Annotated in this window: 41 protein-coding genes, 1 pseudogene and 1 riboswitch; of the genes and pseudogenes, 29 read left to right on the forward strand and 13 right to left on the reverse strand. The window is 33.2% G+C overall.

The window, feature by feature from the left end; all coding sequences use genetic code 11:
- The first annotated feature begins 393 nt into the window (after window positions 1-393).
- From ACYSNX_RS06435 to ACYSNX_RS06445, 3 genes are all read left to right on the forward strand, one after another.
- Window positions 394-1,029: an HdeD family acid-resistance protein gene (locus tag ACYSNX_RS06435; RefSeq protein WP_461753856.1), complete on the forward strand. Its 636-nt coding sequence runs from the start codon at window positions 394-396 to the stop codon at window positions 1,027-1,029.
- An 83-nt stretch (window positions 1,030-1,112) separates the two neighbouring features.
- On the forward strand, window positions 1,113-1,697 hold the full coding sequence (locus ACYSNX_RS06440) for a hypothetical protein (protein ID WP_461753857.1): 585 nt from the start codon (window positions 1,113-1,115) through the stop codon (window positions 1,695-1,697).
- A 261-nt stretch (window positions 1,698-1,958) separates the two neighbouring features.
- Complete coding sequence (locus tag ACYSNX_RS06445) at window positions 1,959-4,145, forward strand: glutamine synthetase III family protein (protein WP_461753858.1); 2,187 nt, start codon at window positions 1,959-1,961, stop codon at window positions 4,143-4,145.
- A 369-nt stretch (window positions 4,146-4,514) separates the two neighbouring features.
- Here the strand turns inward: ACYSNX_RS06445 and ACYSNX_RS06450 are convergent, their stop codons facing one another.
- The 4 genes from ACYSNX_RS06450 to ACYSNX_RS06465 form a co-directional block, all read right to left on the reverse strand.
- Window positions 4,515-7,604: an efflux RND transporter permease subunit gene (locus ACYSNX_RS06450; RefSeq protein ID WP_461753859.1), complete on the reverse strand. Its 3,090-nt coding sequence runs from the start codon at window positions 7,602-7,604 to the stop codon at window positions 4,515-4,517.
- A gap of 11 nt (window positions 7,605-7,615) precedes the next feature.
- Window positions 7,616-8,713: an efflux RND transporter periplasmic adaptor subunit gene (locus ACYSNX_RS06455; protein WP_461753860.1), complete on the reverse strand. Its 1,098-nt coding sequence runs from the start codon at window positions 8,711-8,713 to the stop codon at window positions 7,616-7,618.
- Between the two features lie 18 nt (window positions 8,714-8,731).
- Entirely contained in the window at window positions 8,732-10,003 is a 1,272-nt protein-coding gene (locus tag ACYSNX_RS06460; RefSeq protein WP_461753861.1) for a TolC family protein, read from the reverse strand.
- 440 nt (window positions 10,004-10,443) lie between these two features.
- Window positions 10,444-11,277, reverse strand: a complete 834-nt coding sequence (locus ACYSNX_RS06465; RefSeq protein ID WP_461753862.1) for an META domain-containing protein — start codon at window positions 11,275-11,277, stop codon at window positions 10,444-10,446.
- A gap of 468 nt (window positions 11,278-11,745) precedes the next feature.
- Here ACYSNX_RS06465 and ACYSNX_RS06470 point away from each other — a divergent pair, with 468 nt between their 5' ends.
- Together ACYSNX_RS06470 and ACYSNX_RS06475 are read left to right on the forward strand one after the other, a co-directional pair.
- The gene (locus ACYSNX_RS06470; RefSeq protein ID WP_461753863.1) at window positions 11,746-12,384 is read left to right on the forward strand and encodes a helix-turn-helix domain-containing protein; all 639 of its coding nucleotides are present in this window, start codon (window positions 11,746-11,748) and stop codon (window positions 12,382-12,384) included.
- Window positions 12,385-12,454: 70 nt separating this feature from the next.
- Window positions 12,455-13,132, forward strand: coding sequence for a uracil-DNA glycosylase (locus ACYSNX_RS06475; RefSeq protein WP_461753864.1), 678 nt, complete (start codon window positions 12,455-12,457; stop codon window positions 13,130-13,132).
- Between the two features lie 112 nt (window positions 13,133-13,244).
- Here ACYSNX_RS06475 and ACYSNX_RS06480 read toward each other — a convergent pair whose 3' ends face one another.
- Window positions 13,245-14,417 carry a proline dehydrogenase family protein gene (locus ACYSNX_RS06480; RefSeq protein WP_461753865.1) on the reverse strand — a complete coding sequence of 391 codons (1,173 nt, stop codon included), beginning with the start codon at window positions 14,415-14,417 and terminating at the stop codon, window positions 13,245-13,247.
- Between the two features lie 379 nt (window positions 14,418-14,796).
- On the opposite strand from ACYSNX_RS06480, the gene aroB reads away from it, so the two are divergent.
- The 9 genes and pseudogenes from aroB (at window position 14,797) to ACYSNX_RS06525 (ending at window position 26,943) form a co-directional block, all read left to right on the forward strand.
- On the forward strand, window positions 14,797-15,876 hold the full coding sequence (gene aroB / locus ACYSNX_RS06485) for a 3-dehydroquinate synthase (protein ID WP_461753866.1): 1,080 nt from the start codon (window positions 14,797-14,799) through the stop codon (window positions 15,874-15,876).
- Between the two features lie 290 nt (window positions 15,877-16,166).
- Window positions 16,167-17,567: a type III PLP-dependent enzyme domain-containing protein gene (locus ACYSNX_RS06490; RefSeq protein WP_461753867.1), complete on the forward strand. Its 1,401-nt coding sequence runs from the start codon at window positions 16,167-16,169 to the stop codon at window positions 17,565-17,567.
- A gap of 68 nt (window positions 17,568-17,635) precedes the next feature.
- Window positions 17,636-18,610: a deoxyhypusine synthase family protein gene (locus ACYSNX_RS06495; RefSeq protein WP_461753868.1), complete on the forward strand. Its 975-nt coding sequence runs from the start codon at window positions 17,636-17,638 to the stop codon at window positions 18,608-18,610.
- 93 nt (window positions 18,611-18,703) lie between these two features.
- A pseudogene (locus ACYSNX_RS06500) lies at window positions 18,704-18,997 on the forward strand (hypothetical protein); the annotation flags it as partial.
- A 132-nt stretch (window positions 18,998-19,129) separates the two neighbouring features.
- Window positions 19,130-20,224 carry a redox-regulated ATPase YchF gene (gene ychF / locus ACYSNX_RS06505; RefSeq protein WP_461753869.1) on the forward strand — a complete coding sequence of 365 codons (1,095 nt, stop codon included), beginning with the start codon at window positions 19,130-19,132 and terminating at the stop codon, window positions 20,222-20,224.
- Window positions 20,225-20,479: 255 nt separating this feature from the next.
- Window positions 20,480-21,388, forward strand: coding sequence for a YihY/virulence factor BrkB family protein (locus tag ACYSNX_RS06510; protein ID WP_461753870.1), 909 nt, complete (start codon window positions 20,480-20,482; stop codon window positions 21,386-21,388).
- 101 nt (window positions 21,389-21,489) lie between these two features.
- Window positions 21,490-23,343 carry a DNA topoisomerase IV subunit B gene (locus ACYSNX_RS06515; RefSeq protein WP_461753871.1) on the forward strand — a complete coding sequence of 618 codons (1,854 nt, stop codon included), beginning with the start codon at window positions 21,490-21,492 and terminating at the stop codon, window positions 23,341-23,343.
- Window positions 23,344-23,346: 3 nt separating this feature from the next.
- A complete protein-coding gene (locus tag ACYSNX_RS06520; RefSeq protein WP_461753872.1) occupies window positions 23,347-26,001 on the forward strand; it encodes a DNA gyrase/topoisomerase IV subunit A in 2,655 nt (884 codons plus the stop codon).
- Between the two features lie 18 nt (window positions 26,002-26,019).
- On the forward strand, window positions 26,020-26,943 hold the full coding sequence (locus ACYSNX_RS06525; RefSeq protein WP_461753873.1) for a phospholipase A: 924 nt from the start codon (window positions 26,020-26,022) through the stop codon (window positions 26,941-26,943).
- 74 nt (window positions 26,944-27,017) lie between these two features.
- Here ACYSNX_RS06525 and ACYSNX_RS06530 read toward each other — a convergent pair whose 3' ends face one another.
- Window positions 27,018-27,221: a hypothetical protein gene (locus tag ACYSNX_RS06530; RefSeq protein ID WP_461753874.1), complete on the reverse strand. Its 204-nt coding sequence runs from the start codon at window positions 27,219-27,221 to the stop codon at window positions 27,018-27,020.
- Between the two features lie 11 nt (window positions 27,222-27,232).
- A complete protein-coding gene (gene hemN / locus ACYSNX_RS06535; protein WP_461753875.1) occupies window positions 27,233-28,588 on the reverse strand; it encodes an oxygen-independent coproporphyrinogen III oxidase in 1,356 nt (451 codons plus the stop codon).
- A 98-nt stretch (window positions 28,589-28,686) separates the two neighbouring features.
- On the opposite strand from hemN, the gene ACYSNX_RS06540 reads away from it, so the two are divergent.
- From ACYSNX_RS06540 to ACYSNX_RS06555, 4 genes are all read left to right on the forward strand, one after another.
- Window positions 28,687-29,058 carry a rhodanese-like domain-containing protein gene (locus ACYSNX_RS06540; protein WP_461753876.1) on the forward strand — a complete coding sequence of 124 codons (372 nt, stop codon included), beginning with the start codon at window positions 28,687-28,689 and terminating at the stop codon, window positions 29,056-29,058.
- 110 nt (window positions 29,059-29,168) lie between these two features.
- Window positions 29,169-29,456, forward strand: a complete 288-nt coding sequence (locus ACYSNX_RS06545; protein WP_461753877.1) for a DUF4834 family protein — start codon at window positions 29,169-29,171, stop codon at window positions 29,454-29,456.
- 198 nt (window positions 29,457-29,654) lie between these two features.
- The gene (locus tag ACYSNX_RS06550; RefSeq protein ID WP_461753878.1) at window positions 29,655-32,078 is read left to right on the forward strand and encodes a YfhO family protein; all 2,424 of its coding nucleotides are present in this window, start codon (window positions 29,655-29,657) and stop codon (window positions 32,076-32,078) included.
- Window positions 32,079-33,368 carry a glycosyltransferase family 4 protein gene (locus ACYSNX_RS06555; protein ID WP_461753879.1) on the forward strand — a complete coding sequence of 430 codons (1,290 nt, stop codon included), beginning with the start codon at window positions 32,079-32,081 and terminating at the stop codon, window positions 33,366-33,368.
- Between the two features lie 189 nt (window positions 33,369-33,557).
- On the opposite strand, the gene uvrA is transcribed toward ACYSNX_RS06555, so the two are convergent.
- The gene (uvrA, locus tag ACYSNX_RS06560) at window positions 33,558-36,371 is read right to left on the reverse strand and encodes an excinuclease ABC subunit UvrA (RefSeq protein ID WP_461753880.1); all 2,814 of its coding nucleotides are present in this window, start codon (window positions 36,369-36,371) and stop codon (window positions 33,558-33,560) included.
- A 443-nt stretch (window positions 36,372-36,814) separates the two neighbouring features.
- On the opposite strand from uvrA, the gene ACYSNX_RS06565 reads away from it, so the two are divergent.
- Window positions 36,815-37,402, forward strand: coding sequence for an RNA polymerase sigma factor (locus ACYSNX_RS06565; RefSeq protein ID WP_461753881.1), 588 nt, complete (start codon window positions 36,815-36,817; stop codon window positions 37,400-37,402).
- A 252-nt stretch (window positions 37,403-37,654) separates the two neighbouring features.
- Here the strand turns inward: ACYSNX_RS06565 and ACYSNX_RS06570 are convergent, their stop codons facing one another.
- The gene (locus ACYSNX_RS06570; protein ID WP_461753882.1) at window positions 37,655-38,329 is read right to left on the reverse strand and encodes an endonuclease III domain-containing protein; all 675 of its coding nucleotides are present in this window, start codon (window positions 38,327-38,329) and stop codon (window positions 37,655-37,657) included.
- A 209-nt stretch (window positions 38,330-38,538) separates the two neighbouring features.
- Between ACYSNX_RS06570 and ACYSNX_RS06575 the strand changes: the two genes are divergently transcribed.
- Window positions 38,539-39,933: a serine hydrolase gene (locus ACYSNX_RS06575; RefSeq protein WP_461753883.1), complete on the forward strand. Its 1,395-nt coding sequence runs from the start codon at window positions 38,539-38,541 to the stop codon at window positions 39,931-39,933.
- Window positions 39,934-40,026: 93 nt separating this feature from the next.
- Here ACYSNX_RS06575 and ACYSNX_RS06580 read toward each other — a convergent pair whose 3' ends face one another.
- Window positions 40,027-40,116, reverse strand: coding sequence for a 30S ribosomal protein THX (locus tag ACYSNX_RS06580; RefSeq protein WP_461753884.1), 90 nt, complete (start codon window positions 40,114-40,116; stop codon window positions 40,027-40,029).
- A gap of 247 nt (window positions 40,117-40,363) precedes the next feature.
- Here ACYSNX_RS06580 and bcp point away from each other — a divergent pair, with 247 nt between their 5' ends.
- From bcp to ACYSNX_RS06605, 5 genes are all read left to right on the forward strand, one after another.
- A complete protein-coding gene (gene bcp, locus ACYSNX_RS06585) occupies window positions 40,364-40,822 on the forward strand; it encodes a thioredoxin-dependent thiol peroxidase (RefSeq protein WP_461753885.1) in 459 nt (152 codons plus the stop codon).
- Between the two features lie 112 nt (window positions 40,823-40,934).
- Window positions 40,935-41,909: a DUF2157 domain-containing protein gene (locus tag ACYSNX_RS06590; protein WP_461753886.1), complete on the forward strand. Its 975-nt coding sequence runs from the start codon at window positions 40,935-40,937 to the stop codon at window positions 41,907-41,909.
- Complete coding sequence (locus tag ACYSNX_RS06595; protein ID WP_461753887.1) at window positions 41,899-42,984, forward strand: DUF4401 domain-containing protein; 1,086 nt, start codon at window positions 41,899-41,901, stop codon at window positions 42,982-42,984. Before ACYSNX_RS06590 ends, ACYSNX_RS06595 begins: the two co-directional genes overlap by 11 nt.
- Window positions 42,974-43,471, forward strand: coding sequence for a GDYXXLXY domain-containing protein (locus ACYSNX_RS06600; protein ID WP_461753888.1), 498 nt, complete (start codon window positions 42,974-42,976; stop codon window positions 43,469-43,471). Before ACYSNX_RS06595 ends, ACYSNX_RS06600 begins: the two co-directional genes overlap by 11 nt.
- A 68-nt stretch (window positions 43,472-43,539) precedes the next feature.
- Window positions 43,540-45,336, forward strand: a complete 1,797-nt coding sequence (locus ACYSNX_RS06605; RefSeq protein ID WP_461753889.1) for an ABC transporter ATP-binding protein — start codon at window positions 43,540-43,542, stop codon at window positions 45,334-45,336.
- Window positions 45,337-45,410: 74 nt separating this feature from the next.
- On the opposite strand, the gene ACYSNX_RS06610 is transcribed toward ACYSNX_RS06605, so the two are convergent.
- Complete coding sequence (locus ACYSNX_RS06610; protein WP_461753890.1) at window positions 45,411-45,908, reverse strand: hypothetical protein; 498 nt, start codon at window positions 45,906-45,908, stop codon at window positions 45,411-45,413.
- A gap of 142 nt (window positions 45,909-46,050) precedes the next feature.
- Window positions 46,051-46,163: riboswitch (SAM-I-IV-variant riboswitch) on the forward strand.
- Window positions 46,164-46,230: 67 nt separating this feature from the next.
- On the opposite strand from ACYSNX_RS06610, the gene ACYSNX_RS06615 reads away from it, so the two are divergent.
- From ACYSNX_RS06615 to ACYSNX_RS06625, 3 genes are all read left to right on the forward strand, one after another.
- Complete coding sequence (locus ACYSNX_RS06615; RefSeq protein ID WP_461753891.1) at window positions 46,231-47,523, forward strand: Na+/H+ antiporter NhaC family protein; 1,293 nt, start codon at window positions 46,231-46,233, stop codon at window positions 47,521-47,523.
- Window positions 47,524-47,593: 70 nt separating this feature from the next.
- Complete coding sequence (gene fabG, locus ACYSNX_RS06620; protein ID WP_461753892.1) at window positions 47,594-48,340, forward strand: 3-oxoacyl-[acyl-carrier-protein] reductase; 747 nt, start codon at window positions 47,594-47,596, stop codon at window positions 48,338-48,340.
- 630 nt (window positions 48,341-48,970) lie between these two features.
- A complete protein-coding gene (locus ACYSNX_RS06625) occupies window positions 48,971-49,261 on the forward strand; it encodes a hypothetical protein (protein ID WP_461753893.1) in 291 nt (96 codons plus the stop codon).
- 256 nt (window positions 49,262-49,517) lie between these two features.
- On the opposite strand, the gene ACYSNX_RS06630 is transcribed toward ACYSNX_RS06625, so the two are convergent.
- Both ACYSNX_RS06630 and ACYSNX_RS06635 read right to left on the reverse strand, forming a co-directional pair.
- Entirely contained in the window at window positions 49,518-50,387 is an 870-nt protein-coding gene (locus ACYSNX_RS06630) for a DUF6048 family protein (protein ID WP_461753894.1), read from the reverse strand.
- Window positions 50,341-50,859: a DUF6452 family protein gene (locus ACYSNX_RS06635; protein WP_461753895.1), complete on the reverse strand. Its 519-nt coding sequence runs from the start codon at window positions 50,857-50,859 to the stop codon at window positions 50,341-50,343. Before ACYSNX_RS06635 ends, ACYSNX_RS06630 begins: the two co-directional genes overlap by 47 nt.
- A 255-nt stretch (window positions 50,860-51,114) precedes the next feature.
- Between ACYSNX_RS06635 and ACYSNX_RS06640 the strand changes: the two genes are divergently transcribed.
- Window positions 51,115-52,239 (forward strand): retropepsin-like aspartic protease, encoded by a 1,125-nt coding sequence (locus ACYSNX_RS06640; RefSeq protein WP_461753896.1) that lies wholly within the window; start codon window positions 51,115-51,117, stop codon window positions 52,237-52,239.
- Window positions 52,240-52,747: the final 508 nt, after the last annotated feature.

Here is a 52,747-nt window from a genome sequence, read left to right on the forward strand (position 1 = left end):
AGTTTTGTCCTCCATACTACATTAAATAAGCAAGTACTAAGACGAGCAGGTTATCCATCTCTAAATGACATCTACTTAAAAGTATCGTAAAGTTAAGAACCGCCTTGGTACGGAACCGTATGCCGGGTGGTGTGAAAGGTCGGCTGAAGACATAATCTTCAGCCTCCTATTCTATTTATTAACTATCCATTAGGTTTGACTTGTCTAAAATTGCTCTTATCAAGAAATTATTAGGGGGTGTCTTTTAATAAAATATCATCATATAAATAGTAAGTTTATACTTCTTGCTACTAAATAATTTCTTATTTATTAAATATTTTAAGTTTTAATTGAAACAGATAGATTAATTAAGTTAAAATTTGTAAATTAGATAAGTAAAAAAAAATATAAAGTATGACAAGTTCAGTTATTGAAAACATTAGAAGAAATGTTAACCATTGGTACCTACCTGTTTTAGTAGGGGTGTTTTTTATCGTAGCAGGAGTATACATTTTTATGACTCCAGTAGCTTCCTATTTATCTTTAGCTATTTTATTTAGCGTTCTTTTCCTTTGTTCAGGATTTTTAGAGATCTTTTTTGCGCTTGCCAATAGTAAGCAATTACGTGGATGGGGTTGGATGCTAGGAGCAGGTATTGTGGATTTTGTAATAGGATGTTACTTAATTAGTTCGCCACCATTGGCAGCGGAGGTTTTACCTTTATTTGTAGGAATTGTTTTAATGTTTAGATCATTCCGTGGTTTAGGAATTGCTTTTGACATGAAGGCAATGCATACAAAAGGATATGGAAGCTTAATTGTTTTAGCTATTTTAGGATTAATCTTTGCATTCTTTATGATTTCGAATCTACAGTTTGGTGCTTTTACAGTAGTGTACTGGACTAGTTTAACTTTTATTTTCTTAGGAATTTTAAGTATGTATTTTGGTTTTGCATTACGTACTTTAAAGAGAAAAGGAGGGCAAATCAGCCAAGAATTAGTAGATAAATACCAAGCAATTCAAGAACAGATTAAAAAAGAGGTAGAATAATGGTGTTCTAAAGATTAATTTTATCTTAAATCTATACTAGGAAGTAAAAAAAATAGTATTTTTCAGTTTTAAATTAAAAGACTATGAGAAAATTATTGGGAATTACCTTATTTGTAGCTGCTGCAGCTATATTTGGTTCATGTGAAAAAAAGTATGAATATATTGGTGAAGAGGCTAGAGTAGGTATTATCTATTTGGATAGCTTTACAAAGGAATCTAATTTAGTGGTAAGCACAAAAGGTTATGAACACCCTTGGAGAATTAGCGATGGGGTATCTGTTTTTGTTTACTTCCTGGAAGACACTTATGGTGATGGAAGACCTGTTTGGACGCCACTACCTGCTAAATATTTTATTGATGTTCAACAAGGAAATACCACTTCAATAGCAGAAATAGAATATAACAATGCTTATACCGAAGAGGAAGTATTGCTAACGGCAAGAAGTTTTCAAGGATTAGACTTATTTAAAAAGGTAGGAAATGGAAATGATGCTATAAGCTATACTGATAAATTAACTTTTAAAGTAGTTTATCTTTCAGGGCCAAGACCAGTACCGTTTTCTGTAGCGAGTGAAGTAAAAGAAGATGGAACTGTTCCTTATGAGGTTTTAGAACAACAGTACAACCTGCAAAATGCAAAAATGGCTAGAATGAATCCTAGTAAATAATAGTAAAACCAGTAGAAATACTGGTTTTTTTTATGCCATAATTTATCAAAAGTTAAAAAAGCACTCTCTATAACTTTAGTCTTACTACTAAAAAATGTAGGGGGTGATTTTTTTTTAGGCCTGTTTTTTACTTAAAATCACCCAAAATTGTATTATTTAATTTTTTCTACAAAAAATATAGGGGGGTGTGTTGGTTTTTTTTAGTTTTTCACTACATTTGCGTCATCAAAAAGAGGGGTACCTTTCAAAAAAACTAAAATTATGTCAACATTTCGTTTTCGAGCAATTGAAAAAGCAGCTTCTAGAGAAGTTGTAAAAGTAGAGGAACTGGGTAGAAAATCATTAATTTTTGGAGACCATGTTTTTAATGATAAGGCAATGCGTCAATTTTTAACACCAGAGGCTTATCAATCGGTAAAAAATGCTCAATTAGGTATTAAAATCGATAGAAGGCTTGCAGATTACATCGCCTTAGGTATGAAAGAATGGGCAATGAGTAAAGGTGTAACACATTATACGCATTGGTTTCAGCCTTTAACGGGGATAACTGCTGAAAAGCATGATGCCTTTTTCGAAACCCAATTTGATGGGGATCCAGTGGAGAAATTCAATGGGAGTCAATTAGTACAACAAGAGCCAGATGCTTCGAGTTTCCCAAGTGGAGGAATCAGAAACACATTTGAGGCAAGAGGATATACAGCTTGGGATCCAACCTCTCCAGCTTTTATTTTCGGAAGTACTCTTTGTATACCAACTGTGTTTATTTCTTATACAGGAGAAGCATTAGATAATAAAACCCCACTTCTTAAAGCTATTACTGCTGTGGATGAAGCAGCAACAGAGGTAGCTAAGTATTTTGATAAAAACGTAAAGAAAATTACTACTACTTTAGGGTGGGAGCAAGAATATTTCTTAGTAGATACCGCATTAGCTTCTTCAAGACCTGATATTCTAATAACAGGAAGAACGCTTTTAGGACATACCGCAGCTAAAGGACAACAGTTAGATGATCACTATTTTGGATCTATTCCTACTAGAGTTTTGAATTATATGCATGATTTGGAGAATCATTGTATTTTATTGGGAATCCCTGTAAAAACAAGACATAATGAGGCTGCTCCTAATCAGTTTGAGTTAGCTCCAATATTTGAGGAGACTAACTTAGCAGTGGACCATAACTCTTTGCTTATGGATGTAATGAAAAAAGTTGCTGAAAAGCACTCTTTTAAAGTATTATTCCACGAAAAACCATTCAAAGGTGTTAACGGTTCAGGTAAACATAATAACTGGTCACTAGCCACAGATACAGGAGTTAACTTATTAAGTCCTAGTAAAACACCAAAGAGTAATTTACAATTCTTAACCTTTTTTATTAACACCATAAAAGCGGTAAATGATAATGAAGAGTTATTACGCTCGTATATTGCCTCCGCCAGTAATGATCACCGTTTAGGTGCTAATGAAGCTCCACCGGCTATTATGTCTGTATTTATCGGAAGACAATTAACAAAAGTGTTAATGGAATTAAAGGATGTTACAGATGGAAAATTATCACCGGAGGAAAAAACAGATTTAAAATTAAATGTAGTTGGGAAAATTCCTGATTTACTTTTAGATAATACGGATCGTAACCGCACTTCTCCTTTTGCTTTCACTGGTAATAAGTTTGAGTTTAGAGCTGTAGGTTCTACTCAAAACTGTGCTGGTCCTATGACAGCCTTAAATACTATTGTGGCTAAACAACTTAGAGACTTTAAAGTGGAAGTAGATACTTTAGTTGAAAAAGAGGGACTTAAAAGGGACGAGGCTATTTTCAATGTATTAAGAGAATATATTAAAGATAGTGAAAGAATCCTTTTTGAGGGAGACGGATACAGTCAAGAATGGGAAGAGGAAGCTGCAAAACGTGGGTTAAGTAATAATAAAGCTACCCCAGAGGCTTTAAAAGTTAGAATTGCTCCAGCGTCTTTAGATGTGTTTGAAAAAATGGGTGTAATGAGTAAGATCGAAATGGAATCTCGTTACGAAATTGAATTAGAAGAATACATTAAGAAGATTCAAATTGAAGCTAGAGTACTTGGGGATATGGCTAGAAATCATGTTATTCCAACAGCCATTAAGTACCAGAACACTGTCATTGAGAATGTGAAAGGTTTAAAAGAAATCTTCCAAGGAGATGATTTTAATGATATTGCAGAAGAGCAAGTGCAAATTATCAAAAAGATTTCCGAGCATATTTCTCAGATAAATAATAAGGTTACAGAAATGATTAACCAAAGAAAGAAATCGAACTTAATTTCAAATAAATACGACCAAGCTTACAGCTATTGTTATGAAGTTAAGCCTTATTTCGATGTAATTCGCTACCACAGTGACAAATTAGAGTTGCTAGTAGATAACGAGATTTGGACATTAACCAAATACCGTGAATTATTATTTATCAATTAGTTCCAGGATATACACTATCACTATAACAACACACACTTACTTTAAAAAGGTTTCGTCTTTAAAAGGCGAAACCTTTTTTGCTTTTAGACTATTGGTCATACAAGATGTATTTTAATCAACTAAAGTAGCTGTGCTATTACTTTGACTCTCAAAGGGGAAGTACCAATGTATGTATAGTAAACATTTTTATCGCTTTAGTACTTTATTACAATAGTCTCAACAAAGTACTTTAACTTCTTTAAAAAGCTTATACCACAATAGTAGTATAGAAGGTTACTTTGGGATTATTTTTTAAAAGAAAGTGCTAGGACTACTCTTTTATCAAGAGGTCCTAGCACCTAAACCAAGCAAATTACTAAAAAAATATTCCTATGCTCTCTTCTTTCTATAGGCTAAATAAAATAAGATAGGTAAAACAGTAAAGGACAGTACCATACAAATGATTAATCCACCTACAATCATAATGGCCAAAGGTTTTTGAATTTCAGAGCCCATACCTGTGGATAGTGCAGCAGGCAAAAGTCCCATAGACCCCATTAAGGCAATCATAATTACTGGTCGTATTCTACTTTTTACCCCTTCTTTAATTGCCTGGGTTAATTCCATTGAATGTTTTCTATTGTCTTGGATTTGACCAATTAAGACAATTCCATCAATGGTTGCTACTCCAAAGAGTATGATAAAACCAATCCCAGCGGAGATACCAAATATAGTACCTGTAACCCAAAGGGAGATAAATCCACCAATAAAAGCGAAGGCTAGAGTGATAGCAGAAATCAAGGTGTCTTTTACATTTCCAAAGTTAAAGTACAGCAGTAATAGGATAAGAACTAAAGAAACAGGAACCACTAAGGTGAGCTGCTTAGCTGCGCGTTCTTTACTCTCGAATTCTCCCGCCCACTGTACTTTATGATTTTTTGGAATAAATACATTTTGAGCAACTTTCTCCTTGGCTTCTGTTATAGTACTTTCTAAATCTCTTCCTTCAATACTAAATCCTACCGCTATATATCTACTGGCATTCTCTCTATAGATGAAAGCGGGTCCACTATGATAGTCAATTGTAGCAATTTCCTTTAAGGGAACTTGTTTGCCATCCAAGGTAGGGATTAGGATCTCACTAATTTTTTCTTGGGAATCTCTGTATTGTTTATCATAGCGAATTACAATGTCAAACATTCTCTCATTCTCATAAAAGGTAGTAGCTGTTTCCCCACCAATAGTCATTGCAATCACTGCCTGAGCATCTGCTGTGGTGACAGCATATTTTGCCATCTTTAATTCATTTAAGGCAATTCTTAGTTCTGGTTGACCAATATTTTTAAATACATTTAAATCGGTGATTCCAGGAACATCTTTAATGCTATTGGCAACTTGGTTGGCATAGTCTTCCAATTCAAATAGATTATCTCCAAATATTTTGACAACCAAAGAACTTTTTACCCCAGCAACATATTCTTCCACATTATCCTGTATAGGTTGACTAAAGCCAAATTTAACTCCTGGATATTTTTCCAGTTTCTCTCGCATTTGATCTAACAGCTCTTCTTTAGGAATCTTGTGTTCCCATTGATTTTCTGGTTTTAACTGGGTATGAAACTCAATATTGAAAAAACCTGTTGGATCTGTTCCATCATTTGGACGTCCTGTTTGTGTCAAGACAAATTCTACTTGTTGGAATTCCCTAAGATCTGCTTTCATTTTTTGACTTAGCTCTACCGATTCTGGTAAAGAAACACTACTAGGTAAGGTAGCTCGAATGTAAATGGCTCCTTCGTTTAATTTTGGTAGAAATTCTGCACCATAATAATGGAATTTTACCCCACAGAGCACTAGTAGAAGGCCAAAGGCAATTAGAGTTGCTTTTTTTCTCTTGAAACAAAAGTCAAATACCTTATAAATATTAACTCTAAAGAATCTAGATATAAAGTTTTCCCTTTCAGAAATATTCTTTGTCAAAAGTACTTTACACATGGCAGGTACATAGGTCAAACTTAAAATAAGAGAGCCTAGTAAAGCATACCCTAAAGTAAAGGCAAGTGGAGAGAACATTTTTCCTTCTACTTTTTGGAAAGAAAAAATAGGTATAAGTGCTACAATTAAAATCAGTAAGGCGAAAAAGATATATCCAGCTACGCTTGAGGCGCTTTTTCGAATTGTACCTAACTTACTCATTTTATTGAAGCGTTCCATACCCACAAGCTTGGCCTTTTTCTCCAAACCGACAAAGACCACTTCCACAATAACTAGGGTACCTTCCAGTAAAAGTCCAAAATCCAAAGCTCCCATCGAAATTAAGTTAGCAGGTAACCCTTGGATTCTAAGCATGATAATAGCAAATAAGAATGCTAAGGGGATTACCGAGGCTACTATAAAAGTGGTCCTCCAATTATATAGGAACACAAATACAATAATAGAAACAAGTATAATACCCTCGATAAGGTTTTTGGTTACCGTATGAACTGTATTGTTTACTAAATCTGTACGGTCAATAATAGGTTTAATCTGTACGCCTTTTGGTAAGATGCGATGATTTAGGTCTTCAATTCTTTCTTTTAAATGTGTAATTACCTCACTTGGATTTTCTCCTCTTAGCATGACTACAATTCCTTGGACTACATCCTCTTGGTCTTGATAGCTTACTTGACCCAATCTAGGTTTTGAGCTAACAACTACTTTAGCTACGTGTTTTACTAATACAGCAGTGGGCCCGTTTACTTGGATTAAGATATTTTCAATATCCTCTATATTATCTAGTAGTCCAACACCGCGAACTACATAGGCTTGGTCTGCTCTTTGAATGATGTCTCCACCTACATTTATGTTGCTGTTTTCTACTGCCTCAAATACATCTAGAGGGCTAAGATCATAGTTTTGTAGTTCAGTGGGATTAATTTGTATTTCATACATTTTTTGCTCCCCTCCAAAGCTAACTACATCTGCTACTCCAGGTACAGAGAGTAATTCACGCTCAATTACCCAATCCTGTATAGAGGTAACTTCTTTAATAGGTAATTCCGATTCTATAATATATCTAAAGATCTCCCCAGTAGCACCAGAGGGAGCTTCTATTTCATAGTCTGCATCTTTAGGTAAATCTACACCCATCATACGGTTATTGGCATATTGTTGGGCGTAAAAATCATCTACATTATCCTCAAATATTACCGATACAACCGAAAGTCCAAAAAGGGAAGTAGAACGTAGTTCAGCTTTTTTTGGAATGGTATTCATTTGTTTGGTAATAGGAAGAGTTATAAACTTTTCCATTTCCTCGGCACTTCTGCCAGGCCATTGGGTGATAATTCTTACCCTAGTATTGGTAACATCAGGGAAAGCTTCAATAGGAGTTTTAATATAGGAGTATATACCTGCAAAAAGTAGAAGTGCGACTCCAAAAAAGATAAAGATGGTGTTTTTAAGAGAAAATGCTACTATGTTTTTTACGAATTTCTGCATCGTTTATAGCTTTAAAATGGATTGTTTAATTGCTCATATACCAATAAGGCATTATTGGTTATAATTTGCTCTCCTTGTTCTATACCTGTATTAGTGTAAGTGAATTGGGAATTCCTAGCAATTGGATCAATTCTTCTTACTTCTTGATTACACCTGTCATTGAACACAACTATGTAATTTTGGTTATTGTCAAATACAATAGCGCTATTTGGAATGGCAACGGCCTTTTGTGAGGGAGAATCTAATTCTACAATAATATCTGCAATCATTCCAGGTCGCAATTTATAGTCTTGATTATCCATGATGATTTGTGCTTTTAAAACGCGCTGTTCACTATCCAATGTTTGGCTAATATTGTCGATTTTTGCTTCAAAGAACTCATTTGGGTATGCGGAGGTATTCACTAGTACTTTTTGTCCTTTTTTTACATGTTGTATATTGGCTGTATAAACATTGGCCATTACCCAGACCTCACTAAGGTCAGCCACTGTAAATAATGGATCCTCGCTACCCGATACACTACTACCTTTAGTTATAGTATTCTCTACTATATATCCTGAGATAGGAGCTTTAATCTCAAAGGCCCCATGGTTTTTACCACTTGGATTATGTCTTTGGAGATTTTTTTGTAAAGCTGCAATTTTAGAATCTATAATTTCTACTTCTGCTTGAGCCTCTAAAAACTCTGTATTAGAAGCAAGTCCATCTTCAAACAGGCTCTTTGTGGTTTGCAATTGCCTTTGGATGACCTGTTTTTCTGCAGTGGAGCTCTCTAACTCTTGTAATAAATCGTTTAAGTCAGTACTACTGATAAGAGCTAAGGTTTGATCCTTATTGACAAAGTCACCAAGAGAAAAATAGGTTTGTTGTATAACTCCTTCAATCAAACTGTGATAGGCTACTGTTTTTTGCTGGTTATACATGATTTGACCAGTTAAAGTAATGCTTTGTATAATGGGAAGTACCTCTACTTTTTGTATTTGTAAATCTTGTTGAATTTCAGAATCAATACAATAGGTTTTATCTAAAGTATGTGCATTGGTTTGGGTCTTTTGACAGCTTGCCAAAAGGGTAATAAAACATAAACAAGAAAGGGTATATTTCAGCATGATGTAAGAAAATTTCATTTATAATTCAGTTCCTATTGAATATTGTAAAGTTTCAAATTGATCTACAATTTGTTTTTTTGTATCTAGAATTAGTGATTTATTATCCAAATAAGCCTCTATAAAGTCTAAGTATTGGATTAGACTGACATTTTTGTTTTTAAAGTTTTCTTGATACACTCTCATTAATCGGTCCAATTCAGGTTCGTAGTCCTTATCCATTTCAAGGAGTAATTCTAGACTTTTAGTGTAGTTCTTATAAGCCTGAACAATGTCATTGGCAATAGAATTTTGTACTTGTTGTTTTTGTAGCGTACTCTTTTGTATTTCTAACTTAGCCTCGGCAATATTTCCTTTATTTCTATCAAATACAGGTAGGTCAAAAGAAACCCCAAAACCCACAAAGTTTCTCATTATATTTCCCCCTCTGTCATAATCTATCCCTAAGGTAATATCGGGAGTGTTCTGTGCTTTGAAAATTTCTAATTGTTTTAAAGACTGTAGTTCTTGGTTTTTCTGTATTTGAACATCAGCTCTGTTTTCTTGTGCTTTAATTATCCAGTCTTCTAAAAATATTTCAGTGACTTGGAAAGTGGGTAGCTCTAATGCATCAGTGATATATAAATGAATGTCCTGACCGATGTTTAAAAAGTTTTTTAACTCTTTTAAAGATTCCTGTTCATCACTACAAAGCTCTGTGTATTGCTTTTGAAATTGAAGCTGAGCTGCTTGTAAGCGGATATAATCCACCTGGCTTATATTGCCTAAATCAAATTGCTTTTTGAAGCCTTGTAATAAGGCCTTAGTGTATTGAATCTGCCCCTGGTAAAGTTTAATTTGTTCTTGAGTACTTTGAAGCTCGGTTAAAAGTGTTCTAAGGTCCAGTTTGCTTTGGGCCAATATGGCACTAAACTCTTGTTCTTTTTGCTCCACAGTTAAACGTTGGAGTTCAATATTTTTGCGGCGTTTTCCCGCAGTTTGAATTTGCTGTTCTAAGTGCATAGAAATTTGCTGGGCTTGTCCCCAATTTCCCCAAATTATAGGTTGGGTTTCAATATCTGTAGTTTTCCACAAATTCACCTCGGAAATTTCAAAGGTTGGATTTGGCCAAAGTTTACTTTGAATAACTTGGGCCTGAGCTTGGGAAATTTCAAGCCTTTGAGCAAGTAAGTCAATATTTTGCTCCATAAACATGGCTTCTATCTGTTGTTTAGATAGGTGTTTTGGGGTACCCTTAGCAAAAGTGGTTAAGCAAAATAGCCCACATCCTAAAAACAATAATTGTCTAAGCATAAAACATATTTCTTTTATTTTACAAACCTACCTTCTTAAGGTTATAACCAACTTCGAAGTGGATTAACTTTACATTAAAGCTACATTAGAGTTAGATTAGAGACCTAGAATAAAGTAGATTTATTGGTTATTTATACTTTTTAGTGATAATTAAAATATTATACTGTTAATTTACAATTATTAATTATTATAATGTTTATAGGATATAAGATATTTTCTTTTTGGTTGACTTGTGTTAAAGAAGAATACGGTAGGGTAGAGGCAAAAAAAGAGGCTATCTCATCAAGCTTACTTCCCTGTCATTGAGAAGTAATTATTAGATATAGTTTTTATTTCAGTTTACATAATTAAATTATACTAAGTAAAATACGATATTTATTAAACAAAAAAGGGGCTGTCTTCAAGTGTGAGACAGCCCCTTTGTATGATGTAAATCTTACTTAGTTTTTCTTAAAGCGTAGAACAACCATATCATCTGCATTAGATAATACTAATTCACCATCTACTTCTTTATATTGAGTAACTGCATTTAAATTGCTAGTAAATAAATTTTCTTCAACACCATCACAGAATCTTCTAGTCATAGCTACTTTGTCAAAGCTAAGTTGTCCGTTATCTGCTTTGAACTCTCCATTGAAAACATTACATCCAGTGTTTCCATTGATGTTAGTAGTGTCAAAGTTTAATGTTGGAAGCCCCATAGGGAATCTATCCTCAATTGTTTTCATACTTCTATCTAGAGGTTGGATAAAAGATAAAACCCATTGTGTTCCTTCTAAATTAATAATTTTCTCCGTTGGAGCTTGTTTTTCATGTGCGTGTTTAAAACTCATAAGTAAAACATCCCCAGAGTAAAACTGTAATTTATGATCTTGTATTTTAAAACTTGTAATTTCACTTAAAGCTTTTTTGAATACAAAATCGCTTACGCCTTGACAAGCCATCATTGTAGATCCTAAATGCTCTCCAATAGATAGTCCGCTTACTCCACTTACTTGGTAAGCTCCGAAGATATTATTACAACCATCGTTACCATTTAACGTGTTTTTTTCTGTGTCAAAATTTAAAGAAGGTGTTTTTCCAGGAAACAAATCTTTTAATGATTTACCTTCTGTAAAAGAATCACTCATAGATTCTAAAACCCATTTTCCTTGTAGTTCATTGTGAATAGCTAAGTCTTGAGTTTGATTTTCCATAGTGTTAGTAGGTACTGTTTTACAGCTAATTACCGATAAAGATAAAAAAGCTGCAAGAAGGATTAAATTTCTTTTCATTTCGTGAATTTTTTATGTTAAGCCAAATATACAGAAAACAAGTGGCATCAATATGTTAATGTTTCCTCAAAAAAGTAGATTTAGGTACTTATTTTTCATAAATACATAAGTAATGTATTGATTAGTAATAGATAAGCTTCTGCCTAAATAAGTAATAGAAATAACGATCTATAATCCTAAATCCTTGTAAATATGTAAAGATAACTGATTAAATTTTACAAAGTGCTCATTTTTGTCATTTTAACACATGTGATGAAGTTAATAAAAAATGTTAAATTATGTTATTTATTAGAGTTATTTGTATTTTTTAGTATAAAGAGCATATATTTGTAGTAATCTAATGGGTTTTTATAAAATCTTTGTAAACACTAGAATGCAAGATATTGCTACTTAGTTGAAATAGCAAGTGAATTTTAGCCTAGAAATACCATTAGACTGCAACCTATTATGACTTAAAAACCAATTAGAATGTTAGACACTTCAACAATATTGCAAAAGATCAAAAAGACGGTGGGGGTTAAAACAGATTTAGAACTTTCTAAATTGCTAAATGTTAAGCCTAATACTATTTCATCTTGGAAAAAAAGAAATAGCCTTCAATATGAAACCATCATTGAGTTATGTGAGAAGTATGATGTTGATTTGAATCAATTATTTAAGGACTCACCTATTAGTAGTTATACTACTGATCAAAGTAAAGGAAAAGTCAAAATGATTGGGGTAGACCAGCATTTGGAGTACTTTATAGATCCTGAGGCTGTCTTGCAAGATGCAGCTAGTTACGTGTTTCCAACTACAGAGCAAGTAGATATGGCTTTTCAAGTTGCCTCTGAAAGTATGTACCCAACTATTAGAACTTCTTGTTATGTTTTGGTAAAGCAGATGAATTTAAATCAAATTCAACCCCATAAGATTTATTTATATGTGGTTGATGGAAAAGGTATTTTTCTTAGTAGGTTCAAAAGGCTAACAGAGCACAATGTTTTATTATTTACCAATGACAATGAGAATATGGGTATTAATAAAGTGGAGCTCCAAAATATACGCGAAATATACGAAGTCAAAGCTTTATTTTGTCCTAACTTAAAACATATTGGAGATTTATAAGTTTTAAAGTCCCGAGTTAATCCTTTTTTGTTTTGTATTTTTGTTCTTTATTTTAATATACCTTTTCAATATGCAATGGATTAAACAAAAGTGCTGGGCAAATGTGTTAGATAGTCAAAGAAAGCAATCTTATTTCAAGGATTTACAGAGTTTTGTCAAAGAGCAATATGCCGAGAAATGCGTCTATCCTAAAGAAGAAAATATTTATAATGCCTTAGAACTTACCCCTTTTGATAAAGTTAAAGTAGTTATTCTTGGACAGGATCCTTACCATGGAGAATTTCAAGCTAATGGACTCAGTTTTTCGGTAAATAAAGGAGTGAAGATTCCACCTAGTTTAGTGAATATATATAAGGAATTGGAAAGTGACTTAGGTATTAGAAATGTTTTAAATGGGGATCTAAGTTCTTGGGCCTCTCAAGGTGTTTTGTTGTTAAATGCAACACTGACTGTAGAGCAGAAAAAACCAGGATCACACCAAAATAAGGGATGGGAGATTTTAACTGATTATATAATAGAACAATTATCCTTACAAAAACAAGGTATAGTGTTTGTTCTTTGGGGAAGTTATGCCCAGAAAAAGGGTAGGAATATTGATACAAAGAAACACTTAGTAATTCAAAGTGCACATCCTTCTCCTTTATCGGTATATAGAGGTTTTTATGGTAGTAAGCCTTTTTCTAAAATTAATACCTATTTACAAGAAAATGCACAAACACCTATAGATTGGAATATACCTTCTAGGTAAATTGCAAAAAAATAAACCACGTGAAATACTACACTATACGTGGTTGGAAATAAAAAAGAATGCCTGGAATAATTTTCAGGCATTCTTTTTTATGGAATAGTAGTAAAATCTACTACATTTTTCTTCTTTTCATTTCTTTAGTGATCAAATCTAACTCTCTGTTGGTTTGACCCTCAACAGATGTGTTCTCTTGAGCTCTACGAATTAAGTAAGGGATTACATCTCTTACAGGACCAAAAGGAAGGTATTTTGCAACGTTGTAATTTAACTTAGCTAAGTTAAAACTAATATTGTCACTCATTCCGTATAATTGTCCGAAGAACAATCTTTTATCTTGGTGAGAAATGTTCTTTTCTTGCATTAAATCCATAATTAAATACGAACTATCTTCATTATGTGTTCCTGCAAATAAAGCCATTGTATCAATATTGTCAATCATAAAACGGATACCCGAGTTATAGTTAACATCTGTTGCTGGTTTGTCTACACAAATAGGAGATTTGTATCCTTTTTCAGCAGCTCTTTCTCTTTCGATTTCCATGTATGCTCCACGAACAACTTTCATTCCGATATGGAATCCTTCTTCTTTAGCAATTTTGTGAAGATCTTTTAGCCATTGTAAACGATCCCAACGGTACATTTGAGCTGTATTATAGATGATTGCTTTTTCTTTGTTATACTTACGCATCATGTCTAAACATACATCATCAGCAGCATCTTGCATCCAGCTGTGTTCAGCATCAATTAATAAAAGTACATCATTATCATGTGCATACTTACATGCCATGTTGAAACGGTATAAAATACGTTCCCATTCTGCCTGCTCAGTAGCAGTAAACTCTTTGCCTTCTCCTTTTTTCACAAACATGTCAAAACGACCAAACCCAGTAGGTTTGAAAACTGCAAAAGGAATAGCCTCTGGGCGTTCTTTAGCAAATTTAATTGTTTTCAAAGTCATGTTTAAAGCTGCGTCAAATTGCTCTTCTGTTTCTTTTCCTTCTACAGAATAATCTAAAACAGATGCAACCTTACCTTTAGAATACATTGTATCTACTACAGATAAACAATCCTCTTCGCTTACTCCTCCACAAAAGTGGTCAAAAACAGTTGCGCGAATTAAACCTGTAACAGGTAAATGAGTTTTAATAGCAAAGTTAGCTAAAGAAGATCCAATCTTTACTAAAGCTGGTTTGCTAATCATTTTGAAAAGAAAGTGAGCTCTTCTTAATTCCTTATTGTTCTTTAAGGCGAAAGCTACCTCGGTGTTGTTAAATAATTTCTCCATTATTATAAGTAAAATCAGGTTGCAAATATAATTACTCTTTTTATAATATCTTAAAAGATTTATAGATAATATTAAATTTTGTCTGTAATGCCTAGGTTGACCTTAAATAAAGGAACAAAGTATTGTATAGTCCTTAGTAATCTCGTTTAAAAAGTAAAAAGACTGCACAAACGCTTTTTACTAAAAGAAGATTTAGCTTTTTTTTGGTGAAAATTATATTATTTTAAGGATTTAAATGTTATTTGTGAAAAAAATATAATCGGACATCTACTTAATAAGCCATAATAAGCTACAAATGGCTAGTGAAATTAATAAAATAAGAGTGTATTTTTAAATTATTATAGCTTACTTTGTTATTGTAAACAATCAAAAAAAAGAAATGGACATCATAAAAGCAGACAATTATGATATTGCTATTGGAATAGAGGCGTACTCATTTTTAGGAGAGCATATCAATAAGAAGAATTACACCAAGTTATTTATTTTATGTGATAGCAATTCCAATGAATATTGTATGGGGCATTTTTTAGCCCATCTTCCTGTAGAAGTTGAATTTGAGATAATAGAAATTGAACCAGGAGAAGAAAATAAAATCTTGGAAACTGCCCAAGGAGTTATTCAAAGTATGTTAGAGTTGGGAGGGGATAGAAATAGCGCTATGATAACCCTAGGTGGAGGAGTAATTACCGACATAGGTGGGTTTATTGCCTCTATTTATATGAGAGGAATAGATTGTTATAACATCCCAACTACATTATTATCTATGGTTGATGCTTCTGTTGGAGGTAAAACTGGAGTAGATTGTGATGGAGTTAAAAACTGTATTGGTACATTTTCTAATCCGAAAATGGTAGTAGTGGATGTTACTTATCTAGAAACTTTACCAGGTGTAGAAATTCGAAGTGGTTATGCCGAAATGTTAAAGCATGGATTAATATTAGATCCACAGTACTATGATTTCTTAAAAGATAGTGGTAATATTGATTTGTCCCTTTTAGCGCCTTTAGTATGTAGATCCATTGAAATAAAAACAGAAGTGGTCTTAGAGGACCCTAAGGAGAAGAACCTTAGAAAAGTATTGAACTTTGGCCATACGGTAGGTCATGCAATTGAGAGCTATTTTCTATCCAATGAGCATAAGCAAACTCTATTACATGGGGAAGCTATTGCTATAGGGATGATAATAGAGGCTTACCTATCTAAAGAGTTATTGAAATTGCCAGAGGAAGATTATTTAGATATAAAGCACTATTTGGAGAAGATTTTTGGCAAAGTAGAAATCACTCAAGAGGATGTTAATAATATTTTAGAATGGCTTAAATTCGATAAGAAAAATTCTCACGGTAAAATTAGATGCGTTTTATTAGCACAAATAGGTGAGCCATTCTTTGATGTTGAGGTAGAAAAAGACCTGATTGTCAAAGGCTTTGAAGCCTATAGGGAAGAAATAGGAAAATAATGATCATTTTCTTTTTTCATTTGTTTATTTTATTACATTTGCCACGTGAAAAAGGACGTTTTATATATTCAATTTTGCCCTTACATATGTGAGGCATTAGAGCCTTTTGCAAAGATGCAGAAAGCTAATTTTGTATATACTATTATTAAATATTTTAAGCAAGCCTTGAACTCCTTTCGCTTTCAACATAGGCTTTCTATAATGTTTGCTAATATTAGAGTTTGAAAAATGGTTTTTTATAGCCTTTTATAACTTATATTTATTAACTATTTTTAAAATTGATATTTCAGATGAACACTAAATATGTCGATTTAATAAATCAAACTTTTTATTTCCCACAAGAAGAATTCAAATTAAACAAAGATCATCTAACTTTTCATAATATAGACCTAATGGGATTAGTTGAAAAGTATGGAAGTCCTTTGAAGTTTACTTATTTACCTAAGATTTCGGATAATATTGGCAAGGCTAAAGATATGTTCCGCAAAGCAATGGAAAAAAATAAGTATAAGGCTAAATATTACTACTGTTATTGTACTAAAAGTTCTCATTTCTCTTATGTTTTAGATGAGGCTTTTAAAAACGATATTCACGTAGAGACTTCTTCTGCTTTTGATATAAACATTGTAGAAAAATTACTGGAGAGTGGTAAAATCAACCAGGATACTTATGTAATTTGTAACGGATTTAAGCGCGCAGCTTATATAGATAATATAGCCCGTTTAATCAACGAGAAACACGAAAAAACAGTTCCTATTATTGATAATTACGAGGAGTTAGATTTACTTCAAGAACAAATTGATAAGAAATTTAAAATAGGAATTAGAATTGCTTCTGAAGAGGAGCCTAAGTTTGAGTTTTATACTTCAAGATTAGGTATAGGTTATAAAAACATTGTTCCTTTTTATAAAAAGCAAATTGCTGATAATCCAAAAGTAGAACTTAAAATGTTACACTTTTTTATCAACACTGGAATTCGCGATACTTCCTATTACTGGAATGAGCTTTTAAAGTGTTTAAAAGTATATATAGCTTTGAAAAAGGAATGTCCTACTTTAGATAGTTTAAACATTGGAGGAGGTTTTCCAATTAAAAACTCACTTGCCTTTGAGTTTGATTACCAATACATGATTGATGAGATTATTAATCAAATCAAAATTGCTTGTGATGATGCTGGAGTAGCAGTTCCAAATATTTTTACGGAATTTGGTTCATATACTGTTGGAGAGAGTGGAGGAGCTATTTATGAGATTCTTTACCAAAAACAACAAAACGATAGAGAAAAGTGGAATATGATTGATTCTTCTTTTATTACAACTCTACCAGATTCATGGGCAATAAACAAGAAATTTATCATGTTGCCAATTAACCGTTGGAATGATACTTATGAAAGAATCTTACTTGGTGGTTTAACATGTGATAGTGACGATTATTATAACTCAGAACAAAACTTAAACGCAATTTATCTTCCTAAATATAATAAAGAAAAGCCTTTGTATATTGGATTCTTTAATACAGGAGCTTATCAAGATACCATTGGTGGGTTTGGAGGGATACACCACTGTTTAATTCCACAACCTAAACACATTTTAATTGATAAAGATGAAAATGGGTTTGTAGCAACAGAACTTTTCTCTGAACAACAAACTGCAGAGGATGTGCTAGATATTTTAGGTTATAACAAAAAGTAGCATTTTAAATAAACAAGAAGAAAAAAGGATCGCAAGATCATTTATTAATATATAAAAATTAAGTAAAAATGAATAAAGGGCCAATTAGTCAGTTTTTAGTGCACAATTATAGGCATTTTAACGCAGCAGCTTTAGTTGATGCAGCTAAAGGATATGAAGCGCATTTAGAAGATGGTGGAAAAATGTTAATCTCTATGGGAGGAGCAATGAGTACTGCTGAATTAGGTATTTCTCTAGCCGAGATGATTCGTCAAGATAAAGTACACTTTATTTCTTGTACAGGTGCAAACTTAGAGGAAGATGTAATGAATCTAGTTGCGCACTCTCACTACAAAAGGGTTCCGAACTACCGTGATTTAACTCCAGAGCAAGAGCGTGAATTATTAGATAACCACTACAACCGTGTTACTGATACTTGTATTCCAGAGGAAGAAGCCTTCCGTCGTTTACAAAAGCACTTAGAGGATGTTTGGCATGCAGCGGAAGAAAAGGGAGAACGTTATTTTCCACATGAATTCTTATATCAGGTAGTTAATTCTGGAGTTTTAGAACAATACTATGAAATTGACCCTAAAGATTCTTGGATTGTTGCGGCTGCAGAGAAAAATCTTCCAATTGTTTGTCCAGGATGGGAAGATTCAACTTGTGGTAATATCTTTACTTCAAACGTAATTAAAGGCAACTTAAATGTTCATACTGTAAAATCAGGAATTGAATATATGATTTACTTAACAGAATGGTACCGCGCTAACTCAGGTGGAAAAGGAGTTGGATTCTTCCAAATTGCTGGTGGAATCTCAGGAGATTTCCCAATTTGCGTTGTTCCAATGATGTATCAAGATTTGGAGTGGACAGATGTTCCTTTCTGGGCATATTTCTGTCAAATCTCTGACTCAACTACTTCTTATGGTTCTTACTCAGGTGCAGTTCCAAATGAGAAAATTACATGGGGTAAATTAGATGTAGATACGCCAAAATTTGTAATCGAATCAGATGCAACTATCGTAGCTCCTTTGGTGTTTGCGTATGTTCTTGGTAACTAATACAACAGAGAAATAAAGTGAAATTAGTGTTTAATTTTATTTGATTATTCCTAATTTGCTATTACATTTGAAAAGAAATAAAGCAATAAGAGAATGAAAAGAGTAATTGTTGATTACGCAAAATTAACTAACGAAATTTTAGCACTTTTAGTGGATAGATTTCCTGATGGATATGATGATTCTGATATAATTAGATTCAAAAATCAAAAGAATGAAACAATTGAAGCTGTTGAAGTTCGTACAGAGGATACTATATATCTGGTAAAAGTAAGTACTAAATTAGCCGACCGTATCGAGAACTTTGATGATGAAGAAGAAGACTATGCTGATCCAGCTGATGATTCTTTAGACGCATTAAAAGACTTGGAAATCGCTGATGATGAAGATTAATATAATCTCTATAGAAAAAACCACTCTTTATGAGTGGTTTTTTTATTAATCTTAATGCGTAAAAGGCTAATTCTAGTTTTATTTTCGATATATTTGCCAACGTTTAAAAAGACTGAAATAATTGAAAATATGAAAGCAGGTATTGTAGGATTACCCAATGTAGGTAAGTCAACCTTATTTAATTGTTTATCTAACGCAAAGGCGCAAAGTGCAAACTTTCCTTTCTGTACAATTGAACCAAATATTGGTGTGGTGAACGTACCAGACCCAAGATTGTTAAAATTAGAGGAATTAGTTAATCCAGAGCGCGTTTTGCCAGCTACTGTAGATATCGTTGATATTGCAGGATTAGTAAAAGGAGCAAGTAAAGGAGAAGGACTAGGAAATCAATTTTTAGGGAATATCCGCGAGTGTAATGCAATTATTCATGTGTTACGTTGTTTTGATAATGACAATATTGTTCACGTGGATGGGAATGTAAATCCAATTAGAGATAAGGAGACTATCGATATAGAGTTACAATTAAAGGATTTAGATACGGTTGAAAAACGCCTAGAAAAGGTTAAAAAGGCCGCTAAAACAGGTAATAAGGAAGCTCAAGTGGAAGCAGCTCTTTTAGAGCGTATTCGCGAGACTTTATTACAGGGTAAATCTGCACGTGTTGTTGAGCCAAATAATCAAGATGAGGCAGAGCTTTTGGAAGATTTTCAATTAATTACTGCTAAGCCTGTTTTATATGTTTGTAACGTAGATGAATCTGCAGCTGTTAATGGTAATGCATATGTAGAGCAAGTTAGAGAATTAGTTAAGGACGAACATGCTGAGGTAATTGTTTTAGCTGTAGGAACAGAGGCAGATATTACAGAGTTAGAAAGCTATGAAGAGCGTCAAATGTTCTTAGAAGATATAGGTTTATCAGAACCAGGAGTTTCTAAATTAATTCGTTCTGCTTACAAATTATTAAAACTACAAACTTACTTCACAGCAGGTGTGAAAGAAGTTAGAGCTTGGACTATTAAAGTTGGAGATACAGCTCCACAAGCTGCTGGTGTAATTCACTCGGATTTCGAGAAAGGATTTATCCGTGCAGAAGTTATCGCTTACCAAGATTTCGTAGATTATGGTTCAGAATCTAAAGTTAAAGAAGCTGGAAAATTAAGAGTAGAAGGAAAAGAATATATTGTAAAAGATGGGGATGTAATGCACTTCCGTTTTAACGTATAAGTTTTTTTACTTGTAGATATATACAAAACGACTCCTCAATAATTAATGATATTATTGGGGAGTTTTTTTTTGAGTATTTGTTTTTAATATTCAATCGCTACGATCTTAACTAGTCTTGGTTAGTTTGGTTTTATTGAAAACATTATTGTATTTTAGTCCTTAGAGCCTTGTGTGTAAAGAGGACTAAAGCAAAAGCAAGGCAATGATACATGTCTTGTAGATGGGTGTATTTTGAATCTTTAATATTATTTTACTATGTTAGCCAAGAGTGTAGGTATGAAAGTGTTTTTACTTTTCAAGAAGTCCATCATGGACTTTATGTCAGATAATGCAATGAAGTTTAGTGCTGCTTTATCCTATTATACCATCTTTGCTTTCCCGCCATTGCTCATTATAATTATTTCAGCAAGTAGTGTCTTCTTTGAACAACAAGAAGTAGCTGATTTTTTTTATGGCCAGTTAAGTGACTTAGTTGGAGATAATACCGCTTTTGAGTTAAGAGGAGTAATGGAAAATTTAGCCATAACTAGATCTGGTATCCTACCTACTATAATAAGTATTGCTATGCTTCTTTTTAGCGCCTCGGGGGTATTTGCTGAGATTCAGAGCTCCATTAATTATATGTGGGGATTTGCAGCTGCACCTCATAAGAGTATAGCTCAATTTATTCGAAATCGCATTATATCTTTTTCCATGATAGCTTCTGTGGGTTTTTTGCTTTTAGTTAGCCTATTGGTTAATTCATTAATTAGTCTTTTGTCTAATTTTTTAAAGGAGTTTATAGATCACGATATTTTGTTTTTAGTAGAATTATTAAACAACATGGTTGTCTTTGGTATAATTACCTTTTTATTTGCCCTTATATTCAAAGCTTTACCTAATGGGAGAATTTGTTGGAGGGATACCTTAATTGGTTCGGGTTTTACAGCCATTTTATTTATGGTAGGTAAATTTGCCATAGGATTTTATTTAGGAAGTAGTGCAACTTCTTCTTTATATGGAGCTGCGGGTTCATTAATTGTAATGCTCATTTGGGTGTATTATTCGGCCATGATTTTATATTTTGGAGCTGAGTTTACAAAGAACTATGCCCTTTTGTTTGGAAATAGGATAATGCCAGGAGCTGATTCTGTGGAAATTCGCAAAAATGTTATTAAAAATTGATTGAATTACAATCCTTTAGTTTTTATTGTTGATTCCAAGACTTTAACCATTTTTATTTTAAGCTAAATAATAGTAATTTAGCGCAAATTCCTTACTTTTTTATGCAAGATCAAAATCAATATACCGAAGATAATATTCGTTCACTAGATTGGAAAGAACACATTCGTATGCGCCCGGGAATGTATATCGGGAAGCTAGGTGATGGGTCTTCTCCTGATGATGGTATTTATATTTTACTAAAAGAAGTCATCGATAATAGTATTGATGAGTTTGTCATGGGTAGTGGTAAGACTATCGAAGTTACTTTAAAAGATAAAGTTGTGACTGTAAGAGACTACGGTAGGGGAATTCCTTTAGGGAAGGTGGTAGATGTTGTCTCTAAAATGAATACGGGAGGAAAGTACGATTCTCGTGCCTTTAAAAAGTCTGTAGGCTTAAATGGGGTTGGTACAAAGGCAGTAAATGCTTTGAGCTCTTTCTTTAAGGTAGAAGCCATTAGAGATAACCAAATTAAGACAGCAGAGTTTTCTACAGGGAATTTAGTTCACGAACAACCAGTGGAGGAAACCTCAAAGAGAAAAGGAACTAAGGTCTCTTTTATTGCTGATGAAACTATATTTAAAAATTATAAATATAGAAAGGAATACATTGAGCGTATGCTCAAAAATTACTGTTACTTAAATAAGGGACTAACCATTTATTTTAACGGAGAAAAATTTTATTCCGATAATGGATTACAAGACTTATTAAGTGAAAACATTGATCCTAGCGACCAAGTATATCCAATTATACATCTTTTAGGTGCAGATATTGAGATCGCTATGACACATAGTAAAACACAATATTCGGAGGAGTATTATTCCTTTGTCAATGGACAAAACACTACTCAAGGTGGAACGCATTTAGCTGCCTTTAGAGAAGGAGTTGTTCGTACAATTAAGGAGTTTTACAATAAGAATTTCGACGCTTCTGATATACGAAAAAGTATAGTAGCAGCTATATCTGTAAAGGTGGAGGAACCAGTATTTGAGTCTCAAACTAAAACAAAGTTAGGTTCAACGGATATGGGACCTGATATGCCAACAGTTAGAACGTATATCAATGATTTTATAAAAACCCAATTAGATAATTACTTGCACAAGAATCCTGAAATTGCAGATATTTTACTACGTAAAATACTTCAAGCAGAAAAGGAGAGAAAGGAATTATCTGGTATTCGAAAATTAGCCAAAGAAAGAGCTAAGAAAGCTAGCTTGCACAATCGTAAATTAAGGGATTGTAGGGTACATTTTACCGATATAAAGAACCCTAGATATTTAGAGAGTACTTTGTTTATTACCGAGGGAGACTCGGCCTCTGGATCTATTACTAAAAGTAGGGATGTGAACACACAAGCGGTGTTTTCTCTTAGAGGTAAGCCTTTGAACTCTTTTGGTATGACAAAGAAAATTGTATATGAGAATGAGGAATTTAACCTTCTTCAAGCTGCTTTAAATATAGAGGATGACTTTGAGAATTTAAGATATAATAATATTGTAATTGCAACCGATGCCGATGTGGATGGGATGCACATTAGATTATTATTGATTACCTTTTTCCTACAATTTTTCCCGGAATTAATCAAAGAGGGGCATTTGTATATTTTGCAAACTCCCTTATTTAGAGTAAGAAATAAAAAACAGACTATCTATTGTTATAGTGATCAAGAAAGAGTGGAGGCTATTGAGAAGTTAAAGCCAAAGCCTGAAATTACTCGATTTAAAGGACTTGGGGAGATTTCTCCCGATGAATTTAAATATTTCATTGCCGAGGACATTCGTTTAGATCCTGTAATGTTAGACAAGAGCATTTCTATTGAGAAGATGTTGGAGTTTTACATGGGTAAAAACACCCCTGATAGACAAGAGTTTATCATTGATAATTTGAAAGTTGAACTTGATGTTGTAGAACAATAGATTATGAGCCACCAAGATAATTTAGATCCAGATTTAAATAAAGATAATTCCTTAACACCAGAAGAGTTTATTCAAGAAGAGATAGAGCTACAACCTGAGGAGACTATAACTAAAGTAACCGGTATGTATAAAGACTGGTTCTTGGATTATGCTTCTTATGTAATTTTAGAGAGAGCTGTACCTGCTATTGAGGATGGATTCAAACCTGTACAGCGCCGAATTATGCACTCTATGCGTGAATTAGATGACGGTAGATACAATAAGGTAGCCAATATCGTTGGACATACCATGCAGTATCACCCTCACGGAGATGCTAGTATCGGAGATGCTATGGTACAGATTGGGCAAAAAGAATTATTAATCGATATGCAGGGGAACTGGGGAAATATTTTAACCGGAGACGGTGCAGCTGCATCTCGTTATATTGAAGCAAGATTAAGTAAATTTGCTTTGGAGGTTTTATATTCTCCAAAGATTACTACTTGGCAATCCTCTTATGATGGTAGGAGAAATGAGCCGGTCAATTTACCAGTGAAGTTTCCCCTTTTATTAGTACAAGGTGGAGAGGGTATCGCAGTTGGATTATCCACTAAAATATTACCTCACAACTTCAATGAGCTTATTGATGCTTCTATCAAGATATTAAAAGGAAAGCCCTTTAGTATATATCCTGACTTCCCAACAGCTGGAATAGCTGATGTTTCTAATTATAATGATGGAGCTAGGGGAGGAAGAGTACGCGTTAGAGCAAGAATAGCACCTTTGGATAAAAACACATTGGTTATTACAGAAATACCATTTTCAACTACTACAACTAGTTTGATTGATAGCATTTTAAAGGCCAATGACAAAGGAAAGATTAAAATTAAAAAGATCGAAGATAATACTGCTGCAGAAGTGGAAATTCTAATCCATTTACCTAGCGGTACTTCTCCTGATAAAACCATTGATGCATTATATGCTTTTACAGCTTGTGAAACCTCTATTGCACCATTGGGATGTGTGATTGAAGACAATAAGCCTTTGTTTACTGGAGTAAGCCATATGCTTAAGACTTCTACTCACAGTACAGTAGAGCTTTTAAGAAGAGAATTAGAAATCGAGCTTTTTGAACTAGAAGAAAAGTGGCATTTCCTGTCTTTAGAAAGAATCTTTATAGAAAATAGAATCTACCGTTTAATAGAAGAGCAAAGCACTTGGGAGGGTGTTTTAAAGGCTATCGAACAGGGACTTTTACCATTTATAGAACATTTAAAAAGAGAAGTTTCTCAAGAAGATATTGTGCGATTAACAGAGATTCGTATTAAACGTATCTCTAGATTCGATATAGATAAGGCTGTTGAAAATATCTTAGCTTTAGAAGGCGAGATTGAACAAGTTAAACACCATCTTGCCAATTTAATAGAATTTGCCATTAATTATTTTACAAGCTTAAAACAAAAATATGGCAAAGGAAAAGAAAGACAAACAGAACTAAAGAGCTTTGATACCATTGAAGCTACAAAAGTAGTACTTAGAAACTCTAAATTGTATGTAAATAAAGAAGAAGGTTTCTTTGGAACGGGCTTAAGAAGGGATGAGTATGTTTGTGACTGTTCCGATATTGATGATATTATTGTCTTTTTACGAGATGGATCTGTTGTGGTTTCCAAAGTGGAGGATAAGAAATTCGTTGGAAAAGATATTATCCACATTGGTATTTGGGATAAGAACGATAATAGAACCATTTATAACTTAATCTATCGAGATGGTAAATCAGGATCAAGTTTTATAAAGCGATTTAATGTTAAGGGAGTAACTAGGGACAAGGTATATTCTTTAACCCAAGGAAAACCTGGGTCTCAAGTTCTTTACTTCTCGGCTAATCCAAATGGAGAGGCAGAGATAATTACCATTATTTTACGTCAACTTTCCAATGTGAAAAAACTTAAGTTTGATGTAGATTTTGCCCAGTTATTAATTAAAGGTAGAGCAGCTAAAGGTAATTTAGTTACTAAGTATGCCATTAAGAAAATAGAGTTAAAGGAAAAGGGAATTTCTACTTTACGACCTAGAAAAATATGGTTTGATTCTTCCGTAAGCCGCTTGAACGTGGATGGAAGAGGAGACCTATTAGGAGAGTTTAAACCAGAAGATCGTTTATTGGTTATTACCCAGTCAGGAAAAGTGAAAACTATTATTCCTGAATTAACGACACATTTTGAACAAGACATGATTGTCTTGGAGAAATTTATTGTCAATAAACCTATATCAGCAGTATATTTCGACGGTGAAAAACAACGATATTACGTTAAGCGATTTTTTGTAGAAAACGAAAATAGAGAAGATAGCTTTATTACTGACCATGAAAAGTCTGTATTAGAGGTGGTTTGTACTGATTACAGACCTAACATTGAAGTAGTGTTTTCTAAAGTGAAAGGAATACAAAAAGAATCTTTACTAATCAATTTAGAAGAGTTCATTACTGTAAAGGGGATAAAAGCTTTAGGTAATCAATTAACCACAGATAAGATCAAACAAATTAATATCCTGGAGCCTTTTCCTTATGAGCCAGAACCAGAGACTGTAAGTGAACAGCAGCAGGATACAGACCAAGTAGAGGATGTGGATCCAGATGTGAGTATAGACCCAGATGGCCAAGCTAGCTTACTGCTTTAATTCTTATTTCTATATAGCATGAGAAAATCTTTAAAAAGAGCTTTGTTTTTACTAGGAATTAGTAGTTGTATTTTCGGTTTAAGGGCCAATGCTCAAAATACCGCAGATAATCTATTTGATAACCAAGAAAACAAGTATTCTCTATCGGAGCGTTGGGAATTGGGAAAAGATAGTCAAAAAAGTACTTTTACAATAACCCCTTATAAGCCTATTTATATTCTTCCGGGTAGATGGAATAATAGACCTAATGATAAGCCAACGAGTCTAAACCCGGAGAATAATAGTAAAACAGCTTTGCCTTTTCAGCCTTGGGAGTTAAAGTTTCAGTTGAGTTTTAAAACTAAAGTAGCTCAGGGTTTAATTTTTGGTAAAGGAGACATATGGTTAGCTTTTACCCAGACAGCTAATTGGCAGGCTTATAACGAGCCTATTTCAAGGCCTTTTAGAGAGCTAAATTACGAACCAGAGATCATCTTCAACTATCCTATTAACTGGAGTATTGGAAACTTTAATATTGTTATGGCTGGTGTTGGTTTTAATCACCAAAGTAATGGTAAGAGTCTACCAGAATCTAGAAGTTGGAATAGAGTTATTTTCCAACTTGGGATGGAATATGAGAACTGGAGCTTTGTAGCAAAGCCTTGGTTTAGATTAAAGGAAAAAAAGCAAAATGACGATAATCCTAAAATTTCTGACTATATAGGTAGAGCAGAGCTTTTAAGTGTTTATAGTTTTAAAGGAAATGTACTTAGTTTGATGATACGCAGTAATATGCGTTTTAATTCACACTATAAAGGTTATATGGAATTTACATGGGCTTATCCTATTAAAGACAATTTGAAGTTATATTTCACTGCTAGTAATGGTTATGGTGATGCTCTTATAGATTACAATTGGAGTCAAACTAATTTAGGTATAGGAATCTCTTTAATAGAGTGGTAAAAATTCTACACATGAGATTAATTTACTGTGATATAAAAAAAGACTTGTTTTACAAATAGTAAAACAAGTCTTTTTTACTTAGAAGTGTTTTTCTTTTCTAAGTCTTGCTTTTTAGCTGCAATCTTTAAACTAATGCCTAGGTAGACTATAAATATAAAAAAACCTATAAAAGAAAGCCAATTAGCCTGTAAGGACCACATGTCTGTAGTGTCGAAGTTGAAAATACCATAGACAAGAATTGTTAGTACTATGTAGGTAATAATTTTTTGAAATTTCATTAGAGTATATTTTAAATAGTCATGGAAAATAGTTGTCTATCAGGTTTTTGCTCTTGTAATCTAAGATCAAAAGCCATACAGATATTACGTATAAAAGGCCTACCTTTTTGGGTAACACTTATTTTATGTTGTTCTACCTTTACAAGGTCATCTTGGATTAATTCTTGTAAGTTTTCTAAAATAGTATTTACCTTAATATGACAGGCGTCTTTTGTTAAATCTGTTTCTAAGTTACACATTAAATTTAATATATGTTCTCGAATAATTAGATCTTCTTGATTTAAAATATGTCCTTTTACCACAGGAAGTACATTGTTTTCTAATAATGCATAGTATTGTTTTAGGTCTTTTGTGTTTTGAGCAAATCCAAACCAGCTATCACTAATTGCTGACACACCTAAACCTATCATTAATTGAGTGGATTGAAGGGTATAGCCCATAAAGTTACGGTGTAATTCACCTTTGCACAAAGCTTTGTATAAGGGGTCTGTCTTCAAAGCAAAATGATCCATTCCAATTTCCATATAGCCATTTTTTATTAAAAGATCTTTGCCTAATTCATATAGCTGTTGCTTTTGCATGCCCTTAGGAATATCTTGAATATCAAAACCTCTTTGCCCATTTCCTTTAACCCAAGGTACATGAGCATAGGAATAAAAAGCTATTCTATCGGGTAAAAGACTATAGGTTTTCTCTACGGTATCCACAATGTTATTCTTTGCTTGTAATGGTAAACCATAGATTAGATCATGAGAGATAGAAGTGTAGCCTATTTCTTTGGCCCACAAAGTCACTTTTGCAACATCGTGAAAGTTTTGTTTTCTGTGTATAGCGGATTGTATCTTAGGATCGTAATCTTGTACTCCAAAACTCACTCTTTTAAAACCAATGTCATAGAGTTTTTGCAAGTGCTCTTTTGTGGTATTTACTGGGTGACCTTCAAAGCTAAATTCATAGTCTATAGCCTTTGTAGCTGTTTTAAAAATCTCTTTTATTAAATAAACCAGATGCTCTGCACTGAAAAAGGTTGGAGTTCCTCCGCCTAAATGGATTTCCTTGATAATTGGTTTTTCTGGTAGTATATCACAGTATAGTTGCCATTCTTTTAAAAGTGCATTTATATAAGGGATTTCTTTGTTGTGCTGGGTGGTAATATATTTATGACATCCACAAAAAGTGCACAGACTTTCAGAAAAAGGCAGATGAATATATAGGCTAATACCTAAATTAGTATTACTTTGCTTAAAGCTAGTTTTACAACTTTCAAGCCAACTAGTATAATGAAAAGAATCTGCATCCCAGTAAGGAACACTGGGATAACTGGTGTATCTTGGTCCCGGAATATTGTATTTTTGTATTAAAGACATCTTCTTATTAGTTATATTTACAACAAAAATAACAGAAGATTACCGTAATTTTAATGATAAATATCATCTAACTAATCTATATAAATATGAAAAACAGAATGAAACAAATTTTACTCGCTATAGCATTAACTAATTTTAACATATTAGTTAGTTTTGCCCAAAGTCCAAAAGAGGGACATTTATTAGATAAAACTCATTTTCAACATGCTATCGCGCAAAATGATATTCAATTGGTAGACGTGAGAACTTCAGAAGAATTCGAGCAAGGAAGCATTGATGGGGCCCAAAACATAGATTTCTTACAAAAAGACTTTTTGGACAATATTAGTAATTTGGATAAAGATAAGGCGGTATATATCTTTTGTAAGAGTGGAAAAAGAAGCGCAAATGCCAGAAAAAAATTACTAGAAAATGGTTTTACAAAAGTATACGAACTAGATGGGGGGGTTTTACAATGGCAAGAAAAATAAGTTAATAAGCTAGGAAATACTGAGGAACACTCTTGTTTTTATCAATATTTTAAGATTTTACTATCTGATAAAAACAAAATATTTACTATTTTTGAAAAAAAACAAACGATATGGATACAGCATCTTTTACAGGATTTATAAAAACTCTGTGTATAATTGTTTTAGTGTACTACGGTTTTAAGTTCGCTATGCGTTATCTATTACCACTACTATTAATTAAAGTAGCGAAAAAGGCTGGTGAGAACTTTCAACAAAAGCAACAACAATACTATCAACAAAATAATTCTTATTCAACCAATACAACTAACCAAAACTATACTAATGAAACCAAAGAGGTTTTTAGGAGTAAGAAAGTAGTTGGAGAGTATATAGAATTTGAGGAAATTGATACTAAATAACACTAGATAATAAGCAACAAAAGGGTTACAGTGAGCTGTAATCCTTTTTTTCTACAATAAAGTTCTCTACAAAGGGAGGTTTCTTTGTTTAAAAAAGGGGAATCGCTTTTTTAGAGGGAAAAAATCACGATACTAATTACTCTCTTGATTATAATTACTTATTTTAGCCTATTATAAAATTTAATGCTAAAAAATAAAATGAGCAGTTATAAGAAGTTTTTACCCCACCTACTAGTTTTAGTGGGATTTGTGTTTATTTCTTTGGGTTATTTTTCTCCTGTTTTAAAAGGGAAGGTAATTTACCAATCCGATATTGTACAGTATACAGGAATGGCCAAAGAGCAAATAGAGTTTAGGCTCAATAATCAAAGTGAGCCTTATTGGACCAATAGCGCTTTTGGTGGGATGCCTACTTATCAATTGGGAGCTAAATATCCCTACAATTTTATCAAAGATATAGATAGTGCTTTACGATTTTTACCCCGTCCAGCAGATTATCTTTTTTTATACTTCATAGGGTTTTATGTTTTACTTATTAGTTTAAGAGTAAGTGCTTTACGAGCATTTATTGGAGCGTTAGCCTTTGGTTTTTCTACTTACCTTATTATAATATTGGGAGTAGGGCATAATGCCAAAGCACATGCAATTGCTTATATGCCCATGGTACTTGCTGGGGTTTTACTAATTTGGCAAAAACGCTTTATAGTCGGAGGTATCTTAACGGGATTTGCAGCAGCTTTAGAAATTGGTGCCAATCACTTTCAGATGACCTATTACTTACTACTTTTACTCTTAGTGGTTTGCATTTATTACACTGTTATCTATATCAAAGAAAAGAACTATAAATCTCTTTTAAGTGTTTATGGTATTTTAGCACTTACTGCTATTTTAAGTATTGGTGCAAATGCTACTAACTTATTGGCAACGGCTGAATATGCTAAGTTCTCTACAAGAGGAAAGAGTGAACTAACTAGTATAGATGGTCAAAGTACTACAGCTGGTTCCTCTCTAAGCTATGATTATATCACTGAGTATAGTTATGGAATATTTGAGAGTTTAAACCTATTAGTACCTCGATTAACAGGAGGAGCTAATAATGAATCTTTATCTACAGACTCTAATGTTGGCGATTTTTTAAAAGGTATAGGGGCAAATAGCCAAGAAGTTGCAGGATTTGTTGAAAACGTACCTACATATTGGGGAGATCAACCTATAGTTGCTGCTCCAGCTTATATTGGTGCTGTGGTGGCATTTCTATTTGTTTTAGCTTGCTTTGTAGAAAAAAGACGAGTTAAATATGTATTTATTATAGGAGCCTTACTTTCTCTATTATTGTCTTGGGGTAAGAACTTTAGCCTTTTAACAGATTTCTTTATTAATTGGGTGCCTTTATATAATAAGTTCAGAGCAGTATCTTCCATTCAAGTTATTTTAGAAATTTGTATGCCAGCCTTGGCTATTTTAGGACTATATAGTTTTACTACTGTCTCCAAAGAAAAGCAAATCAAATCGTTACTTTATAGTGCTTATATCTTTATAGGTATTTTTGTATTTTTATTTATTGCACAATCTACTTTGACTTTCACAGGTTTAAATGATCCCTATTATACTCAAGCTTATGGCGAAATAGGACCTGGCTTAGTTAGGGCTATCACCCAAGATAGAAAGCAAATGTATCAAGCAGACCTTTTTAGAAGTATATTTTTAATAGGAGCCACTTTTGGGGTACTATTCTTATTTAGTAAAGGTAAATTAAAACAAACTATTGCCCTGGTAGTTCTAGGAGCTTTGATGGTTTTAGATTTAGTATTGGTTGATAAAAAGTATGTCAATGAGGATAACTTTGTAAACAAATCTCAAATGAGTGCTCCTTTTGGCTTAACTGCTGCAGATAAACAAATCCTAAGTGACCCAAGTATTTTTAGAGTATATGAGATTGATGCCGGTTTGAATAGTGCTAGAAGTAGCTATTTCCATCAAGCGATCAATGGTTACCATGCTGCAAAACCACGAAGAATACAACAATTAATGGATAATAATTTATTGAGTAACAATATACAAGTACTCAATATGTTCAATGTTAAGTATCTTTTAGCAAGCAATGAAGACCGCCAACTTGTTCATATGCAAAATGACCAGGCAAATGGTAATGCATGGTTTGTAGAAAAGATTGATTTTGTGCAAGATGCTAATGCTCAAATTGCAGCTCTACATACCCAAAATACCAAAACCACTGCTACAGTGGATCGTTCTGCATTTAAAGATTTAGCTTTACAGGATGTCTATAAGGTAGATTCTATTGGAAGTAATATCCTATTAATGGATTATGCCCCTAATAAATTAACCTATAAAAGTAACAATCCAAATAATGGAGTAGGGGTTTTCTCTGAAATGTATTACCCTAATGGATGGAGAGCTACTATTGATGGAAAACCTGTGGAAATTTTTAGTGTGAATTATGTATTAAGAGCTTTGGAAATACCTTCTGGAGAGCATGAAATTATTTTCACCTTCGAACCACAAGTCATTAAAACTGGAAGTTATATTGCTTTAGTAAGTTTTATTGTAATGGTGATTTTAAGTATAGGAGCAATTGTTTATTCCAAAAAACAACAAAAATAAATGAAACAAAAAGTTTTAATTATTTCTTATTATTGGCCTCCCGCAGGAGGCCCAGGAGTACAACGATGGTTAAAATTTGTCAAGTATTTGCCAGATTTTAATTATCAACCAGTGGTATATATTCCTTCAAATCCTACTTATGCTATGGTAGATAACCATATGGAACAAGATCTAGGAAAGGATGTTACTATAATCAAAAATAAAATTTCTGAACCCTATAAATTGGCTAAATTATTTTGGCCTACACAAAGTAGTACTCTAAGTGCTGGTATGATTCCAAGTATTAGGAAACAAACCAAGACAGATAAGTTTTTATTGGCCATAAGAGGGAACTTTTTTATTCCAGATGCAAGGATAGGATGGGTAGACACATCTGTTGAATTTTTGAAAGAATATCTGTCAAAAAATACAGATGTTACAAAAGTTATTACAACAGGTCCTCCTCATAGTATGCATCTAATTGGTCTGGCACTAAAACAAGAGCTTAATATCAAGTGGGTTGCGGATTTTAGAGATCCATGGACCACCATTGGTTATCATAAAGATCTTAAATTGATGTGGTATGCCAAGTACAAACATATTAAAATGGAACGGAAAGTCCTTGAAAATGCCGATCATATTTTGGTTACTAGTCAAGGAACAAAAAGGGAGTTTTCTCAAAAGACAAAACGCCCAATAACAGTGATTACCAATGGTTATGATACCATTCATACTGGAAAAGTAGAATTAGACAAGAAGTTTACTTTAGCTCATGTGGGATCTTTTTTATCAGACAGAAATCCTAGAGTCCTTTGGAAGGCTCTTGCTGAATTGTGTAAAGAAAACCCAAGCTTTAAAGAGAACTTTGAATTGAAATTAATAGGCAAAGTATCCCAAGATATATTTGATACCATTAAAGAATTTGGTTTAGATACCTCTATGAGTTATATGGGCTATTTAAGTCATTTACAAGCTTATAAGCAAATGAAGGCCTCCCAGGTTCTTCTTTTAGTAGAAATTGACTCAGAGAACACAAAATGCATTATTCCTGGTAAAATCTTTGAATACATGGCAAGTGAACGTCCTATTTTGGCTATTGGGCCAGAGGAGTCTGATTTTTTTGATATTATCCTTTCTACAAATACAGGTAAAGTTTCCTTGTATAGTGAAAAGGACCAAATAAAGGAGATTCTTTTAGATTATTTTGAAAAATACCAAAATAACCAATTGTATTCTCATGCTATGGGACTACAGTATTATAGTAGAAAGAAATTGACTCAGGCTTTAAGTACGGTTTTAAATAAGCTCTAAAGTAATAAGGTAAGCGAACACAATAAAAAAGAGGCTATCTCATAAAGGTTACCTAGCTGTCATTCAGGAGTAAATTATTAGGTATAATTTATATTTCAGATTAAATAATTAAATTATACTAAGTAAAGCACGATATTTATTAAGTAAAAAAGGGGCTGTCTTCAATTGTGAGACAACCCCTTTTTTATTTTAAACTAATTTCTCTTTTAAGTATTTTCCTGTTTGCGAATCTTTGTTTTGTGCAAGCTGCTCAGGAGTGCCGAAACCTACTAAATTTCCACCGTTTTCTCCACCCTCTGGACCAATGTCAATAATGTAGTCAGCACATTTAATAAGGTCTAAATTATGCTCGATAACTACAATGGAGTGTCCTTTATCGATTAAAGCATTAAAAGATTTTAAAAGTTTACTTATATCGTGAAAATGTAATCCAGTTGTTGGCTCATCAAATACAAAAAGCATCTTTTCTCTGGTATTACCAGCTAATAAAAAGGAAGCTAATTTGATTCTTTGAGCTTCCCCACCACTTAAAGTGGAAGAAGACTGACCTAATTGTACATATCCTAACCCTACATCTTGCAGGGCTTGAAGCTTTTGAGAAATTTTAATTTGTTCATGCTTTTTGAAAAACTCAACACCTTGATCTATAGTCATTCGTAAAATGTCATCGATGTTTTTAGACTCAAAGTTAACTTCTAAAATTTCCTTTTTAAAGCGCTTTCCTTGACAAGTTTCACATGGTAGGTGAACATCTGCCATAAACTGCATCTCAACCGTTACGCTTCCTTCTCCTTTACAAGTTTCACATCTACCTCCATCTACGTTGAAAGAGAAGTGCTTAGGCTGGTAATTGCGCAATTTAGATAGCTGTTGTTTGGAATATAGATCCCTAATATCATCGTAGGCTTTAATATAAGTAACAGGGTTACTTCTTGAGCTTCTACCAATTGGATTCTGGTCCACATATTCCACTTGTTTTATTACAGAAAAGTCTCCTTTAATTTCAGTGAATTGCCCAGGTTTGTCTCCAGTTGCACTTAATTTTTTCTGAAGTGCAGGAACCAATATCTTTTTAACCAATGTACTTTTACCACTACCTGATACACCAGTAACAACCGTTAGGCATTCCAATGGAAAGGTTACATCGATATTTTTTAGGTTATTTTCTCTAGCGCCGATTACTTCAATACTATGGGAATAACTACGTCTGTGTTTAGGTAATTCTATGGACAATTTTCCATTTAAATATTGAGCAGTTAACGAATCTTGCTTTAATATTTCTTGATAGGTTCCTTGTGCTACTAACTCTCCACCGTGTGTACCAGCTTCAGGACCAATATCAATGATTTGATCTGCTTCACTCATAATGTCCTGGTCATGCTCTACCACAATTACAGTGTTTCCTAAGGCCTTTAACTCCTTTAGCACATCAATTAACTTTTCAGTATCCTTAGGGTGAAGCCCAATACTTGGCTCGTCCAATATATACATGGATCCAACTAGGCTACTACCTAAAGAAGTGGCTAAATTAATACGTTGGGACTCTCCACCACTTAGGGTAGAAGAGTTTCTATTGATAGTTAAGTAATCTAATCCAACATTAGTCAAAAATTCCAAACGGCTATTGATCTCAATTAGTAATCGCTTTGCTATTTGCTTTTCGTAATTATTTAAAGTTAAGGTCTCAAAAAATATTTTTAAGTGCTTAATAGGTAAATCTACTAGCTCGCTTATTGTTTTACCCCCAATTTTGACATAGTTGGCCTCTTGTCTAAGTCGTTTTCCTTTACAAGTAGGACATTTGGTCTTACCTCTATATCGAGACAGTAAGACGCGGTTTTGTATTTTATAGTTTTTTTGTTCTAATTCTGCAAAAAAATCATTTAAACCTGTAAAGTAAGAATTTCCTTCCCAAAGTAAATCCTGTTGCTCTTTAGTAAGCTCAAAAATTGGCTTATGAATAGGGAAATCAAACTTATAAGCTGTATTAACAAGCTGATCTTTGAATTTACTTAAAGACTCTCCTCTCCAAGGGAAGATAGCATTTTCATAAACAGATAAACCTGTATTTGGGATAACTAATTCTTGATCAATACCAATAATACTTCCATAGCCATCACAACTTGGACATGCTCCATAAGGGTTGTTAAAGCTAAAAAGGTGTACATTAGGCTCTAAGAAGGTAATGCCATCTAATTCAAATTTATTGCTAAATTCAAATGTTTTATTACTACTAATCTCATGTAGTACACAATTTCCCTTTCCTTCAAAAAAAGCAATTTGTACACTATCTCCTAAACGCTCATAAAATTCCATCTCTTTTGAAATAACCAATCTGTCCACAACTAAGAATATTTCTTGACTTGGAATGGCTTGAATTTGCTCAGGTCTGTTTTCTTGTAAAAATTGGTCTAAACGGTGAGCTCTATTATTGACTAATATACGAGCAAAACCTTGCTGAAGTAGAATATTTAAATGTTGATCCAATAAGCGGCCATCCTGTAAAAGGACAGGAGCTAAAAGCATCCATTTCGATCCTTCTTGTTGCTTTTTAACAAAATCCAGTACATCAGTAACTGTATCTTTTTTTACCAATTGTCCACTAATTGGAGAATAAGTAAGACCTATACGTGCAAACAAAAGCTTGATATAATCATAGATTTCGGTAGAAGTTCCCACAGTACTTCGCGCATTAGTGGTATTTACTTTTTGTTCAATAGCAATAGCAGGAGCAATTCCTTTGATATATTCTACTTTAGGTTTATCAATACGACCTAAGAATTGTCTAGCATAAGCAGATAAACTCTCCACATACCTTCTTTGTCCTTCTGCATAAAGTGTGTCAAAAGCCAAGGAGGATTTACCCGAACCTGATAATCCTGTTATTACAATTAATTGGTTTCTAGGAATTACAACATCTAAATTTTTTAAATTATGTAATTGAGCTCCTTTTATGATAATATTTTTTTTGGGATCTATTTTGGATAAGTCGATTTTGTTCATAGCGATGAAAAAAGTTGAATAAACAAAGATAATGCTTTCTTTCTGTGTTTTATAACTAAGGAGCCAATACTTTTAAGGCTTAAGCCCATAAGATAGGCTTGTTATAGTAGTAAAAGTACTAAAAGAGTCCATTGTAATTTATTTATTAAACTTATTTAACAAATAAAAGCATATTAATTTGTTTTTTAACATAATTATATAGAGATTGTGTTAGTTTTAAAACATTAAAATATTTAAACGATAGTGTTTTTGTGGATTTGTGGTAAGATGTATAGGTAGTTTTGTAAAAATTACAAGTAAAAAAGAGGAGTTGGGATTTTTTGATATTTTTTGTTTTATTTAACAATTAATCCTATATTTGCCTTATAAACCTAAATATACAAGTGCCTATTCAACAAAATTACTTTTAGTTCAAAAAATATTGCTTCTTAAAAGAAATTGTTATGGGATATAGTGATACTCCAGACGCCAAGCTTATTAGTTTATATATAGCTGGTGCAGAAAGTGCGTTAGAAATCTTGATTAAAAGACATCAAGCAAAAATATACGGGTTTATCTTTTCAAAGGTTTCTGATGCAGATCTTGCTGACGACATTTTTCAAGATACTTTTATCAAAGTTATTCATACTCTTAAGGGTGGAAGATATAATGAGGAAGGGAAATTTCTTCCTTGGGTAATTCGCATTGCTCATAATTTGGTAATGGACCATTACAGAAAACAAAAACGTACTACCATTTTAAATGATTCTCCAGAAATGCCTCTATTTGCCTTCTTAAGGGATACAGGGGATTCCATGGAAGGTAGATTAATAAAAGAGCAAATAGAGAAAGATATACAATTTTTAATCCAAGAATTACCTAACGATCAAAAACAGGTTATTTTTATGCGCATCTACCAAGACTTAAGTTTCAAAGAGATAGCCGAGCAAACAGATGTAAGTATTAATACTGCACTAGGTCGTATGAGATATGCCTTACTGAACTTGAGAAAATTAATTCAAGATAAAAACATTGTATTAACCGAGCAATAAAAGGATGCAAGGCGGCGTTATAAAGCAAACACCTTAAACTTCCTTGCATGAAAAACATCTACAAAGACCTTTATGTGAAATTTTCTTTGCCAAGAAAAAAGACTATTGAGAATCTTTTGATTTATTCCAAAAACCTTTCTGTACTAGGATTAAACGCAGAAAATTTCACAAAAAATTCACTGACGGAAGAAAATTAATTTTCTAGCAGCAGTTATATAAGCTCTAAATACAGTTAATTTAGAGCTTATTTTTTTACTTCTTTTTTGCTTTAGCTTCTATTTTTTTATAGTAGTCATTCAATACCGTTTTTCTACCTATTACGCTTGTAATGATGTCTAACTCTAAATTCCAGCCTCTAGCCGGGCTGTATTGTCTACCGTACCATACCATTTGTAAATGTAGGTCAATCCATTTATCTTCTGGAAATAGTCTTTTTGCATCTTTTTCACTTTGCTCTACGCTTTTGCCATTGGATAAATTCCATCTGTATAACAAACGATGTATATGGGTGTCTACAGGAAAGGCAGGTACCGCAAAGGCTTGTGCCATTACTACAGAGGCAGTTTTATGTCCAACACCTGGAAAAGTTTCCAGAGCTTCTAAATCACAAGGAACTTCTCCTTGATATTTGTCAATTAGGATTTGAGAAAGGCCATGTATGCCTTTACTTTTCATTGGAGAAAGACCACAAGGACGTATGATGTCCTGAATTTCCTCTACACTTAACTTTACCATATCATAGGGATTATCTGCTTTTGCAAATAAAATAGGGGTTATTTTATTTACTCTCTCATCGGTGCATTGAGCAGATAATAACACAGCTATAAGTAAAGTATAAGGATCTTTATGGTCTAAAGGCACAGGTATTTCAGGATATAAGGCTTCTAAGGTTTCGATTACAAATTGAACTTTTTGTGCTTTTGTCATTATAAGTTTATTTTCAAGCGAAGATACCTAAAATATATAGTAATTAAAATCTATTTACTTACCTTGTGCTTGACATGGAGCCCTTGTTTAGGTGACTGTTTTTTTTCTAAAAAGACAGTTGTTCTTAAATATTGTGGTCCTTTGTGTTAAAAAGGAACGTATATTACTATAAAGGTAATATTTTTATCAAAAAGTTAAGTCAATATAGAATGAGTAAATGGAGAGTTTTAGCCTTATGTATAGGGCTTTTGATAGGACAAACTGGTTTTTCAATACAAAAGCCTGGCGATCCTATGGAAAAATTTTATAGTTATTTTAAGCAAAGCGATTTTTCAGGATTCTATCAAGATTACTCCGATGATTTACAAGCAGATGTAACACAAGTTCAAAGTGAGAAGTTTATAGAAAATCTTCAAGCTACTTTCGGACAAATCACAAGTTATAGTTCTATAGTATGGAGTAATTCACCCACTAAAATGTATGAGGTACAATTTAGTGAAGGAGACACTTTTATATTTGGGTTCAGAGAGAATGCAAAAGGCCAGGTGGATTACTTTCAAATTTTCACCCTTCCAAGTATGCAGGGGCAGCAAAAATTTTTACAAGCTGATATGTCAAGCATTGTCTCACAAAGTCTAGATTCTTTGAGTGTAAATACAAAGGTTGCTATTGGGCTAATTGATGGGGGGCAAATTCAGAGTTTTCAACTTACTAACAAAAAAGGGCAACTTGTTTTTTCTGAGGACAATGCAGAGATTTTTCCTATTCTAAATCTAAGTGATGTATTTACCAATACATTATTAGCAAAGGATATACAAAGCAAAAATATAAGTCTTGGTAAAATGGCAAATGATTATTTTGATTTTCCCTTTAATGACAATTTAGAATTAAACCTTGTTGCTTTAAGTAATCAAATTACAGGCCTACCAGCTTTGCCTGATGCTATTTTTAAGCAAAACAACGAAGATAGTAATAAATTGGGGCGTTTTTCAAAAGAAGATCTAGAGCGTTATTTAAAAGATTTTGTACATAGTGATACGGCAAACTCTAAAGTCTATTCTTATTTAAATGGGGCTATCATCGCTCAGGTATTACAAAATTACCATCAAAAAGAATATAGTGAATTACTTCAAGAGTCTATTTTAACTCCGTATGGTATGAACCAGACCTTTGTTGGTGTTCCCAAAAAGAAAAAAAAGCTAGTAGGTAACTTAGATGATAGGGCTTTTATAGCTTTACAAGAAAAGGATGCTTTTATTCCAAGTGTTGGTCTTTACTCTACGGTAGGGGATTTAAGTAAGTTTATCGCCCAGCAATTCGATAAGAATAATGCTACCTTAGCTTTTAGCCGTAAACCAACTGCAATTATTTCTAGTTCCATTTTATCAAGTATAGCTTGGAAGGTAGAACAGACCTATTACAATGAAAATTATATCTATTTCAACACAGGACTATCTTCTTCCTTTGTCAATATGATGGTCTTTGATCCTATTGCTCAAAAAGGAGTGGTTATATTATCTAATGCACATACAGAAACTGAGCAAGAACAGTTGTTTTCACTTGCTAATGCTTTGATGATGAAATTGCTTTACACTTCCTCTTAAATAGAAGAGTTTATAAAATAGCATAGTATTAACTAAAAAAGGCTTCAAGACAATATTTATCTTGAAGCCTTTTTTAGCTTTATGCTCTTAGCCCTAAGAAGTTTTCTGTTTTCTTGGGCGCTTTACTCCGTAACTTTTATTAATAATTTTACCTCGTCTTGTTTTAAGATCTCCTTTTCCCATAATTGTATGAATTTAAAATTAAACATGTATACTATAGTGAGGGTTCACTACAATCCAAGCCTAAGAGCTCGATAACAGCAATATACAAAAAATAAAATACTAAATCAAAATTGTTAATTCTCTATCTGGAATATTATTAAGCTTATTTATGCTAAATAACAACAAAACAACATTTTTTTAGTCTACAACAAAGCAATAGGACAATAAAAATAAAGTATATTTACAGTAATTCAAAAAAGATAAAAGAATGACTACTTTACAAATAGGGGATAAGGCTCCTGATTTTAAAGCCTTAGATCAAAATGGTGTTGTAAGAGAATTAAGCCAATATAAAGGAAAAAAATTGGTGGTGTTTTTCTATCCAAAAGCTAGTACACCAGGATGTACTGCGGAGGTTTGTAACTTAAGAGACAATTATAGCGAATTGGAAAAACAAGACTATTCACTTCTAGGGGTGAGTGCAGACTCTGCCGAGAGACAGCAAAAATTCATAGATAAAAACAATCTGCCTTTTGATCTAATTGCAGATGAAGATCACCATGTTTTAAATGCCTTTGGAGTATGGGGACCTAAGAAATTTATGGGTAGAACCTATGATGGTATACACCGTACTACTTTTGTAATCGATCAAAATGGTATTATTACAGATATAATCACAAAGGTAAAAACCAAAGATCACGCAGCTCAAATTCTACAAGGTCTTTAATTAATCCTAAAACATCTAGGTGCACCCATCTAGATGTTTTAACCATAGTTTATACAGAAAATAGCTAGTAAAAATTCTGTTTTAAATACATCCACTATAAATATTGAAGGAAATGAAAGCTAAAAATACAGTTAGTACGCCTGTTAGTGAACTAGACTATAGCCAAAGTACTAGTTCAGAGTCAGCCTCTTTTTTGCAGAGGTCTATTTTACAAGGTAGTATGCGTTGGGAGGCTTTTTTTAATTATTTTCTTTTAGTCGGCTTTGTTGGTTTTTTTTGCTCAGGAGTAGTTTTCTTTTTTGGTTTTAATTGGCAAGAGCTTGCTATTGGTTATAAATATGGTATTATTTTATTGGCTATATTCACAGGAGTCTATGTCTATGTATTTACAAAACTAAATGACTTAGTGAAGGATTGTAGCCTTTTAAGTAGTAGTATTTTAATAGGGGTACTCTTTGCTGTATTTGGTCAGTATTACCATCTGCAACCCGATAGTTATTTGCTTTTCACGCTGTGGGCTTTAGCTATTTTACCATGGACGCTAATAAGTGGTTTTGCTCTGCAGTGGATTCTATTGGGAATTTTGACTAATGTTTCTTTATATCTGTTTGCCGATCAACAAAGTTGGGGTATAAGATGGTTAGATGCCCTAAATAGTAGTACTATTATGTGTTTGAGTAATTCTTTGTTTTATGGCTTGTATTATTTGCAAAGTAAAGCGTGCAAAAAAGCAATGACTTTTTATGTAGACAATTTGTTGTGCGCTATTGTTACTTTAGATGCCTTATATACGCTAAACACAGTGATATTAGAGGGTTTTAGTAATGGACCTAGGGATTTTGTGGAACTTATAATTGGCTTGGCATGGCTTTGCTTTTTATGTATGTCTTCTTTGAAAAATAAGAGTAGCGTAAAGTATAGTTTATTTGTAATTGGTGGCTTAGTTTCTGTTTTTTGTATAGTGGTTAAAGTAGTTGACTTAAGTGATTTAAACTACCTGATCTATGGAGTATACTGGATATTGGCGGCGGTATTTAGCCATAAAATTATTTCTAATCGCATAACAAAGTGGCAGAATGGAGAATAATGAGACGAAGGAGGTATCTTACTTTACCAAAGAGGATGTAGTAAATCAAAATTTTGATACGAGTAATACTACTGTAAAAACAGCGAATAATTCTGTTTTAAGCCAATTGTTTTATGCAATTGCAGGGCTTATTGGTTTTTTGTTTTTAGGATTGTTTATAACTATCTTAGTACTAGAGGTTCAGCCAATTGCTGTGTTTTTGGGGATTATTTCAATAGTGTGTTTTGCCTTGACTCTGCATGTAGAAAGATTAAAGAGAAAAGGATTTTTTTCTCAGAATTCCTTTATGCTTTACTTAGGTGGCTTTTTATATGGGGTAATAAGTTATTGGTTGTTCTTTGAAGTTTCCTCTGATTTGGATACATGGTGTTTTCCTGTTATTATTATATCTATATTAACATGGGTACTTGTAAAATCAAGGATGGCATTGTATTTTTCGCTTTTTAGCTTTTACTTGGCTGTTTTCTTTTTGTTTATGTTTCATCACCATACCTCTTTTGTGGTAATCTTTTTAATGCTATTAGTATCCGTGGTTTTTTTCCTTAGCTTTTATACCCAAACTATTTATGGTTATTTAGGTAACTTACAGGAGTACTTTTCCATTTTTTATAATACAAGTTTATATTTTGCCTTGGCTTGTAGTTTTGTAATTAGTGTAGACTCTTGGGGGATAGGATTTACTATGGCTCCTTGGTTAAACTACCTTTTAGTTGGTTTTTATATAGTAATTAATCTTCTGTCGTTAAAGAAAATATATAGTTATACACAAGGTCTTAGTCTTGTTTTTTTTATCTATTTTGCAATTTTAACTTCTGGGTTAATTTTAGGGTTAAACCATTATGGGTTCTACAATTTTTCGATATGCTATTTATTTATTTTATGTAGTTACAATCTTAAGTTTAAGATGCAATGGATATTTTGCTCTATTGCAATGGTATTGAATTTAGGGGTGTATTACTATAATTTAGATATTACACTTCTTCAAAAAAGTATGCTTTTAATGCTTAGCGGGATTCTAATGCTAGGATGTTATATCGTTTTCAAAAAATTTAAGACAAACAGGTATGAAAAATAAAACAGCAAAAGTCATTATTGTTTGTACTTTACTTTTAATTATAGGGGTGTTTTTTTGGGTAGCTAATCAAAAACAGTCTATCATTGACAAAGGAGAGTTAGTACTTTTAGAATTAGCACCACAGGACCCACGTTCTTTAATGCAAGGAGATTATATGACTTTATATTATACATTATACAATGAGATTTCTATGGAAAAACTAGATTTACCACAACAGGGTTACCTTATCTTAGAACTAGATTCTTTAAAAGTAGGAAAATTGGTGAATTCTAGTGCTCTTTTAGAAAACTCTTCCCCAGGCCAAGTCCTAATTAAGTATAAGAAAAACAAATGGGGCAGAGTAGTACTATCAGCAGACTACTTTTATTTTCAAGAAACTAAAGCGGATATATATGAGAATGCCCAATATGCAGCTCTTAAAGTAGATAGTAAGGGAAATTGCATAATCGTAGGATTATATGACAAAGCGGTAAAACCCATTCTTTAAAGAGAGCAGGTGATAAATTTGAGGACTATATTTTAATTGAATCTAGTTAAAAGTAGTATCTTTGTCCTATGCGATTAAAAACTATTCTTACGGAGATAAAACCATTTGTAAAGCCTTATAAATACTTGGTTTTAGCTACTTTTTTATTAACTATCATCGGTTCTTTTGTAGTGCAAATCAATGCCTTTGTCATTGGATATATGGTGGATAGTTTAACCTTAGTTATTGAAAAAAGGGAGTCTTTACAATGGGGGTTTAAAGTTCTACTCATCGGAAGTATTATACTTTTAGTTAAAGAAGTTATCAACGCCTTTATTCAATTTGGTCAAAGGTTTTTTGGAGAAAAATTGCGTATTTTCATTTCCAGAGATATCTCCCAAGAGGTTGTGGAGAAGATTTTATCTTATAAAATGGCTTTTTATAGCGATCCAAGTAATGATAGCGGTAAGCTACAAACTAGGATAGATCAGGGTATTAGTAGTATAACTAGATTAATACAAAATTTCTTTATTGATATTCTTCCTTTGTTTTTAAATGCTTTTGTTGCACTTGTGATTATGTATAATTCCAATTGGAAAATAGGGTTAGTTAGTAGCTTAATTATTCCTGTTTACTTTTATATTTCACAATTGCAAGCTAGCAAACTAAAAGGGTTTAGAAGAAAAATGAGAAGTTATAGGGAAAATAAAAACAATAGCATTATCTCTTTAATTAACTCTATTGTTGTAATAAAAAGCTTTGTGAGAGAGCCCCTAGAGGCCCAAAGACATAAAAAGATCCAATACGACATGACCCAAAACCAATTGCACACTAGAAAAACAAGTTTTCTATTTGATGCAAGTAAGGGATTTGTGGAGCAAATCGGACTAGTTGTTATTGTCTTAATGAGTTGCTATTTTGTTTTAGAAGGACAAATGGGAGTAGGGGCAATTATGTTTCAAGTATTGCTTTTTAATAACGTAACAGCCCCAATAAGACAGCTGCACCGTATTTATGATGATGTGAATGATGCTATGATCTACAGTGAGGGTTTCTTTGATATTTTAAAACAAGATAATCAAAAGGAGCAAAGTGGCTCTTATATTGCCAGTGATATAAAAGGTAGGATTCAATTAAAACAAGTCTGCTTTGATTACCCTAATAAAACCCAAGCTCTTAAGGATGTTAATATGGAGATTCTTCCAGGTAAGACCACTGCTTTAGTTGGCTTAAGTGGAGCCGGTAAAAGTACAGTACTTAGTCTTTTGGATAAATTTTATCAGCCTAAATCTGGAGAAATTCTTTTGGATGGAGTGGACTTGGTAAAATACGATACTAAAGAGCTTCGCAAGCACATTGGAATAGTACAGCAGAAAAACCATATCTTCCAAGGAAGTATTCAAGAGAATATTGCCTATGGTAATCCAAAGGCTAGTTTGGAACAAGTTATACAAGCTGCTAAAAAAGCCTCTATACATCAGCAAATTATGGAGTTAAACGATGGTTATCAAAGTGATGCAAGAATGCTCTCGGGAGGACAGCAGCAACGTATTGCTATAGCTAGATTGTTTTTGAAAGACCCTGCAATCTTGTTTTTAGATGAACCAACTGCAAGTCTAGATGCTATTGCAACTCAGAATATTAAAAACAGTTTAGATGCCATTAGAAAGGATAGAACTGTTATTATTGTTTCTCATAGTATATCTCAAATTATTGATGCAGATCAAATTATTGTTATGCAAAAAGGTAGGGTAGTACAAAGCGGTTTACACCAAGATTTAATTAAACAAACCGACCAGGCTTATTTTGAGATATTCTCTGCTATGGCCAATAGTTTAAACATAGAAAAGATAAGTCAAAGTATGATCTTAGAGACTGTCAAGTAAGTATAAAAAAAGCATTTTTCCATTGGAAAGATGCTTTTTTATGTAAAGGTGTTATAGTTAAAAAAAAAAGAGTCTTAGAATCTGTAGCGTACTGCCAATCCTAAATCAAAATGTAAACCATCACGGTAAGAGTCATTTAAATAGATCTCTGGGCGTAAATCTAAAGCAATTTGTAAAGGAAAATCAAAGTTGTATTCAATTCCAACGTCTCCTGTTAAAAGCACGAATGTTCCGTTGTCTGAATATCTTTTACCTCCACTGGATTTGCTGTAGTTCCAAGTACCAACTGCGGCACCAGGACCAGCATACCAATTAAAACCTTTGTCAATATTCCAAACCCACTGGTAAATACCAGTTAATTTAAAAGCATTAACATCGTGTCTGTCTTTCCAACCAAAGCCTAACTCTAACCTGTTATTAGCATGTAGTTTTCTTTGGTAGGAGATTTCCGTACCTAATCCACTATTGGATCCAAAGCGTAACCCTATAGCATTCTTTGCAGATTTCTGTGCCAAAGCTGAACCGCTTATTCCTAAGCATAAAAGTGCAGCAAAAATGTGTGACTTCTTCATTGTTTTTAACTATTTATTATGGGTCAAAGCTAGGAATAATCTGCCCGCATTAAAAGTTAAAGTTTTTGCCAAAATTTAGTAATCTATCCCATAAAGCAGAAATAGGGTTTGTCTATATGGAAAAAATAAATATCTTTGCCCTATCTATTATCCAGAATTCCCAATGTACCTATGGTGCCAAGGGGGATAGCAACCTGCAACAACAAGCAAGGTGCTACAAAATGATAAGCCAGAAATGGAAACAACGTTGAATCTCTATTAAAAAAGACAATAACTTTGTTTTCACTGTGGCTTTTTAATTAATTTTTAATTTTTAGTACAGATGTCAGAAAACAAATTCTACTCTTTTATTCCATTTTTTATCTTTGTCGCGATTTTTCTAGGAGCGGGAATCCTTCTAGATGATTTTTATAAATTTCCAGCACCAGTTGCCATGTGTTTTGGAATCATCGCTGCATTTATAATGTACTACAAAACTAGTACAGAGAATAAAATCGTTGCTCTAATGCAGGGTTGCGGGGATAGTAGAATTATCACCATGTGTATTATTTATTTGTTGGCTGGTGCTTTTGCAGGAGTTACCTCTGCTATAGGTGGAGTAGATATGATGGTAAATATTGGACTTAGTTTTATTCCAGTGGAATACTTAGCATTGGGAATATTTGTAATTGCTTGCTTTTTATCGCTTTCTATTGGTACCTCTGTGGGGAGCGTGGTTGCTTTAGGGCCTATCGTAGTTGCTTTAGCACAAAAAACCGATATTTCTATGGGCCTTTTATGTGGATCCTTATTGGGAGGGTCTATGTTTGGGGATAACTTATCTATTATTTCAGATACCACTATTACAGCTACTCAAACCATTGGATGTAATATGAAAGATAAGTTTAAAGCAAACTTAAAATATGCATTACCAGCTGCTTTAATCACTCTTGTGCTTCTATTTTTCCTTGGAGACTCAAGTAAAGAAATTATTTTAGACTTGGATCCAGTACATAATTACTGGGTTATCTTACCTTATATAGCTATTATCGTATTGGCTCTTTTAGGAGTACAGGTATTTATAGCTTTAGTTCTTGGAATTCTAATGGCTGGAGTTATAGGTTTGGTGCAATTAAATTTTGACTTCATAGGGCTTGTTGGTCATATTTATCAAGGGTTTACTTCTATGACAGAAATCTTTTTGTTATCTATGTTAACCGGTGGTCTAGCTGCTTTAGTTGAACAACAAGGTGGAATTAAATGGCTATTGGCTTTAATGCATAAGAAAATAAAAAGCGCTAAAAGTGCTGAATATGGTATCGCTCTTTTAGTTACTAGCATCAATTTATGTATGGCCAATAATACAGTTGCTATTTTAACAGCAGGAGGCTTATCTAGAGATATTACGGATACTTATAAATTAAATCGTCCAGACGTTGCTTCTATTTTGGATATTTTTGCTTGTGTAGTACAGGGGATTATCCCTTATGGTGCTCAAGTTTTAATTCTATTGAGCTTTTCTCAAGGACAGTTGGATTATTTGGAGTTGCTTTCAAATACGTTTTACGTTGGTGTTTTATTGGTAATTACGAGCCTTTATATGTTGTTTGTTAAAAAATATCCTCAAACAAAGTAAAATACAGTGTAAGACAAATACAAAATGTTTATATTTGCTTTTGGTTCAAAAAATAAAATTGAATTTTAAGATGAAATTATTAGAAGGTAAAATAGCTATTGTTACAGGTGCAACAAGAGGTATTGGAAGAGGTATAGCACTGGCATTTGCTGAACAAGGTGCAGATGTTGCATTTACTTATAGTTCTTCACAAAGTGCAGCTGTGGAGCTAGAACAAGAATTAATTGCTTTAGGAGTAAAAGCAAAAGGATATCAATCTAATGCAGCTGATTTTGATGCAGCACAAGAATTAGTAGAGCAAATTCTTAAGGAATTTGGGAATATTGATATTCTTGTAAACAATGCTGGAATTACAAAAGATAACTTACTTATGCGTATGAGTGAGGCTGATTTCGACCAAGTAATTCAGGTGAATTTGAAATCTGTGTTTAATATGACAAAAGCAGTACAACGTACTATGTTGAAAAATAGAAGAGGTTCTATTATTAACATGAGTTCTGTTGTAGGTGTTAAAGGAAATGCAGGACAAGCGAATTACGCAGCATCCAAAGCTGGAGTAATTGGTTTCTCAAAAAGTATTGCTCTTGAGTTGGGGTCAAGAAACATTCGTTGTAATGTTATTGCCCCTGGGTTTATTGAAACAGAAATGACTGCAAAACTATCTCCAGAGGTAGTAAAAGGATGGACAGATGCAATTCCACTTAAACGCGGAGGTAGTCCAAAAGATATTGCAGATGCTTGTGTGTTTTTAGCAAGTGATATGTCTTTGTATATTTCAGGACAGGTCCTAAACGTATGTGGAGGAATGTTAACCTAATATAGGGTACACCATACAAACTTGGTAATAAACCTATTTATATAACCATATATTAAGCGCCTTATTAGTAATTTCTTTTGCTAATAAGGCGCTTTTTTTACTTGACAATTTCCACTTAAAAACGTTGCGTCTCAAAGCATTATATAGATATAATCTAGAGAAATATGATGAACAGATAAATAAGTTAGGTATAGGTCTTTTTTAAAAGGTAAACCTCAGTAAAACTAGGCTAAATCCAGTTATATTAGCTAAAGTATAGTTTTTAGGTAGATAAAAGTGCCTAAAGTGTTTTTTTAGCGTTGCTTCCTATTCTAAAGAACAGAGGAGTTTAGGGGTATTAATTAGGAGACTTTTGATTATTTTACTACATTCAAGTTAGTTAAAAAATAGGGGCAATACAGTATTTCCTCCCCTTATAGTATAGCGCTAAAGTAAGTCCTAACTATAAAAACGCTCTTATTTATGCAACAAGAATCGCTTTACGGCCTAACCAAAGATTTCTCTATTGAAAGGTGCCATTGTATACAAAATGATACTTCCTCCATTTAAGAAGTGAATTAATAAAACCCATACTGGTAAAAAGCTCTATGGAGGAGATTACCATTTAGTTTTAGAACCTACCCATAAAGTGTGTTTTATTCAACTAAGTTATTATGTGGGGCTATTAGTAAAGAAGTAGTAGGTCATAAGCTTGCAAAGCATTGGGGTATAGATATACAACCAAATGTAGCTATTCCTTATACTATTATAATAGCTATAGACTTAAGCTGTTTTACTAAAAATTACATTCTTAAGGCTTGTGATTTGCAAATAGGACAAAGTAAAGCCGTAGAGGTGTTAACTATTGATCCCAGAGATGCTGGTTTTTATCTGGATAAACCTACTTACCATAGAACTAGTTCAGCTAGCTACTTGATGTAAGTAATTCCTCATGAACCTTGTGTTGGTATAGAGCAGGGGTAAAATGGCTTTATCAAGAAGTTTGGAGATAAATACGTGTAAATACCACAATAAAAAGAGACTATCTTATAAAGGTTATTTCGCTGTCAATCAGAAGTAATGTATTAGGTATAGTTTATATTTCAGATTAAATAATTGAATTATACTAAGTAAAATACGATTTTTATTAAACAAAAAAAGGCTGTCTTCAAGTGTGAGACAGCCCCTTTTATCTTTCTTATTTATTTAGTTGTTTTTTATTGCTATTGATATATTGGATTTCTTGGGCTTGAATATCCTCACCTTGCAAATCATCTAAAACAGAAGATTCTGATTCAGGTATAGGTTTTATTTTCTTTTTATAGAAAGGAATAAAATAGGTGATAGTATAATTGAATCCTACCCCAATAGATCCGCTGTATTTTTGATTAAAGCCAGGAATAAATAAATTTTCAAAATCTTCCGGTTGTTTTTGAGTTAAAAGACCATTTAATCTCAAAGTGAATCCCATGAAAAAGTTATTAAATACTCTAGTTTGAATTCCCGTTACAAATTCTACCCATTGAGCAGATAACCCATTTTGTTTTCTATCTGGGTAAATCTTTTGGCTCGGGAAGTAAGGGTCTGTAGTATATATTTGGTACCAATTTAGAGTTTGTGAAAAATTGCTGACTCCATATCTGAATCCAATAAATATTTCATCCTCTGCATTTAACCAGTTTTCATATAAATTGAAATTGGCCCCAACTTTAATAAAGCTTCCTTTTGCAGTAAAGCCATAAGTGTGCTTATTTCTTTCCATGCGATCGTTTCCTATTTCGGCTGCTAAATACCAATTTTTAGTCAAGCGGTAATCTCCCACTAGCTCAAAACCTTTGTAGGATTTATCATACATAGAACGCGTAAGTCTGAATAAATCTGCTCCTATTCTAAGACCATAGCGTTGAGGAGCATCAAAACTTTGTTGCTGTTTTGGCTGATCTATTGGTAGGATTTCCTCCTGGGTTTGTATAATAACTTCTTGAGCACTTAAAATGGAACAAGCCAATAATAAAGAAAGACTAATAAAATATTTTAAAGTGTGCTTGTTGTTGATCAGTAATTTCATTGGTTTGTGTTTGATATTGTTTAATCCAATTGCCTTTAGTATTGTTTTGCTTGCCATTTAACAATGGGGAACTTCCATCTTGATTTAAGAAGAAATGAGAAACATACCCACAAGCTTTATTTAAGAAGAAGGTCTCTACTCTATAGGAAAAAGTAAGGGTGTCTTTTCTTACTTCTAATGCTTGTGATGTTCTATCTATGGATTCTAATACCCAGGTGGTTTGTTGTTGGTCTAAACGAAACGGCAGGATAATCTTATTGCTAGTACTTTGAATAACATGATCCACCTCACCAATGGCGTAGGCTTTAACGATTCCGTTGTTTGGAATTTCTTGATCTAAATAATCATAGAACTCCACAATTAAATTAGGTGTTGTTGGCTCGTCTTCAGAGCAAATATCATCTTTTTCACAACCACTAAGCACTAGAGTGCTCACCGTTAAGGTAAAAGCGGCGATTAATAATTTTCTCATGTATATTAATTATCTCCCTATTGGATTTAAAGTGTCAAAAATACTAAAACAAATTCGATATGCCTTAAAAAATTACCCAACAAAAGTCTTAATGTTTAATTGTTTACCTAGCTTATTTTGTTTTACTGTAAATGCGGATCTATAAATTTGATTCAAATGGAAGTAATTTGTTAAAATCAGGCGCTTATAGTCTTAAAATATACTAGTAATGTATATTTATGTTTTACATTAGGGTGAAATATTAGATGATTTAGTATGTTTTTTATAAAAAAAATGTGGCTGTTGTTTGTGCTACTTCCTTTATTGTCTGTTGCCCAGCGTATTGAAATACCTTATGACGATCAAGCAGGGTGGATGCTTATAAAATTAAAGGTAAATGATCAAGATATGAATTTTATCTTCGATACAGGATGGGATGGCATTGCAATAAGAAAGAGTTTATTGCAAGAATATCAAACTAGTAGTCAGATAAATGCCGTGGATGCCAATAATGTAGTACAAGAGGTAGAGACTCTAAAAGTAAAAAGCATCAAGGTAGGGAATTATACTTTTTTCAACCTACATTTTACCAATTTAGAGGACTTTCCAATGTTAGAGGATCCAATTTTTGATTGCTATAAAATTGATGGTATTCTAGGAAATTCTATCTACAGGGATAGGGTTTTAGAAATAGATCCTATTGCTAAAAAAATTATATTACAAGATCCTTCAAAGGAACTAATGGATAAATTAATAGACAATGGGTTTATGGCCATCAATAATGCCAATAGAACCCAGCAAAATAGAATTGTTCTGCCAATGAACTTAGCAGGAGGTAGGGTGGATATGTTGTTTGATACTGGGGATACCGGTTATCTGTCTCTTGGAGTTAATAAAGAAATAGTGTCTTTTTTATCCGATCAAAAGTTCAATAAATATTTAAGTGTTGGAAGCATAGGAGCTTTCGGTATTGATGATAAACTTGCCCAAAGCTTTATTGCCTCAGATTTACAGGTAGGCTTAGGCTCATTGGTTATGGAAAACCAAGAGGTTACCTTTATGGCTAATAATTTTGTTAGCCAAGTGGGGGTTGAGTTTATTAAGCAATTTCACCTTGTGTATCTTCCTTCAATAAATAGAGTGTATTTAAAAAGACTAACTCATTTACCAAAGTCTGTTTCAACTTTAGAGCGTATTGGGTTTGGTATTGCTTTTTACGATGGCTATTATACCATTGCTGGTATAGGGGAAGGCCAACAAGATTACCAATTGGGAGATATTGTTTTAGCTATTAATGGAATCCCTTTAGCGGAACTTTGTAATTATAGAATGTATCTTCGTTCTTTAAAACAAAGGCCTGTAATTACCCTTTTTAGGAATGGTCAAGAATTAGAAATCTAGCTCGATTAATGCTATAATATAAAAAAGTGCTTATGGACCTGAGTTCATAAGCACTTTTTTAGTGTGCCCAGCATGGGTAGTAACTCTAGGGTGTAAGTCCCGAACACGCCTTTACAACGGGAAGTGTTAGCCAAATGCAAGGGTGTCCATCGCAAGGTGGAATCTGAAGGAAGCGCTAGGCAAACCCTTGACCTGACGAACAGAAACTATATCAGGCTCAATAATATCGGATAAGGTTGCTAAACAAACTGAAGTCCAAAGTTGTACGGAGATATTTAGGGTAAATATAGCAGGTATATGAGGGGAAAGTTACTGTTCTTACCTGGGGAGGTCTTACAGACATAGGAAAGTTTTTTTTTACAGAACTATGGATAACAATTGCTGTAAGAAGTCAGCAGAAGTCATAGTAGGTATGGATACAAGCTTGGCAATACCAAGAAGTCTTACGAAATACTGAAGGACTGAACTTAATTTAAATGAGTAGTAAATGAATGTTACCTAATGAAGG

The sequence above is a fragment of the Myroides sp. LJL115 genome, from assembly GCF_054871665.1.

Excerpts from the sequence above, each read along its gene's own strand:
- ACYSNX_RS06465 (WP_461753862.1), bottom strand. The coding sequence starts at position 11,277 with ATGAAAAGAAATTTAATCCTTCTTGCAGCTTTTTTATCTTTATCGGTA.
- bcp (WP_461753885.1), top strand. The coding sequence starts at position 40,364 with ATGACTACTTTACAAATAGGGGATAAGGCTCCTGATTTTAAAGCCTTA.
- ACYSNX_RS06595 (WP_461753887.1), top strand. The coding sequence starts at position 41,899 with ATGGAGAATAATGAGACGAAGGAGGTATCTTACTTTACCAAAGAGGAT.
- ACYSNX_RS06600 (WP_461753888.1), top strand. The coding sequence starts at position 42,974 with ATGAAAAATAAAACAGCAAAAGTCATTATTGTTTGTACTTTACTTTTA.
- ACYSNX_RS06520 (WP_461753872.1), top strand. The coding sequence starts at position 23,347 with ATGAGCCACCAAGATAATTTAGATCCAGATTTAAATAAAGATAATTCC.
- ACYSNX_RS06435 (WP_461753856.1), top strand. The coding sequence starts at position 394 with ATGACAAGTTCAGTTATTGAAAACATTAGAAGAAATGTTAACCATTGG.
- ACYSNX_RS06445 (WP_461753858.1), top strand. The coding sequence starts at position 1,959 with ATGTCAACATTTCGTTTTCGAGCAATTGAAAAAGCAGCTTCTAGAGAA.
- ACYSNX_RS06555 (WP_461753879.1), top strand. The coding sequence starts at position 32,079 with ATGAAACAAAAAGTTTTAATTATTTCTTATTATTGGCCTCCCGCAGGA.
- ACYSNX_RS06575 (WP_461753883.1), top strand. The coding sequence starts at position 38,539 with ATGAGTAAATGGAGAGTTTTAGCCTTATGTATAGGGCTTTTGATAGGA.
- uvrA (WP_461753880.1), bottom strand. The coding sequence starts at position 36,371 with ATGAACAAAATCGACTTATCCAAAATAGATCCCAAAAAAAATATTATC.
- ACYSNX_RS06640 (WP_461753896.1), top strand. The coding sequence starts at position 51,115 with ATGTTTTTTATAAAAAAAATGTGGCTGTTGTTTGTGCTACTTCCTTTA.
- ACYSNX_RS06515 (WP_461753871.1), top strand. The coding sequence starts at position 21,490 with ATGCAAGATCAAAATCAATATACCGAAGATAATATTCGTTCACTAGAT.
- ACYSNX_RS06490 (WP_461753867.1), top strand. The coding sequence starts at position 16,167 with ATGAACACTAAATATGTCGATTTAATAAATCAAACTTTTTATTTCCCA.
- ACYSNX_RS06450 (WP_461753859.1), bottom strand. The coding sequence starts at position 7,604 with ATGCAGAAATTCGTAAAAAACATAGTAGCATTTTCTCTTAAAAACACC.
- ACYSNX_RS06550 (WP_461753878.1), top strand. The coding sequence starts at position 29,655 with ATGAGCAGTTATAAGAAGTTTTTACCCCACCTACTAGTTTTAGTGGGA.
- ACYSNX_RS06495 (WP_461753868.1), top strand. The coding sequence starts at position 17,636 with ATGAATAAAGGGCCAATTAGTCAGTTTTTAGTGCACAATTATAGGCAT.
- aroB (WP_461753866.1), top strand. The coding sequence starts at position 14,797 with ATGGACATCATAAAAGCAGACAATTATGATATTGCTATTGGAATAGAG.
- ACYSNX_RS06525 (WP_461753873.1), top strand. The coding sequence starts at position 26,020 with ATGAGAAAATCTTTAAAAAGAGCTTTGTTTTTACTAGGAATTAGTAGT.
- ACYSNX_RS06635 (WP_461753895.1), bottom strand. The coding sequence starts at position 50,859 with ATGAGAAAATTATTAATCGCCGCTTTTACCTTAACGGTGAGCACTCTA.
- ACYSNX_RS06610 (WP_461753890.1), bottom strand. The coding sequence starts at position 45,908 with ATGAAGAAGTCACACATTTTTGCTGCACTTTTATGCTTAGGAATAAGC.
- ACYSNX_RS06540 (WP_461753876.1), top strand. The coding sequence starts at position 28,687 with ATGAAACAAATTTTACTCGCTATAGCATTAACTAATTTTAACATATTA.
- ychF (WP_461753869.1), top strand. The coding sequence starts at position 19,130 with ATGAAAGCAGGTATTGTAGGATTACCCAATGTAGGTAAGTCAACCTTA.
- fabG (WP_461753892.1), top strand. The coding sequence starts at position 47,594 with ATGAAATTATTAGAAGGTAAAATAGCTATTGTTACAGGTGCAACAAGA.
- ACYSNX_RS06475 (WP_461753864.1), top strand. The coding sequence starts at position 12,455 with ATGCAATGGATTAAACAAAAGTGCTGGGCAAATGTGTTAGATAGTCAA.
- ACYSNX_RS06455 (WP_461753860.1), bottom strand. The coding sequence starts at position 8,713 with ATGCTGAAATATACCCTTTCTTGTTTATGTTTTATTACCCTTTTGGCA.
- ACYSNX_RS06480 (WP_461753865.1), bottom strand. The coding sequence starts at position 14,417 with ATGGAGAAATTATTTAACAACACCGAGGTAGCTTTCGCCTTAAAGAAC.
- ACYSNX_RS06565 (WP_461753881.1), top strand. The coding sequence starts at position 36,815 with ATGGGATATAGTGATACTCCAGACGCCAAGCTTATTAGTTTATATATA.
- ACYSNX_RS06590 (WP_461753886.1), top strand. The coding sequence starts at position 40,935 with ATGAAAGCTAAAAATACAGTTAGTACGCCTGTTAGTGAACTAGACTAT.
- ACYSNX_RS06570 (WP_461753882.1), bottom strand. The coding sequence starts at position 38,329 with ATGACAAAAGCACAAAAAGTTCAATTTGTAATCGAAACCTTAGAAGCC.
- ACYSNX_RS06510 (WP_461753870.1), top strand. The coding sequence starts at position 20,480 with ATGTTAGCCAAGAGTGTAGGTATGAAAGTGTTTTTACTTTTCAAGAAG.
- ACYSNX_RS06440 (WP_461753857.1), top strand. The coding sequence starts at position 1,113 with ATGAGAAAATTATTGGGAATTACCTTATTTGTAGCTGCTGCAGCTATA.
- ACYSNX_RS06545 (WP_461753877.1), top strand. The coding sequence starts at position 29,169 with ATGGATACAGCATCTTTTACAGGATTTATAAAAACTCTGTGTATAATT.
- ACYSNX_RS06530 (WP_461753874.1), bottom strand. The coding sequence starts at position 27,221 with ATGAAATTTCAAAAAATTATTACCTACATAGTACTAACAATTCTTGTC.
- ACYSNX_RS06630 (WP_461753894.1), bottom strand. The coding sequence starts at position 50,387 with ATGAAATTACTGATCAACAACAAGCACACTTTAAAATATTTTATTAGT.
- ACYSNX_RS06460 (WP_461753861.1), bottom strand. The coding sequence starts at position 10,003 with ATGCTTAGACAATTATTGTTTTTAGGATGTGGGCTATTTTGCTTAACC.
- ACYSNX_RS06580 (WP_461753884.1), bottom strand. The coding sequence starts at position 40,116 with ATGGGAAAAGGAGATCTTAAAACAAGACGAGGTAAAATTATTAATAAA.
- ACYSNX_RS06605 (WP_461753889.1), top strand. The coding sequence starts at position 43,540 with ATGCGATTAAAAACTATTCTTACGGAGATAAAACCATTTGTAAAGCCT.
- ACYSNX_RS06470 (WP_461753863.1), top strand. The coding sequence starts at position 11,746 with ATGTTAGACACTTCAACAATATTGCAAAAGATCAAAAAGACGGTGGGG.
- ACYSNX_RS06615 (WP_461753891.1), top strand. The coding sequence starts at position 46,231 with ATGTCAGAAAACAAATTCTACTCTTTTATTCCATTTTTTATCTTTGTC.
- hemN (WP_461753875.1), bottom strand. The coding sequence starts at position 28,588 with ATGTCTTTAATACAAAAATACAATATTCCGGGACCAAGATACACCAGT.